Here is a 57,671-nt window from a genome sequence, read left to right as displayed (position 1 = left end):
AGTATTGAAGAAGTTCTATGATATCGGTATTGCAGTTTCAACAGATGATGGACTAGTGGTACCAGTTGTACGTGACGCAGATCGCCTTGATTTTGCAGGGGTAGAAAGTGAAATTAGTAATTTAGGACAAAAAGCTAAAAATAAAGAATTGCAAATGAATGACTTGCAGGGTGGAACGTTCACTATAACAAATGGTGGAACATTTGGATCGATGCTTTCAACACCAATTTTGAATGCTCCACAGGTTGGTATTCTTGGAATGCACAACATCGTAAAGCGTGCAATGGTAATGCCGGATGATTCAATTGAAGTTCGTCCAATGATGTATCTTGCATTATCCTATGACCACCGTGTCGTTGATGGAAAAGAAGCGGTACAATTCCTTGTACGCATTAAGCAATTACTTGAAGATCCTTATGATTTATTATTAGAAGGATAATAAAAAAACCCGTTACAGTTGAAAAACTGTGACGGTTTTTTTATGCAGCAAGTTTTTCTAAGTATGAAGGAATAACGTGCTCATGGAGTATATTATAAGGGAATTAATAATTATGCGGGAACATTAGAGGATAGAAATAACTGAAATAGTGACATCTAGTTAATTTGCGACAATTTTTTTAAGTAATTTTACATCGGATTCCAATTCTGTTACTTTTTCATTAATATTATTTATTTTAGGTTCGAACTCAGAATTTCTGGCAGTTTGGCCTTTAACAACTCTAACCTCAGCCCGTAGTTCAGTTATTTCACCAACAAGATATTCGTGGTTAGCGTTCATGTCTAGCTTAAAAATTGAAAGATCTTCTTTAAGACCAGAGACATCTTGTTGTATGGTAGAGAACTCTTCTTTCATAGTAAAGAAATCTTCTTTAAGACCAGAGACATCTTTCACAAGAACGTTTAATGTTTTTTCAAAAGGGATAAACCTATCGTTAATCTTTTTTAATTCAGTAAGAACTAAATTCATATCACTACTCATTTTATTCACCTCCTTTTCGGTACATTATATCATGGTTACTAGAAACTAGGTCAATACAATTTTTAATTGCTACCCTAGTTAAATTTACTATAATCTATTGCGGAAATGCTTAAAAACGAATATTATAGTATATGTTAATTATTTCATTCGGAAAGCAAGGTGTTCAAAATGAATAGATTCTTTAAACTTAAACAAAATAACACAAATATCCGAACAGAGATAGTGGCTGGACTAACTACTTTCCTTACTATGGTTTATATTGTTGTTGTAAATCCAGCAATTCTATCCTCTGCTGGTATCCCAATGGAACAGGTGTTTATGGCAACTGTCATCTCAGCTGTTGTTGGTACGTTGTTCATGGCGTTATTCTCAAACTACCCAATCGCAATAGCGCCTGGAATGGGAATGAATGCATATTTTGCGAGTGTTGTAGCTTCGCAAGGCTACTCATATCAAGTTGTGTTAGGCACAGTCTTTATCGCGGGTATTATATTTATGCTGTTGAGCTTAACACAACTTCGGGAAACTTTAATAGAAGCGATTCCACCCTCTTTAAAGTTTGGTATAACGTCAGGAATTGGTTTGTTTATCGCTTTTCTTGGATTAAAGATGTCTGGTATCGTAGTACCAAACAAAGCAAATATGGTTGGTTTTGGCGATCTCCATGAGCCAATGACATTGTTAACCTTGGCTGGTTTGTTTATAACGTTAATGCTGATGGCACGAAACATTAAAGGTGCGTTATTTATTGGTATGATTATTACTGGAATCATTGCTTATTTCACAGGACAGCTGCATTTTGAGGGTATTTTGTCAAATCCTCCTACACCAGTATTTTTTGACATGGACATAGGCGGAGTGTTTGCTGACAGTCTTTATACTATTATATTTGCCTTTTTACTCGTTACAATATTTGATACAACAGGAACAATGATAGGTGTTGCTGAACAAGCGGGTTTCATTAAAGATGGAAAGTTACCACGTGCTAAATCTGCATTAATGGCGGATGCAACAGCTACAACGGTTGGTTCAATGTTTGGTACAAGCCCATCAACTGCCTATATCGAATCTACTTCAGGTGTTGCAGCTGGTGGTAGAACTGGTTTAACTTCACTGATAGTGGCTATATTGTTCGCATTAACAATTTTCTTCTCACCATTAATCGGAGCGATAGCTAATTTACCTGCTATGACAGCGCCTGTATTAATCATTGTGGGTAGCTTTATGATGGAAGGATTATCCCGGATAAACTGGAAGTCATTTGATGAAGCATTTCCTGCATTTGCGATTATCTTAACCATGCCACTTACATCTAGTATTGCAACCGGTATTTCAATTGGATTTATCACCTATCCATTATTGAAACTGGTTAGCGGTAAAGGGAAAGACGTACACTGGATTCTATATTTATTTGCAATAATTTTCATCCTGCAAATGATATTCTTCCCCGCACATTAAAAGAAAAGCGGAGTGGGCTGGTCTGGGGTGACACGCATAAGCAAAGAACCGCAGAGTGCATGCTTTTAGCACTCGGAGTGTTCATTGCTTATGTCGCGAACCCCAAGGAGCCAGAGCTAGACAAGAAAAGCGGAGTGGGCTTGCTTAGAGATGACAAGCATAGACAAAAAACGAACGACATATAAATAAAAAGCAGGCCAAAGCTAAATCAATTGCTTTGGCCTGCTTTTTAACTTTTTAACCGATTAATCAAATCAATCAAAATTGGGTACTACTAAACAGCGAAATAATATTGGAAATTATTTCACTTGCATGACGTCTGACAACCTGATATTATTACAAATGGAAAAGCTAATTGTAAGCATTTACAATTTTAAAATTTAATTAAGGGGAGGCTACACCCGTGGATATTCTTCTAGGGATTTTGGCAATCATTGTTGTCCTCGGACTAGCATTTTTGATGTCAAATGATAAGAAAAAAATAAATTATCTGGGCATTGGTGTAATGTTAGTATTACAAATTATAATAACATGGTTTATGTTTAACACCGAGATTGGACAAACTATTATTAATGCAATTTCGGCAGGCTTTAATAAGCTAATTGAGTTTGGTATGGTCGGGATTAACTTTATAGTTGGTGGAGTAGCTCGTGTAGACGGAGGAAGTATCTTCTTTTTCGATGTACTGTTACTTATTATCTTTTTCTCTACTATTTTATCCGTATTAACCTATTTAAGAATTCTTCCACCAATCATTAAATATTTAGGTGGATTTATATCAAAAATAACTGGCCTACCAAAAGTTGAATCTTTTAACGCAGTAAACAGTATATTTTTTGGACAATCTGAAGCGTTACTTGCAATTAAATCTCAGTTTCATCATCTGGACAAAAATAGACTGTATATTGTTAGTGCCTCAGCAATGGGATCTGTATCGGCATCTATCGTAGGTGCATATTTGCAAATGTTACCTGCGCAATATGTATTGGTGGCATTGCCGTTAAACATGTTAAGTGCTTTGATGATTGCATCAGTTATAGCACCTGTCAGAGTACCGAAAGAAGAAGATCATGTTGATATAAAGGAAGTAACGAATGACAAGAGTATTTTTGAAGCGATGGGTAACGGAGCGCTTGACGGCGGTAAGATAGCACTAATTGTGGCAGCTATGCTTGTTGCGTTTATTGCCTCGCTAGAACTAGTGAACTGGGTCATACAGTTCGCATTTTCAGGACTTACTTTACAAACTATTTTAGGTTACGTGCTAGCTCCGTTAGGACTGTTGATGGGGATAGCGCCAAGTGAAGTAATTGAAGCAGGTGGAGTAATGGGTACAAAAATTGTAACAAATGAGTTTGTTGCTATGCTTGAATTTGAACAAATGCTAGGTCAGATGTCTGAGAAAACGATTGGTATTGTTTCTGTATTCTTAACAAGCTTTGCCAACTTTTCATCCATTGGAATTATTGCCGGAACAGTACAGGCAATTGATGATAAAAAAGCAATCCAAGTATCAGGGTTTGGTCTAAAATTATTAGTAGGTGCAACACTTGCATCCATTTTATCAGCCACCGTGGTAGGACTATTTTTATAATACAACAAAAACCGTCTTAATCAGGCGGTTTTTTTGTTGTTTTTAAAGCAGTAAATGGCTGAATTTATTTTTCCATTCTAAAAGGAACCAATCTTATGGAACATAAACATGCCATCGGGTTCAATGCTTCTAGTACGTTTATATAAGATAGGAAAAGGAAATAGACATAGTAGACAAAATTTGAGGAGAGGGATAATGTGAGTGAACAATTCGATTTATTTATAAATGGAAAATGGACATCCACAGATGAGAAAGTTGAAGTCTTGAATAAGTATACACAACAACCTTATGCTTCGGTTTCTAAAGCTGGGACAGAGGAAGTTGATCAGGCAATAGAAAGTGCAAAAAAGGCTTATAAAACAAGTGAATTAGGTGCATATGAACGCTATACGATATTGAAACGTGTTTCTGAGTTGCTTCAGTCAAATAAAGATGAATTTGCAAAATCAATAGTCATGGAAGCGGGAAAACCTTTAAAGCAGGCAAAATCAGAGGTTGATCGAGCTACACAGACATTTGAATTAGCTGCCGAGGAGGCAAAACGTGTTACAGGACACGGCGTTCCAGTAGAAGCAGCCCCAGGATCAAAAAATCGTATGGCTTTTACGATTCGAGTCCCTGTCGGAGTAGTTGGAGCTATTAGTCCGTTTAACTTTCCGCTTAATTTGGTTGCACATAAAATAGGTCCCGCACTAGCCGCTGGAAATGCTGTTGTTTTGAAACCTGCCAGCACAACTCCTGTTACAGCATTGCGAATGGCCCGGCTATTTGAAGAGGCTGGATTACCAGCTGGATTGTTGAATGTTGTTGTTGGTGCTGGTTCGGTTATAGGCAAACAAATGCAGCAGGATGAGCGGATATCAGTATACACATTTACAGGAAGCGCAGAGGTAGGACTTAAATTAAAACAAAATACGGGATTGAACAAATTAATTCTCGAGCTTGGTAACAATTCACCTGTGATCGTGGATAAAGAAGCTGACATTGATAAAGCCGCAGTGAATGTTGCTCAGAAAAGTTTTGCATTCGCAGGGCAAGTTTGTATATCTGTTCAGCGTGTATATGTTCATAAGTCAATCCAGCAGACCTTTGAGGAGAAGTTGTTGAAAGCAATGAAAGATTTGAAAATTGGTGATCCAAATGATGAAGTTACAGATGTAGGACCAATGATTTCTGAAGATGAGGCCAAGCGCGCAGAAAGTTGGGTGAATGAGGCATTAGATGGTGGAGCTGAAGTATTAGCTGGAGGGAAACGAGAAGGTGCTTTATATCATCCTACGGTAGTAACAAATGTAAAAAAAGATATGCGGGTAGTTTATGATGAAGTTTTCGCACCCGTACTATGCACAATTCCTTTCAGTGATTTAGATACATGTATTGATGATGTAAATGAATCAGTATATGGTTTACAGGGAGGAATCTTCACAAAAAATATTGACACAGCATTCTATGCAGCAAAACGCGTAGAAGTTGGTGGTATGATGATTAATGATTCCTCCCAATACCGTGTTGACTTGATGCCGTATGGTGGTGTTAAAGACAGCGGTTGGGGAAAAGAAGGACCGAAATATTCGATAGAAGAAATGACAGAAGAACGATTGATTGTGTTGAATCTGGAGGAATAGAATAAATGATTTCATATACCAGTAAATTGATAGCAACAAAAAGCGCAACAGAGGACAAATATCTGTAAAATCCAAGCCGTCGAGTACCAAATTAATGTCAGTCGATAATGCAATTTCCGAATCTAAATAAAAACTGATAAAATCAGCACTGTCACAGTTTTGGCAGTGCTGATTTTAATGATTTATAATATTATTTTATTCTCTTTTGATATATAATCAAAGTAGAATATGTATGGGGAGGGCGACTTAATTTATGACAATGATCTGTTTAGTTAGACATGGGGAAACGGACTGGAACGCTTTAGGTAAACTCCAAGGCGCTACGGATGTACCTTTAAATAGTAAAGGTGTTCAACAGGCGGAGGAATGTGGGGTGTATTTAAAAAGTACCACATGGGATATAGTGATATCAAGCCCACTACAACGAGCAAAATGTACAGCGGGTATTATACATAAAACGTTAAGCAATGTTCCCCTGATTGAAATGGATGATTTTTCCGAAAAAAGCTTTGGAGATGCGGAGGGGATGAATTTAGAAGAACGGAAATCAACATTTCCAGACAGGAATTATCCCAATCAAGAAGATAATGATTCTTTTAAGAAGCGTGTAATGAGCGGGTTAGAAAAGGTGAATCATAACTATCCTAATGCCAAAGTATTACTAATTGCTCATGGAGCAGTGATAAATTCCATTTTAGCAACATTGTCTAATGGAGAGGTAGGTTCAGGGAAAACAAGATTGAACAATGCCTGTATCAGTAATATTCAATTCATACAAGATCAGTGGAATGTAAAGGAAATTAATCAAATCACCCACCTTAGTTAGTTAGACTGTTATCTAGAAGACTGTTGATGTTGACACAAAATCTATGAACTGCGACGTAGTGAATTTTTTTAACGCCGCTCCGGCAGAATACTTCGCTTTCCACGGGCACGGCCTCAGTCTCCTCAGAAGTAAAGAACGCTTCTTCCAGGGTCTTCGAACTCGTGCTGTTCCCGCAGGAGTCATCGTATTCTGACTCCACTAGGATGGAAAACTGTTGATGAAGACTGTGTTTTCCGCAGCAATACTACCAAGGAAGACATTAATATAGCAAATATAGCCCATCCAATTAGTAGATGAGCTAGGCTAATTTATGTTTCTTTTGCAAATAAAGCAAGCGCCATAGCAATGTAACGGCACCACAGCTAAGTCCAACTATAATTCCAACCCAATATCCGAATGGTTCAAGCGGAGTATAATTCGCTAGTAACCACCCACTTGGTAACCCAATAATCCAGTAAGAGACAAAGGATGTTATGAGTGTCACGTTGACATCTTTGTAACCCCGTAATACACCTTGGATAGGGGCACCAAATGCATCGGCTAGTTGGAAAAAAATTGCATAGTAGATAAATTGCTTCGTTAGTTCAATCACTTTGGGATTATCTGAATATAAGTTCGCAACCATGTCGTTAAAAATATACAAGACAAGTCCCGCAAAGATTGCAATAAATATACCCCCACTTATACCCAAATAGCCATAAGTACGCGCATCAGCAAAGCGCTTGCCACCGACTTCAAACCCTACTGCAATTGTTAACGCTATACCAACACTGAGCGGAATCATATACAATAAAGAAGCAAAGTTAATAGCCGCCTGGTGTGCAGCGATGGTATATGTGCTGTAAATACTCATCAGTAAAGTAACTGCTGAAAAGATACTTGTTTCAAAAAATATAGAGAATCCAATTGGCAGCCCAATTTTTAACTGCTCCCACCATTCTGATAAGTTTGGCCTTACCCAATTAGAAAATAAATTGTATCCTCTAAATGGATGAATTTTATATAAGACCCAAACAGCAATAAAGCAAACTAACCAATACGTTAGAGCGGTAGCGATACCAGAACCAATTCCACCAAAAGCGGGAATGCCAAACTTTCCAAAAATAAAAATATAATTAAAGAATATATTTATAGGTAATGAGATTAAAATGATAATCATGGAAATACGTGTTTGTCCAAGAGCATCTATAAAACAACGTAATGTATTAAAAATAAATAAAGGGACAATTCCGGTCACAAGCCAAATAATATAATATTTAGCGGTGTATCTAACTTCAGTTTCCAGGTCCATTGCCTGTAAAATTGGGTTTAAAATAAAGGCTCCAATTACGACAATAATTAACGCAAGTGCAGTTGCCAGGTAAACACCTTGTTGAACTTTTTTTGCGATTTGATCACTAGCTTTTGCACCAATCAAATGTGCAATAATTGGTGTGATTGCAAGAAGAATTCCATTAATACCGGTGAAGATTGGAACCCAGAGACTAGAACCAATTGCAACCCCTGCAAGATCTATAGCACCTGCTTGGCCAGACATGACTGTATCGAAAAAATTCATTAAATACATGCTTATTTGGGTCACTAGGATTGGAATTAATATAATGGTAAACAGCCTTAATTTTTCTTTTGTAGTTGTTGTTTCATACATAAAAAACTTCCTTTTTTAATGGTTTTCTACTAGTATAAAGAAGTGTTTCTAAAGGAATTATAAAGCCAATTATACCGTTTTACTTCGTAATGCGAAAGAAGGGACGTACAATAATGAATAAAAAAAGTATTCTGTTTACTGGTGGTGGTACTGCAGGCCACGTCATTGTAAACTTAGCGGTCATTCCAGTTTTTCAACGTGAAGGATGGAAAATTAACTACATAGGGTCAAAAGAAGGGATTGAACGAGACCTGATAGAAAAATTAGATGGGGTAACCTATCATCCAATTTCTACTGGAAAGCTTCGCAGATATAAATCCCGTGATAATTTAAAAGATCCATTTAAAGTAATAAGAGGTACTATGCAGGCGTGGAATATTATTGGGAAAATAAAACCATCAGTATTATTCTCCAAGGGTGGTTTCGTTTCTGTACCCGTCGTAGTTGCGGCTAAAATGAGGGGAATACCAGCTGTAATACATGAGTCAGATTTCACTCCTGGCCTTGCCAATAAAATTGCTATTCCGTTTGTGAAAAAAGTTCTAGCTACCTTTCCAGAGACAATGGAATATCTACCAGAACGGAAAGCAGAATATGTTGGTGCAGTCGTTCGTGATGAACTTTTCAAAGGAAGCAAGGAAAGAGGATTGACGCTCTGTGGTTTCAACAAAAAAAAGCCAGTAATGCTGATTATGGGTGGAAGCGGCGGTTCAAAAAGAATTAATGATAGTGTACGAGGAAGCCTCGATAAACTGTTAGCAGAATTTCAAATCATCCACGTCTGTGGAATTGGAAAAACGGACCCTGAAATTAATCGTGAAGGTTATGTCCAGTTTGAATATGTTAACGATGAACTGAAAGATCTTTTTGCAGCCACTGATTTTGTTTTGTCCCGGGCTGGTTCAAATGCTATATTTGAATTTTTGTCACTAAGAATTCCAATGCTACTAATTCCATTATCAAAAGGGTCGAGTAGAGGAGATCAAATTATAAATGCTAACTCTTTTGCAAAAAAAAGGTATGCACGTGTTGTGGAAGAAGAAAAACTAACTGAAGACACACTGGTTACAGAAATGCTTCAATTAAAAGATCATGCTTTGATTATGAAAACAAATATGGAGACATACCATAGTGAAAAGTCCAAAGACCGTGTAATTGAAATCATAAAAAATAATAGTAAATAAATAACCCCACTACTCGCATTATTGCAGTAGTGGTTTTTTTATAGGAGCAGATAGTTTAACCAACTGTTAATTTCAATATTGCTGTAACACAAAATGTATAGAATGCGACGTATGCGCGAGTTGTTTTCCGCTGCGGACCGTTGCTTTCCGCGGGCACGGCCTCAGCCTCCTCGAGAAAATCACTCCGCGGGGTCTTCAGACTCGTGCTGTTCCCGCAGGAGTCAACGGTCCTCCGCTCCAATCAACTATCGTAATAGTAAGTGAGGGATACAGTTCTATTAAAACATTGTGTTAGCGGAGGAAAAACACGAAGACTACTGCGGGAAAGCGAAGTGTTGAGACCCCGCAGTGAGCGGCCTTTGCGATCGAGGAGGCTCAGCGCAAGCCCTAAGGTGCGCGTAGTGATTTTTCCGCAGCGATTGCAGGACATCGAACATGATTTTTAGTTAAGTCGCATTTTCTATCAACTGTGAAACTAAAAAGCAACAAAACTTACGGAAAGAGCCTTTTACAATAAAATTTTTCATGTTCATAAACCTCCAAATACTTTGGATGTCTCGATTATTACTACCAAAAACTTTTTACTAAGTAGGACTCTCGCTAATAAAAGGGAACAATGATGATTGAATGTAATAAAAATGGGAAAAGAATAATATAGAGGATTGTAATAAGAAACATCGTTGGCGTTCAGAAGAGGATTTCTAGCCTTTGTGCGTAAATTGATTAATTAATACTAAAAGGAGACCATTCTAATGAAAAAATATCTATTTCTACTGGTGATTTTCGCGGTAATTACCATGTTAGCTGCATGTGGTAGTGATGAAAATAATGGAAAAGAAGAAACTACTGGTAATGATACGAACAAAAATCAGGAAGAGCAAAAAGAGGTAGTTGAGGATTCAGAGCAAAACCCTGAAGAAGATCAAAATAAGCAAGAGGAAAATTCAGAAGAGCAAAAGATATATGAGAATGATTCGTTCAAGGATGTCGAAGTAAATAAGTCAGGTGATAAAGTAGTAGTTACAGGTAAAGCAAGAGTGTTTGAAGGTGTTTTTAATTATAGTATAATTAGTGATGGTGAAGTATTAAAAAAAGATACTTACCAAACGGACGGAGCCCCTGCCTGGGGTGAATTTGAAATTTCCTTTGACAAAGAGCTTATTAAAGAAAAAACAACATTTAAACTTTTCTTTTTATCAGCGAAGAATGGGACAAAGACAGATGTTTTAGAGATACCATTAAATGAAAATCTAAAATAAATGAGGGTTTATATGAAATTGAACATTTCTAGTGAAAAAAAGTTAGAGAACGGTATTTCTATTCCAAAATTGGGTTTGGGTGTCTATAAAGTACCTGAAGACCAAGTATATGAAACGGTATTGAGTGCGCTCGAAATAGGATACCGTCATATTGATACAGCAAGTTTTTATGGAAATGAAGAAGGTGTTGGAAAAGCGATTCGTGATTCTGGTATTGCTCGTGAAGAAATTTTTGTAACCAGCAAGGTATGGAATGATGATCAAGGATTCGACAGCACTTTAAAAGCATTTGATCGTAGTATGGAAAAATTAGGCTTTGATTATTTGGATTTATATTTAATTCACTGGCCAGTTCCTGGAATTTTCACAGATACATGGAGAGCGCTAGAAAAGATATACCACGGTGAGCGCGTCAGAGCAATTGGTGTAAGTAACTTTCTTGAACACCACTTGGAATCTTTGTCTAAAACTGCTATTAATATGCCTGTAGTAGACCAAATTGAGTTGCATCCAAAATTATCGCAAAAAAGTACAGTCGAGTATTGTCGAAAGAACAATATTACAGTAGAATCTTGGTCACCGCTTGGTCGGGCTAAATATTTGAATGAACCAGATTTAGTGAAAATAGCGGACAAATATAACAAGTCAGTTGCACAGCTAATCATAAGATGGCATTTGGAAAATGACTTTGTTGTAATACCAAAGTCGACAAACGTACTACGTCAAAAAGAAAATGCAGATGTCTTTAACTTTGCAATTTCAAAAGAAGATATGGCATATATGAACCAGATGGACGAAGATTTAAGAATTGGATCCCACCCTGATTCAATCAAACCTGTATCACAATAATATCTGTTATCGTCAGATTAAAAGCCAGATAATGTAGACCAATAGTAACAGTCGAACTATGTCAAAAGAACCAACTTTCATAATAGTGGATAAACATTATTGTTCGTTTATTCAAAAAGTTGTATGATATGGATAACCTAGAGATAAGAGGTGAGTACATGGGAGAATTTGTACGTAATTGTCGATTGTGTAAAGAGCCAATAGAATCAACGCCATTTGCGTTGTGCGCAACATGTTTATTGGAAAGTAATCGTGTACAAAGTTTTGTCATCAAATATCCACATGTCTCAATTGAAAGAATCTCAGAGGAAACTGAAGTCCCAAGTGATAAGGTGAAACAAATGGTTAAATTAGGCTCAAATTAATACTGAAACCACAACAAACTATAAGAGAATTGCTCATGGGAGCAATTCTCTTTGCTTCTGTCTATACTTTTGGTGGTGATAGAACCTGTATTCCTTCGACACCAGAAGCTAACTGCTGATCAACAATTTTTGCATCATCAATATGCTGTAAGATAGCTTGTTTAATGGTGTTAAACGACTCATTTGTCTCATCAATATAGTTAACCATTTCGACCGTCAATTGATTTTGACTGTTGATTTTTTCCAGTACATTCTGGGTGTTAGTTTTTACTGTTTGTACAATCGTAGCCATTTCTTTTAGCATGCCAACAGTTTTACTGTTTATTTCAGTTGATGCCTGTAATGTCTTTTGATTTTCATAGGTATCCTGTTCAGCTTCCTGTATTTTATGTTGAATTGTAGTGGTGACTTCATCAATATGATGTGTACTTTGAGCCGTGTTTTCTGCGAGTTTTCTAACTTCAGCTGCAACGACTGCAAAGCCTTTGCCGTGTTCACCAGCACGTGCTGCCTCTATGGAAGCATTTAGTGCAAGCAAATTAGTTTGGTTTGCTATTTCACTTATTACCTGAACAACTTCTTTAATGGTTTTGGAATGTTGGCCAAGTTCTTTCATACTACCGGCAGTTTTGGTCATCTGTTGTTCCAGACCATCCATAAGGTGCTTATTCTTTGTCATAATATCCTGGTATTCTTCTGATTGCTTTGAAAGCGAATCGGAGGAACCGACAAGGCTGTATCCTGTCTCAAGCAAGTTGCTTGAATTTTCACTCGAAGCTTGCCCAAGTGTTTGGATTTCTTCGAATCGTTGCTTTATTAGAACGACCAAATCTTCTAAATCATGGTGCTGCGAGTTAACATGGTCATGTTGATCGATGGTATGTAACAAGTCCTTCTCCAGGCTTGAGAGGAATGCAGCATTTTCTTTATATAAGGTATCTTTTTCTCGCGTTATTTCAGCAATCCTTACATTTGCAGCATCTAATTTCTGTTGCAATGTTCTACGGCTATTATTCTTATTACTAAACAATGTTGTTCCTCCTCTAGTTACAAAACGCACTTGGTCCGCAAGATAGTTTGTCTAGTCTTATTTTCGGTTGTTTAGCCAAATTATAAAGGGAAATTGGCTAATTTTAGGAAATAATTAAAAATTCTATTGACTATTGGTTTTCAAAATACTATAATTATTGAGAATCGAATCGGAAGGAGGTCATTAAAATGGAAAAATTTATTCAATTAAACAAAGTAAACTTCATACAATTTGATGACCTTCTAAGCGGAAAAGCATAGCAGTACATATTGTTTTTTAGTGTCTTAGAAGGTCACACCTAACTGTGGCCTTTTATATTTTTATGGGGAGATTTGCAAATCCACCCATTTCTTTTATGAAAACATGCGTCATAGACGTGTGTTTTTTTATGTCTAAAAAGGCCATAAACAGGGAGATTTGATGAAATTCAAGCAAACAAGATTCGAAAAAATGCATCCGTGGATTAGCGCTCGTTTCGTAAGCCGATAATTCGTTGCTCTTGCAGATTGACGCTATCAGGTCCACTACGCATTTTAACAGAGAAGGTGACGACATATGTTTCAGGTATTTAAGAAGTTAGACTGGTTTTTTAAGCAATATTGGAAAAGTTATGTATTTGCAGTAGTTGCATTAATTATTGCAAGTGCAATTGGGTTAATCCCACCGAAGTTAATTGGTTATGCAATTGATGAAATTCAATTTGAAACACTTACAATGAAGCTTCTTTTAACAATTATCGGTGGCTATCTTGTGTTAATTGTTGTTCATTATGCAATATCATTTTTATGGGATTATACATTGTTTAGTGGTGCTGCAAAACTGGAACGTTTATCAAGGAGCAGATTGATGGACCATTTCTTAACGATGACCCCGACGTTTTTTGGGAAGTTTAGAACTGGAGATTTAATGGCCCGGAGTACGAATGATCTGAGGTCAATTCAGCTCACAGCTGGGTTTGGAATATTAACATTGATTGATTCAAGTATATTTATGATCATGATAATTGCGGTAATGGGATTTACAATTAGCTGGCCCTTAACACTTGCTGCCTTAATTCCATTGCCAGTCATGGCAGTTGTTATGAATAAGTATGGAGGTACGATTCATAAACGCTTTATGGAAGCGCAGACGGCCTTTGGAAACATGAACAACGAAGTATTAGAATCGATTCGTGGTGTTCGGGTAATTCGAGCATTCGTTCAGGAGAGACAGGACGAGAAGCGCTTTGCAACAATGACAGATAATGTCTACCAAAAAAATATACAAGTTGCAAAAATCGATGCGCTATTTGAACCAACAATGAAAATTCTTGTAGGGCTTTCATACACGATTGGTCTTGGGTATGGGGCATTACTCGTATTTGAAGGTGTAATTACACTTGGTGACCTTGTTACATTTAACGTATATTTAGGGATGTTAATCTGGCCGATGTTTGCGGTCGGTGAGCTGATAAACATCATGCAGCGGGGAAATGCATCACTTGACCGTGTAAATGAGACGATGAATTATGAAGCAGATGTTAAAAATCCTGCTGAGCCTATTTCTGTAAATCAAATAAATACGATTGAATATGACCATATATCCTTTACGTACCCTGAAACCAAAGTTAAACAGCTGGATGATATTTACTTAAATGTTAAACGTGGACAGACGGTTGGGATAGTAGGGAAGACAGGTGCTGGTAAAACTACATTGTTTAAGCTTCTTCTCCGCCAATATCCTGGAGTTAAGGGTAAGATAAATATCTCTGGGGTGGATTTAAATGATATTAGTTTAGAGGATGTTAGGTCGTGGATTGGTTATGTACCACAAGACCAAATGATGTTTTCTAAAAGTATCCGGGAAAATATTCAATTTGGTAAAGCTGATGCAACAGACAAGGAGATTTACCGGGTAATGGACTTGGCCCATTTCTTAACGGATATGAAACAACTGCCTCAAGGACTAGACACTCAAGTAGGCGAGAGCGGTGTCACATTATCAGGTGGTCAAAAACAGCGGGTTGCTTTAGCACGTGCTTTTATCAAAGAACCTGAAATATTGATTCTGGATGATTCTCTATCAGCAGTAGATGGAAAAACAGAATCCAAAATCATCGAACATTTGCGAGAAGAACGTAGAAATAAAACAACATTTATTGCAGCACATCGATTATCTGCAGTAACACATGCAGATCACATTATTGTGTTAGAGGAAGGTAAAGTAATTGAACAGGGAACACATGAAGAGTTAGTTGAAAATAATGGTTGGTATAATGAACAATACAGCCAGCAACAACTCCAAAATGAGGAGGTGGGTTCCTAATGAACAAAGCATCAACTGAAAAAAGATTATTTCAATATGCACTACATTATAAACGAAGTATAATAATTGGACTTATTTGCTTAATAATTGCTGTAGCACTGGAATTAGCTGGGCCATTAATTGCTAAACGAATTATTGATGAACATATACTTGGTATAGAAGGAAATTGGCAACAGGTAGAAACCAATAACGATTCAAATACAGTAGAATATGATAATAATTATTACAAAAGATCCGATCGGCTTACAAAGCAGGATCAGCCAAAAAATCAAGTCACTATTTTTCAGGTAGAGTCGAGCTACTATCTGGTGAATGCTGATGTTCCTCTCAGTGGTAAACGGAGTATTAACGCAGATAATGAAATAGTTGTTAAAACTAATGAAGAAAAGCAAACTTATACAGGGGAAAAATTAAGTTATACCGATATTTATCCTTTTTTTCAACCTGAGAAGGGGCCAATACTGTTTTTATTAGGTCTATATATGTTTTTGTTAGTAATTGCAGCATTCTTCCAGTTCTTTAAAACGTATTTATTACAAAAGGCGTCCAATCAAATCGTAAAGAAAATGCGAAACGATATTTTTCAACATACACAGCGAATTCCTATAAACTATTATGTTGATCAACCAGCGGGAAAAGTTGTGGCTAGAATTACGAATGACACAGAGGCCATAAGAGACTTATATGAACGGGTTTTTTCAATAGTGGTTACGAGTGTCATTTACATGGCAGGAATTTTCATAGCATTGTTCATATTAAATGTTCAATTAGCCTTTATGTGTTTATTGATTGTTCCGCTAATCTTAGGGTGGATGAAGGCCTACAAATACTTTGGCACAAAATATAATACTGTTATTAGAACGACAATAAGTGATATTAATGGAAGTATTAGTGAAGCAATTCAAGGTATGCCAATCATTCAGGCTTTCCTTCATGAAAAGAAGACAAGGAAGGACTTTGAAATACTAAATGAACGTCATTACACATTTGAACGTAAGTTGGTGAAGTTAAGTGCACTGACTTCCTATAATTTGGTGACCGTAATTCGAAACTTAGCATTTGTAGGTTTCATATGGTATTTTGGATTTATGTCGTTTGATGCTACAGCTATCATTTCAGTGGGTATGTTGTATGCCTTCGTAGACTACCTCAACCGCTTGTTTGAGCCTGTCACAGATATTGTGCACCAGCTTCCACTTATTGAACAAGCTAGGGTAGCAGGAAATCGAGTATTCGAGCTGATGGATCAGGATGGAGAACAGGTTAAAACAGATTATGTTGATAAGTACCGTGGGAAAGTAGAATTTAATAATGTATCTTTTGCCTACAATGACAAGGATTATGTGTTAAACAATATATCCTTTCAAGTTAATGCTGGGCAGACTGCAGCGTTTGTCGGGCATACTGGATCAGGTAAAAGTTCAATCATGAATCTGTTGTTTCGTTTTTATGACCCACAACAAGGAACTATTACGATTGATGGATTCCCTACAAAAGAGTGGTCACGTCAACAAGTCCGAAGTCATATGGGAATTGTCCTTCAAGATCCATTCCTGTTTTCAGGTACAATCCTGTCAAATGTTACAATGGGTGACCCATCAATTTCAAAAGATCAGGCAGTTAGCGCACTAAAAGCTGTGGGTGCAGATCGATTTATTGAAAAATTACCTGAAAAATATGATGATCCTGTAACTGAAGGTGGAAGTACATTTTCATTAGGTGAAAGACAGCTGTTATCATTTGCACGTGCATTAGCATTCGACCCAGCCATTCTTATATTGGATGAAGCTACTGCGAACGTAGATACTGAAACCGAAGCTGTTATACAACGGGCACTGGAAATTTTAAAAAAAGGTCGTACAACACTGGTAATTGCACATCGCTTGTCAACAATTCAACAAGCTGACACAATTTTTGTACTTGATCATGGTATCATAAAAGAACAAGGAAGCCATGAAAAATTAATTCAGGAAAACGGAATGTATTATCAGATGTATCAGATGCAACAGGGTAATACTAGAAAAGCTGTTTAATTTTTATTGGTGCTGGTGTGTGAGGTGACTTATGGATAACAATAATAAAAACAATAGTGATCATGATGTAATCGATGAGGATTTGTATGAAGAGATTGATGATGCTGAGCTTATTGAATTAGTCGAAGCCGAACGAATAAACGCGATAAAGCGGGCACAATATAAAAATAAACAAAATAAGCCAAAACGTCCATTTCCAAAATGGGTGTTTTGGCTAATTGCAATTATGATGATAGCAAATGTGTTTGCCTTTTTTCCAAAGGTGATTTCCGTACCAGCTATTGACTTTCTCATTACTTCTTCAAAGCTTTCCATGCAGGATGATATACGTACATACAAGAAAGCTGTGGTTGTCATCGAAACGGAACAATCAAGAGGCACAGGTTTTTCGATTAATGAAAACGGAACAATTATTACCAATGAACATGTAGTAAATGGAGAAAAGAACGTAACAGTAGCATTTCCAGACGATGGTCTTCATAATGCGAAGGTTGTTGCTACCTACCCAGAAATAGATTTGGCTGTTCTGGAAACAGAGGGCGGCAAATTTCCCTCCTTGGATTTGGCGAAAAACCCAACTTTTACTGAAGAAAGCCTGATTTATTTTGTTGGAAATCCACTGCGGTTCCAAGGGATAGCTAACAAGGGAACCATTATTGAAAAAACCTTACTGGGTGATTGGAAAAAAGAGGTTGTGATGATTGATGCACCAGTTTACCATGGCAATAGTGGAAGCCCTGTAATACAAAACGGAAAAGTGATTGGTGTTATCTTTGCAACACTGGGCACTGATAATTATGGAAAAGTTGGTCTCTTTATTCCAATTGACTATTTATATTCGGCCTCTGAGAAAACTTTTAATTAACTCCCTGTTAAGTTTGAAAAAACTAATTTGGGGAAATTAATATATAAGAGATTAAGGAGGTTTTTAAATGCTTTATTTAACATCAACTTTAAAATCATTCAATATTCATGCAACAGATGGAGAAATGGGAAAAGTAAAAAATATTTACTTTGATGACCATGACTGGGCTATCCGTTATGCACAGGTGGACACACATAAATGGCTGCCAGGAAGAAATGTATATTTGTCTCCTTCATCCTTTACTAAAATGAATGATGAGGAAAAGTATGTTGAAGTAAATCATACAAAAGACACTGTTAAAGACAGTCCTACAATACCCGCTGATACTGAAATATCCCGTACTAATGAAGAAAGTCTGACAGCTTATTATGGATGGAACAGTTACTGGAGAGCACAAAATCTGTGGGGCGCCGTAGATAGACCGCTTGTCCCAAGGGTGCCAGTTCAGGATGAAGAAAAAACCGGTGTACGTCATGAATTAAAAACAAACGAAAACAAAAAATATGATTTGCTGAATGAATCAGAAGCCATCGGAATGAAGATTCATGGACATGATGGTAAAATGGGTGAAGTAACAGACCTGGTTTTCGATGATGACAATTGGAAAATTGACTATCTTGCAGTAAAGGTAGTAAGAGTACCCGTAGAAGAATATTATTTGATTAAGTCAGAGCATATCACTTCCGTTGAATGGATGGAAAAAGATTTGTATGTTGACTTAAATGCAAATTATTTAGATGAACAAACCAGCTATGAGACAAAAGAAGATGCTTTGGCAAGTCTTAGGTAAGGTAAAAGGTGTTTATGCTGAGAAATCGGCATAAACGCTTTTTTTCGCAGTAAAGAAAAATTTCATAAGTGCAAATAGGCCTTGGCTAAAAACAAAGTTATCTAAAGAAATTTGTCGGAAGTAACCGATTTTTAATGTAACTGTAAATGATCTGTGATAGTAACAACAGGCGCTATCGGTTAAGATTAGTTATATTGAATTGAAAATAATACCTAATAATATAGAGATGGTGGTTTTCATAATGAATATAACTAATAATGATAGATATTTATACAATACACCCAAAAATAATAAAAAAATAACGAATTTTATACTGGCTGGAGGTGCTGTGGGTTGATTAGTAACCAGTCTATAAAAGAAAGTCCCCTTGAGGAGATGATTTCGTCAGCCAAGGCCGGGGACAAGGAAGTACAAAATTATCTTTTAAAGATGTATCAACCGTATATAGCTAAATGTGTCTCTGAGGTTTGCAAACGTTTCATAGATCCAAAGCGTGATGATGAATTCAGTGTCGGTCTTTTTGCTTTTAATGAAGCAATTCAAACCTATTCTTCTGATAAAGGAAGTTCGTTTCTCTCATTCGCGAAGCTAGTTGTTAAAAGGAAAGTGATTGATTACATACGATTTGTTAAAAAAACACCAACAACTGCTTCTCTAGATCAAAGCTATGATGAAGAAAAAATGGAGAATCCCGCTGAACTTGTAGCGGTTAATGAAAAATATCAAATTGAGCAGGATGCATGGTACCGCAGAGAAGAAATAAATGATTTTAAAAAGAAACTGTTAGAATATAAACTAACATTAACGGAACTCACAGAGGCTTCTCCAAAACATAAGGATGCGCGTGAATCTGCTATTCGAACTGCAAAAATTTTGTACCAGGATGTTCAATTAAGAGAGTATGTTGAACATAAGAAAAGACTTCCAATAAAAGAATTGGTAAAAAGAGTGGACGTAAGCAAGAAAACGTTAGAACGGAACAGGAAATTCATTTTAGCAATATTTATTGTGCTGGATGAAGATTATCTGTATCTTAAGGATTATCTTAAAGGGGTGGCTCAGTGAGTAAAGGGATAGTGATGGAAAAGCACCGTCAATTTACCATAATAATGACACCAGATGGTAGCTTTCGAAAAGTGAAGCCTTTGAAAGGTGCAAACATCGGTGCGGAAGTTTCCTACGAGTTATTGTCTACTAACAAGTCTGGTTTATCGTTATTGAAACCACATAGAAAAAGTAGCTGTTCTATGAAATATATAGCTATAGCATGTATGGCACTTTTGTTTGTTATGCCTTTTTACTTTTTAGGTGATCAAAACAAAACGTATGCTTATGTCAACTTGGACATAAATCCAAGTATAGAAATAGAAATAGATGATCAATTAAATGTAGTTGCTATTTCACCACTGAACGAAGACGCACAGAAACTGATAAAGGAACTTCCAAATTATAGGGATAAAAAAGTTGAACAGTTAATTGAAACAATCATGAACAAAAGTGATGAACTCGGGCTAACAGAAAACGGTAAGAATGTTCTCGTTGGTGTAAGCTACATTGATAGTCAGGCTGACACAATTTTAAAGACGGTTGATCATTATTTTTCAAATCATAACACGTCGTGGAATATTGCAACTTTCCAAGTTCCAAAACAGGTAAGAAAGCTTGCTTTGCAGCAGAATATCTCTATGAACAAGGTGATGGCTGATACCATGAAACAAAACGTAGCATCAGAAAAGTTGAGTGTTGACCCCCTTATTAACGATGGCGAAAAAGAACTTATTCATTCATTTTATACTTCGTCTAACGCAACCCATCAAAATAACGGTGGAAATACAACCATAACTGATTCAGATGTTAAGGATGAATCCAATAATTCTGCGATAATGAAATTGAAAAAGAAATCGAAGCAACATCCAAGTGAACTGAAAAAACAAAACTCTGCAAACCATAAACATGGGGATAACCATCATGTGCGTGATAACACAAAACACGCTGAAAAGGAAAAAGGAAAATATAAAAATAAGAATAAAGAAAAAGGTAAAAAAGAGAAACAAGAAAGAAAAAAAGTAAAAAAAGTAAAAAACGCTAAAAAAGATAAAAAAAATAAATGAAAAACTGGTTGATTCTATTCATACAGAATCAACCAGTTTTTTTACATTTCCAAAACAGCTGTTGGCGTGTACTTCATTGCGTGATCGATATAATACAGTAATTGATCATGACTCTTTACTACATTGTCCTGATCAGATGAATAATAGTAGGAGTGTAAAAAAAGTTGGATTCGCTTAGACAACATGTCGTCATTTGTTCGAACCATCAACACGAGTAAATCGTCCCATTGTCCCCACAAGGTGTAATAGAGCGCTTTGTCATAATCTGGAATATCCACTGACTTCCCCTCCTCAAGATTAAAGGATTACATATAGTCTGCCCCTATAATAAATATATTTCCGAAAACATAAATGGTGTATTTTCCAAAATAAGGACCTTTAAAGAATAATTTCTTTTGGAGGTTACATACTAACTGCAAATAAGTTAGGAGGGTGAAAAAGAATGAAATTAATGATGATGGGAATAGCACTTATGACCAGTCTTGCTTTAGTTGGATGTCAAGATGGTGGTAATGAGGGAGCAGCACCAGACAACAATAACAACATTGAACAGACGGGATACAAAGGTGGAACTGATGAAGGTGCCGGTTTAGGTATGATGAACAACCAGCAAAATCGGCAAAATGGCAATATGAATCAAAATAATGACGGTGCGAATCAAACCAACAATGAAAATCAGCGCAACAATGGAAACAACTATAATATTTCGGATGAAGCGGCTGAGAAAATTACCAAACAAGTAAAAGGAATAGAAAATGTGTATGTTGTCACTACGGAAAATAATGCTTATGTAGCAGCAACGTTTGACAAAAATGGAAATAACCAGAATAACACCAATGGCGGAAACACTAACAACGGAAACAACCAAAATAATAAAACAGATAATGGCGATAAACTTACTGATGATATGAAACGGAAGGTCTCTGATATTGTGAAATCAGTGGACGATACAATTGAAAATGTATACGTATCTACAAACCCAGATTTTACTGACTTAGTCACAAATTATGCTAACCAGGTACAGAATGGTGAACCTATTGAGGGACTGTTTGATCAAATGGGGAACATGATAGAGCGCGTATTCCCACAAGAATAAATTTAATAGTACCGAAGTGCTACAACATTGTTGTAGCACTTTTTAGGTTCTTAGCCTAAGTTTTGTTGCTTTATACCCGTCGCATTTGATGGAAAATACGACGTAGTTTACCGCTGCGAAAACACACTACGCGCACCTTAGGGAGGCTGTTGAGCCTCCTCGTGCTACGCACTGCGGGGTCTCACCGATGCCTTTCCTCCCGCAGGAGTCTTCGTGTATTTCCTTCGCTGGCGTATTACTTAACAACCGCCGTTCATCTAATCAGACTGTTGAAGGGAAGGGGCAGTCAATTCCTCGAAAATACATGTTCCATGAAAACATGTGATTCCTAGTGAAGGCAGAATGCGTAGACTCCTGCGGGAACAGCACGAGTCCGAAGACCCCGGAAGAAGCGTTCTTTGCTTCTGAGGAGACTGAGGCCGTGCCCGCGGAAAGCGAAGTATTCTGCCGGAACGGCGACGGAAAAGTATCCACTACTTCGCCTTTTAAAGATTTTGCGTCAACAATAATCATATAAACACAATCGCAAGGATCCTTAGTACAAGCACGCAAAAGCAAGGAGTATTTCCGGAGCAATATCACGATGTCCCCCATTTATCGTGTTTTTTGTTGATGTCAGCAATCCACTGTTCTAATTATTTTTAAAGTTTAAGGGTAGAAACACTAACTTTGAAAGAAATTAAAACATATGCTATTCTTAAACATGGAAATTCATACTATTCATAGTGAATTACTATGCTTTAATATAAAACGTGGAGTTGAAATAAATGGGCCGAGAGTTTATTAAATTGTTTGAGGATTGGGCTGACTCTTATGACAGTAGTGTTTCTGGAGAAGATCCACAATATGCAGCAGTTTTTCAGCATTATGATAAAATATTAGATGAGGTCGCAAGGTATTCTTCTGGAAATGTCATGGAATTTGGTGTCGGTACAGGAAATTTAACCTTGAAATTACTAAAGAATAGTGAAAAAGTTTTTGGGATTGAGCCATCATCTGCTATGCGTAAAATTGCAGCAGAAAAATTACCGGAACTATCTCTTTATGAGGGAGACTTTTTGTCTTTTCCAAGGTTTGACGATAAAATGGATACAGTTGTAAGTACTTATGCTTTTCATCATTTAACGGATACCGAAAAAGATAAGGCAATTTCTGGATTCACAAAATTACTCACTGATAAAGGTAAGGTTGTTTTTGCAGACACAATGTTTGAATCGGTCGTTGCGAAGGAAGCTATTATTACGGCTGCTGAAGAAAAAGGGTATAAGGATTTAGTAGAGGATTTAAACCGTGAATACTATCCTTATATAAGTACATTACAAGAACTTTTCGAGAAAAATGATTTTCATGTTAGTTTTAAGAGAATGAACACGTTTGTTTGGCTTGTTATAGCTAAAAAAAATAGAGGAGTGTGATTTGAAATGACAAAGAAAATGAATGTAGAAAGCTTTAATCTAGACCATACAAAGGTTGTAGCACCATACGTACGCCTAGTGGGGGTCACCACTGGTTCAAATGGTGACGACGTTTATAAATACGACATTAGATTTAAACAGCCAAATAAAGAACACATGGATATGCCTGGACTACATTCTATTGAACACTTAATGGCTGAGAATATTCGTAATCATATGGATAATGTCCTCGACATTGGCCCAATGGGATGTCAGACTGGTTTCTATTTAGCAATTTTAAATAATGATAATTATGAACAGGTTTTAGACACCCTGGAAAAAACACTACATGATGTATTAAAAGCTGAAGAAGTACCTGCATGTAATGAAGTTCAATGTGGTTGGGCAGCAAACCACAGTTTAGAAGGTGCAAAAACTATTGCACAGGATATGCTGGATAAGCGTGATACCTGGCATCAAATTTTTGAACAATAAGAGGTATTTATCATGACTATCTATAAATCCGTTAATGAACTGATCGGAAACACACCTTTACTTCAGTTGACAAATTTCCCCCTACCAGAGGGGGTTCGTTTGTATGCCAAGCTTGAGTATTATAACCCAGGTGGAAGTGTCAAAGACCGATTAGGCAGAAAGCTAGTAGATGAAGCTATAAAAAGTGGCGAGTTAAAAGATGGTGGTACGATCATCGAGCCCACTGCAGGCAATACTGGTATAGGGTTAGCTTTAGCTGTTTTAAACATGAATATCAAGGCAATCTTTTGTATTCCCGAACATTTTAGTGAAGAGAAGCAAATGATTATGAAAGCGCTTGGAGCGGAAATTGTTCACACCCCAAGAGATAAAGGTATTCTTGGTGCAATTGAAAAAACAAACGAGCTATTATCTACTATTCCAAACAGTTTTTCACCACAGCAATTTAAAAATCCTGCAAACCCACTGACGTATTACGAGACATTGGCACCTGAAATTATTCGCGATTTGGCCGGGAATCCGGACGTTTTTGTTGCAGGTGCAGGTTCTGGTGGGACATTTATGGGGTCAGCCAGTTATTTTAAAGAAAAAACGAATGCTATAAAAAATGTAATTGTTGAGCCGGAGGGTTCGATTATTGCAGGTGGTGATTCTGGTCCTCATGAAACAGAAGGAATTGGCATGGAGTTTTTGCCTGATTATATGAATCGGGATTACTTCGACGCAATCCACACCGTGTCAGATGATAATGCATTTAGACTGGTGCAGGAACTTGCTGAAAAAGAAGGGTTACTAGTTGGCAGTTCTTCGGGTGCCGCTATGTACGCAGCACTTGAGGAAGCAAAGGTAGCAAAACCTGGATCAACAATTGTAACGATCTTTCCTGATGGTAGTGACAGATATCTTAGCAAAGGTATTTATAGATTCTAGCTATGTTAAATGATATGGAGGAGAAGTAAATGCGAGCAAAAACCAAAATGATTCATGGTGGAATTACAAATGATGAGAAAACAGGTGCAGTCTCTGTCCCGATTTATCAAGTAAGCACGTACAAACAGGACCAAGTTGGTAAGCACAGGGGATTCGAATATTCAAGAACGGGTAACCCAACTCGCCATGCACTCGAAACAGTAATAAGCGAATTAGAAAATGGCAGAGCTGGCTTTGCTTTCGGGTCAGGTATGGCTGCTATCACTTCTGTTATGATGTTATTTGATGCCGATGATCATGTTGTAATGACAGATGATGTATATGGTGGTACGTATCGCTTGATGACAAGTGTGTTGAATCGTTTTAATTTAGATCACACATATGTAGACACAAGCTATCCGGAAAAAGTGGAAGCAGCGATAACGGATAAAACCAAAGCGATTTATGTTGAAACACCAACAAATCCATTGTTAAAAATTACTGATATTAAAAAGATGGCAGAAATTGCGAAAAAGCATGATTTAAAATTGATAGTGGATAACACGTTTGCTACACCATATTGGCAGCTACCAATAGATTTAGGTGCAGATATTGTCCTTCATAGTGCAACCAAGTATATCGGTGGGCATAGTGATGTAGTGGCTGGGGTAGTTGTAGTAAATTCAGATGAATTAGCAAAAGAACTTCACTTTATCCAAAATTCAGTAGGTGGGGTATTAGGACCACAGGACTCTTGGCTGTTAATGCGCGGAATTAAAACATTGGCATTACGAATGGAAGCAACAGAGAGCAATACGAAAAAGATCGTAACTTTTTTGCAAAACCATGACAAGGTGTCAACTATTTATTATCCTGGAATCAAAAGTCATAAAGGACATGACATTGCATCAGAGCAAGCATCAGGCTATGGCGGTATGATATCGTTTGATGTAGGTAGTGGAGAACTGGCTGAAAAGGTTTTAGAAAAAGTAAAATACTTCACTTTAGCAGAAAGTCTTGGAGCAGTTGAGAGTCTTATTTCACTGCCAGCACAAATGACACATGCATCCATTCCCCGGGAAAGACGCTTAGAACTGGGAATAACCGATGGACTAATCCGGATTTCTGTCGGAATTGAAGATAGTGACGATCTGATAGAGGATTTAGAAAAAGCATTACAATAGTAACGAGAAGGGGACAGTCCTCCAACGCTATATAACTTTAACGTAGCGGGGGACTGTTTCCTTATGCTAAGATAAAATCAAAAGCTTGAGGAGGTATTCACGATGAGTGAAAAGGTATTATCGTATCTGACAAATAATAGAGCGGAACTTTTAGAGAGACTTAATCAATTTTTATCTATTCCAAGTATTAGCGCTGCTAATGTACATAAAAAGGATATCAAGCAAGCAGCAGACTTTGTAGAAAACTTTTTAAATGATATTCATTTTGAAAACGTTGAACAAATAGACACTGGGGGACACCCATTAGTTTTTGCAGAATATAATGGAGCAGGACCAGAAGCGCCTACTGTTTTATTTTATGGCCATTATGATGTACAGCCGGTCGATCCAATTGATTTATGGGATAGCGAACCATTTAAGCCTGAAGTACGAAATGGTCGGCTCTACGCACGTGGATCTAGTGATGACAAAGGTCAAGTGTTTATGCACTTGGCTGTCTTTGAGGCTTATATGAATACAGAGGGTAAATTGCCAATTAATGTAAAGGTATGCATTGAGGGTGAGGAAGAAGTAGGTAGTGAAAACTTATACCGTATTCTTCACGAAAAAAGTGATAAATTCGCTGCGGATTTTGCGGTGATTTCTGATTCTGGAATGATTGCCAAGAACCAGCCTACTATACTGTACGGACTTAAAGGATTCACCGGAATAGAGGTCAATGTAAAAGGTCCAGATCATGATTTACATTCTGGAATGTATGGTGGCGCTATAAGAAATCCAATTATGGCATTAAATCATATTTTAGCATCAATGAAAAATGTGGATGAAGTAGTTACTGTAGAGGGATTTTATGATGATGTTGAACCATTGACAGATGAGGAACGAGAACTGATTGATCAAGTTCAGGGGGAAGACTACAGTGAAGCAGCAGGTGTAAAAGAAACTGCATCCGAGAAAGGATACACTGCAAAAGAGCACACAATGGCACGTCCAACATTTGAAATCAATGGAATATCCGGTGGTTATCAGGGAGAAGGCACCAAGACAATTATCCCTTCTTCAGCATCAGCTAAAATCACTTGCCGCCTTGTTCCTGGGCAAGACCCTGACAAGGTTCAGGCGTTACTTGAGGCTCATGTGAATAAGGTTGCTCCGACCGGTGTGACCGTTGAAGTTAAAAAAGAAAAACTTTCAGCAAAAGCATACAAAGTGGAACCAACTAACCCATTGATTCAAAAGGCTGCGAAAAGCTATACGAAAGCTTTCGGAAAGGAAACTGTCTATGTACGAATGGGTGGGTCTATACCAGTCGTTGAGTGGATTGAATCGATCTATAATATTCCGATTGTACTGTTAGGCTTTGGTACGCCAGATGACAGATTGCATTCACCAAATGAAAGTTTTCCTTTGGATAGTTTTGATAAAGGTATTGAGACGTTAGTGCATTACTGGAATGAGATTAAACATTAAGGAACTACATTATGTCCCCGTGTAACTATTTTGCACGGGGATATTTGTAGAGTTTTTTCTAATTGAAAATGGGGTATTAATAGATAATGACATCTAAGGAGGATTTTACATGAAGTATGCGATTATCACTGGAACATCACGAGGACTTGGAGAGTCTATTGCTAAATATTTATTGGAATCAGGGATTCATGTAATTGGTATTGCGCGTACAGATTCAACTGAATTAGCCAATTATGCGAAATCTAACAATGTAACTTTTACTCACTTTACATGCGACTTGAGTAATGTTGTTGAAATTGAAAATACATTTGAGAAAATAAAGAATGAAGTCTTTACTGATAATTTAACAACTCTATACCTCGTTAATAATGCCGCGGTATTGGATCCAATTGATCCTTCAATGATCATTAAAAGTAATGATCTTGCTTATCATATGCAAGTGAACTCTATAGCACCTATGGTTTTAACGAATCTATTTTTAAAAGAATCAACTGAAACTGAAGTAACGATGATAGGTGTTACCATCACTTCGGGTGCAGCAGAACGTCCGATTTATGGTTGGAGTGCTTATTGCAGTTCAAAAGCTAGTATTAACCGATATACTGAGACAGTGGCACTCGAGCAGGAAGAATTAAAAACAGGAAATAAAGTAATTGCTTTTAGTCCTGGTATTATGGACACCGAAATGCAGGAAAAGATTCGTTCAACATCTAAGCAATCATTTATTGATGTAAACACATTTATAGCGTATAAGAAAGACAACAAGCTCAAAGGAACAGATGCTGTCGCAGGAATCCTGGTTGATATCCTTAACGATGAAGGTAGTATTGAAAATGGAAAGATTTATAATGTAAGTGATTACTTTTAACTTTGGAACATCGTGAGGTTGGGTCATCCTAATTCTGACTATACCCATATCCTGGCATGCAAGAAGGATTATACTTTCTGCATGCCTTTTTGCCGCAGTATGAACATAAACAATCAAATTTACATAAAAATATGATAAACTAGTGGGTGCATAAAATTAAATTTACTAAAATACCCTAGATATAATTATTGTTGAAAGGAAGAAGTTAATGATAACGCGAAAAAGTAAACGGGAAATTGAAATGATGCAAGAGGCTGGCAAATTACTCGTTCAAACACATAAAGAAATTGCAAAAATGATAAAACCCGGGATAACCACTATGGAAATTGATACATTCGTCGAAAAGTATTTGGCTAAGCACGTAGCTACTCCTGAACAAAAAGGGTTCAGTGGGTATCCGTATGCCATCTGTGCATCTGTAAACGACGAGATTTGTCATGGCTTCCCAAGAGAAGAAAAACTGGTAGACGGTGATATCGTAACAATTGATATGGTTGTTAATTTAAATGGAGGTTTAGCTGATTCCGCATGGACATATACAGTTGGAAATGTTGATCAAGTTGGCCAAAGGTTGATGGAAGTAACGAGAAAGGCATTATACAAAGGTATAGAAAAAGCCCAGGCTGGCAGTAGGATTGGCGATATCGGCCATGCAATTCAAACATATGCCGAGGATGAAGGATTTTCAGTTGTTCGGGATTTTACCGGTCATGGTATTGGGCCAACTATTCACGAAGAGCCTCACATTCCACACTTTGGTTTACCCGACAAAGGTGTTCGTTTAAAAGAAGGAATGGTCGTGACAATTGAACCTATGATTAACGAGGGCACTTGGAAAAGCAAAATGGATGCTAATAATTGGACTGCACGAACAACAGATGGTGGCCGTTCCGTTCAGTATGAACACACCATTGTCATTACAAAGGATGGCCCGTTACTGATTACCGATCAAGGTGAAGAAAGGTAGCTACCATTTTAGGGGGAGTTCGCTATGAGAATTGTGTCTATTTGTCCGAGTAATACAGAGGTTGTTGCTTATTTAGGTAAAACAGAATTACTGGTTGGAGTAGATAACTTTTCGGATTGGCCGGAAGAAGTAAACCAATTACCACGTGTTGGACCTGACTTATCAATAGATATGGATAAAGTAGCAAAGCTTAAACCTGATCTTGTCTTAGCATCCTTAAGTGTCCCAGGGATGGAAAAAAACATTGAGGCACTGGACAATTATGGTTTACCATATATAATTTTAAACCCCAACACTCTTGAAGAAATCGAATCGGATATCAGAGAAATTGGATCTGCTTTAAACTTCCCTCAATTAGGTTCCGAGATGGCAAAAAAATTCCGCCACGCGATTGATGAATTCCGTTTGAATGCAAAGCATAGATTAGTCCAACCAACGCTTTATTGGGAGTGGTGGCCAAAACCTGTTTTTACTCCGGGTGGTTTAAACTGGCTCACGGAATTAAGCGCGCTTATAGGAGCAACTAATGTATTTGAAGAAGAAAATGTTGCAAGTTTTCAGACCAATTGGGAAACCGTTAGAAAAAAAGACCCAGATCATATATGCATGGTTTGGGTTGGTGTTAAAGAAGAAAAAATGCGACCAGAACTTATAATGAAAAGACCAAATTGGGATCAGATGAAAGCCGTAAAGTCTGGCAACATACATGTCTTGGAAGAGTCACTATATTGTAGGCCTTCTCCAAGATTGCTTGAGGGATTACGTAAGTTAGAAAGTATCATTTCTTAATCAAGGTCAGCCAACCATTGGCTGACCTTTTATGCTGCTTAGAAACTATAAAATTACAGGCTGTGGATAACCATGGTACATAAACAGCCACGTCCAGCTCCAGCGCCCAGAGACTAGCGAGACTTCCCTCGCCTTCGTACGATAAGTCAACATCGGCTTCCTTCCCCAGAGGAGGGCCGACTAAAAGCGGACTTGCCGTCCAACGTCGGCATACCCCTATTGCAGGGGTATGTTTCCTTTATCTCCTGCGGCTCAGTCCAGTCCGTACGTCTCTACCCAGGGCGCTTGCGCTTTTGTTCCTAAACAAATTTCTTTTTAAATTCAAAAAAGTAGTATATACTTATCTAAATTTTCATTTTTGAGGGGGTAGAATAAGATGGCAACAAATTCAATCAGCAAAAGAGAATTATCCCCTTCAATGCAAATGATCCAAAAAGGTATAGCAGTTGGTTTGCCCATTATGCTGGGGTATTTACCAATTGCAATTACATATGGCGTTCTTGCAAGGCAGGCAGGCATGACCCTAACGGAATTAACGTTAATGAGTGTCTTTGTATTTGCAGGTGCGAGCCAATTTATGGCTGTTAATATGATTGCTGCGGGATCGGGTTTTTTAGAAATTGTTATCGCTACTCTGGTATTAAACTTTAGGCATTTTGTTATGAGTTTGTCCTTTATGAACAGACTCCGGGGAATTGGACTAAATGCTAAAGTTCCTTTATCATTGGGGTTGACTGATGAGACGTTTGCAATGTCCTCACTACATCCTACAGAAGCTAAAAAAGAAAAGGGAGTATTGTTTTATACTGCATTAATTCTTACTGCTTATTTTTCATGGATTGTGGGTTCATTTTTAGGGGGAGTATTGGGTGAAGTTATTCCATCTCAACTGAGCCAAAGCATGGGTATTGCATTATATGCTATGTTTGTCGGTTTACTGATTCCTTCTGTCAAAAAGGAGAAAAGAGTTGGATTGATCGCTGTATTTGCAATACTAATCAATGTTCTATTCAGTCAATTTACGAGTGAAGGATGGGCAATAGTAGCAGGTACAGTTATTGGTGCAGCAAGTGGGATTTTCTTGCTTAAGGAGGATCCGAAATGATAATTGCAATTATTATTGGAATGTCTTTAGCGACAATGATTCCCAGAATTATACCAGCCTATATTGTGGATCGAATAAATTTTCCTGATTGGCTTAATCGCTGGTTAAATGCTATTCCTTATGCCGCACTTGGGGCCTTGATCTTTCCAGGTATTTTATTGGTTCGGCCAGAGCATCCACATATTGGAATTATTGGTGGCGTTGTTGCAATCATCCTGGCTTATTTTGGACTGAATATCATTTTGGTAGTAGTAGGTGCTATTGCAACAGTATTCATTATGAGTTTATAACGTTTATTTTTCAATAGAAAGAGGATTTTACTTGGGGGCTCGAGACATGTATTATACAAGAAAAGCAGAGTATGAGGATGCAGAGGCAATAGCTAACATACATATTAATAGTTGGAAAAGTACTTATAAAGAATTGTTAAATGAAAAAGATATATCAAATATAACGTACGAAAATCGATTGGCCTTATGGCAAACCGTTTTGAAATTACAGAAGGAAGATCAATGCACCTATGTAGTTCATAACGAAAAACAAATCGTGGGCTTTGTAAATGGTGGTCCTGAAAGAACAAAACGGTTTAACTTCGATAGTGAAATTTATACAATCTATTTGTTGGACGAATTTCAACGTTTAGGTTTAGGTGTAAAATTATTGCAGGTATTTGCAGAGGACATGAAGTCAAAAGGAAATACATCAATTCTTGTATGGGTGCTAAAACAGAACCCATCAAGCAGGTTTTACGAAAGATGCCTGGCAGAACCTATCGGTGTAGAAGAAACGACCATAGGTGAGGGAACGTATCAGGAGACGGCATATGGTTGGAAAAGTATAGATGATTTGTTAGCAGGTTTAACAAATAAAAGTAGAAGCTAGAAGGTGATTTTATCTTTTAGCTTCTTTTTTTTAGGTAGGTAAGAAAGTGTAAATCCTTTCTTACTGCATAAGTACAACTAAGGATTTCAGCATTAGACTTAACGATGTGTTGTACATTTAATAAGGCTCAATGTGAATGTGTGCGTAGTATATATTATGTTTTTGAGCTAGTAAATTCTCAACGTGAACTGTTATGTCATGGCCTGCTTTAACAGTCAAATCAGGATCCACCAAAATAATTATATCGATAAAGGACTGATTACCGTGGACGCGGCCTTTTATATCCTTGACCTCTTTAACACCATTTACTCTGGCGATGCTTTTTTTTATTTTAAATAAAAACTTTGCATCGAAACCGTCGGTAAGTGCATGTGTTGAATCTTTAAAGATATCCCATGCTGTTTTACATATAATCAAGCCTACAACTAGACCTGCGATAGGATCCAACCAGTACAAACCAAACTGTGCCCCCACTATCCCGACAAATGCTCCTAAACTAACGAAGGCATCCGATTTATTATCCTGTGCAGCTGCGTGGAGACCTGGACTTTCAATCTCTTTTGCTAAGCTTACATTGTATTTGTAGATACCATACATAATCACAGCAGCACCCAGTGCAGTCCAGGCAGTTATAGGGTCCGGTTCAGTTACTTCCCCAAGCCAAAGTTTACGGATTGTATCGTAAATCACTTGAATCCCAACTGAAATCATAATAAAGGCAGCGAACAAAGAAGCTACTGTTTCTGCACGATAATGCCCATAGTGATGATCATTATCTGCTGGTTTTCTGGATATTTTTAAACCAATCAACACGGCTATAGATGCAATAACATCCGTTGAATTATTTAACCCATCTGCTCGTAATGCTTCTGAATTCCCAAAATAGGCTACGATTAGTTTAGTTACAGATAAAATAAGGTAAGCAAAAATGCTAATCCAAGCACCTTTCTCGCCCTTTTTCAAGTTTTCCGAATGTGTCATGAGGGTCCTCCGTTTATGTTCTGGGTTTGAGATCAATTAATAATAGCTATAATAGTCTACCAAAGTAGTGTGTCATGAGTCTAGAGAAACATTCAAGCATGTGGTTATATCTATTGTGGTTAGCTAATTAAGTTTCGCTCGACCAAAACAGGATTTTTTTGAAATAATTATTATTTTTTGTTGCAATTATTCCAAACATTTAGGATAATAGAAAAAAGGAACAAGGGGGCAAGTTCCATGAAAAAACAAAAGATTTTTTATCGATACTGTCGATATGATGGAAAACCACTGAAAGCAAAACGAGAAATTTCGTTTGAATTTAAACTTGTATCCAGACTATTACTAGACGAGCTTTGTTTCCAATGGAATAAAAAACATCTCGAACAAGCAATAAATTATTCTTTGGAAAATGGAGAAAAGGAAGAGTTTCACCGGTTAAGCAAAGCCTACAAACATTTTATATGGGAATAAATTATAAAACTTAGATTAATTGCCTTGCCTTTAGTGGGTAGGGCATTTTTAATGAATTTAATGTGAAAAAGGGGGAAAAGGAATGGAAGAAAACAGTCGTTCAATGATGGAAAGACAAAATCAGGTACTTATTTATATCCTACTATTTTCAATTTTTCTTGGTGTCGGTGCTGAAGTTGTTGTTGGAGCACCAATCATCAACATAGTTTCCATAGGACTTGGAGGTGCAATTTGTCTAGGGGTTATTGGACTATTCCAGTTTAAACGAATATTTATGAAAGCGATTCCTTATATAGCAATTGTTAGCTTAACGAGTATAGCGTTTATCATTATTTTAAGTTCAGATTATGTTACAAATATGCTCTTCACATTTTATGTTTTAGCTGTAGCTGCTATCTCACTCTCTCTAGCAGTTTTAGTAACTGGTGGTGTTTTAGGGTTATCCCTACTCGTTTTTTTTGTAATTGAAAAGGGAGAAGTAATTGGTTTTGATACACGTGCCACAGCCATTACGATTGTATTTTTTATCTTAGTGTTTGTTGTCTTGTTTATCCAGGTACGTGTTGCAAGAAGACTTTTGGAAAGTGCCCAGTCTGCTTTGGCTGAAAGTGAAAGTAAGGGTGAAGAACAGTTAAGGTTAACGCAAACTGTTCAGGCAGGAGCTAATAATGTCAAAACACAAATGTCTATTTTGGAACAGGAAAGCAATTCTAATTCAGAATCATTGCGTGAGATGAGAATTGCATTTCAAGAAATTGCTGCGACAAGCCAATCTCAAGCGGAAACTGCATCCGACATAACAGTGACAACAGATAGTACAAAAAAACTTTTAACAAAAATGTCCAGTTCATTTGTTAAAAGTACTGCTGATGGAGAAGAATTAAAGGAACTATCAATGTCTGGTCAAAAATCAATGGACTCACTGGCAAACATGATGGATGGATTTTATCACTCGTTTGAAGGTTTAAATCATAATATGGAGAATTTGGTAAAGAAAATGCATGAAAACAGTGTGTTTACTTCGAAGATCCAAGAAATTGCCGAACAAACAAATTTGTTGGCATTAAATGCAAGTATTGAAGCAGCAAGAGCTGGAGACTCGGGTAAAGGATTTGCAGTAGTCGCCGGTGAAGTTCGTAAGCTTGCAGAAGTTTCTCAATCAACAGCTAAGCAGATTCGGAAGAACCTTACCATAATAGAATCTGATGCACTAGAAGCCCAATTGCAGGTTAACACCAATAAACAGCAGCTGCATGACAGTACGCAAAACGTATATCAAACAAAGTCAGACTTTGAAAAAATTACAAATCAGTTGATCAATTTTATCAAATATTTAGGTCATTTGGCAAAACAGGCGAAAGAGATTGAAACTTCTTCTGAAACAATAGATGGGGCGATTGATGCTTTGGCAGGTGTTATTGAAGAGACAACTGCGACTATCCAACAACTAGAAGCAGTATTAGATCAGCAGGTTGAGCGTATGACAAAATTAACAAGTGCTATAGAAAATACAAATCAAACTGCAGCTTCCTTAGAAAGTATCTGATAAATTACATCTTATCAAATTATTTAATTACTATTAAAGCTTAACCTGGAAAAGGGGTGTCCAAACGAATGAAAAAGAAAACAGTTTATAGTTGGATGCTATATGATTTCGGAAACTCTGCTTTTTCAACTACTATAATGGCAGCGGTATTGCCTATATTTTACTATGATGTTGCAGCAGCGGGATTAGACCAATCTTTGGCAACTAGTTACTGGGGTTATTCACAATCTATTGCGGTTTTAATTGTTGCCATTATTGCGCCATTTCTTGGTGCAATAAGTGACTATTCAGCTGCTAAGAAAAAGTTTTTACGCTTTTTTGCCTTTATGGGAATAATAGCGAGTGTCTTATTGGGTTTTGTTGGTGAAGGTGATTATATATTTGCATCACTGATATTAATAATAGGAACAATTGGTTTTTCCAGTGCGAATATTTTTTATGACGCATTTTTACCTGAAATAGCTGAGGGAGATGACATAGACAGAATTTCTTCTAATGGATTCGCTTTTGGCTATATTGGCGGAGGTATTTTACTTGCAATCAATTTACTGATGATTTTAAAATATCAATGGTTTGGTATACCAAATGCAACTGTGGCTAGTCAGTTATCATTTGTTTCAGTTGGTATCTGGTGGTTTGTTTTTTCCTTACCACTTCTTAGAAATATTAAAGAAGAAAAAAAGGCACCTGTCAAACGAGACAAATCCTATATTTCAATCGGCTTTACAAGGGTTAGTTCCACTTTTAAAGAAATTAAAAAATACAAGCAATTACTAATCTTTCTCTTAGCTTTTTGGATGTACAACGATGGTATTTCCACGATTATAAAAATGGCGACAATTTATGGGCGAGATATAGGAATAGATAAGAATTCATTAATTGCAGCATTATTAATTACACAGTTTGTTGGTATTCCATTCACTTTTTTATTCGGATGGATTGCAAAAAAAATCACTGCAAAAAAAGCTTTAACGATTACGTTATATTTCTATATTGGGATAGTAATTCTAGGTTACTTCATGACAACAGCATTACACTTTTACTTGTTGGCGGTATGTGTAGGGTTTGTTCAAGGTGGTGCACAATCCTTGAGTAGGTCTATATTTGGTCGTATGGTGCCTGCTGATAAACATGGTGAGTTCTTTGGGTTCTATGGTATATCCTCTAAGTTTGCAGCGATATTTGGACCGTTTCTGTTTGCATTAGTGGGTCAGCTCACTGGATCAAGCCGATTAGGGATTGTCTCCTTGCTTGTCTTTTTTGTAATAGGTATCATTTTGTTACGATTTGTGAATATCGATAAAGGTATTAGCGAAGCAAAAAACAGCACAAAATCTGGAGAAGAAGTTAATGTTACACCGAAATAACAGAAGGGTCAGGATCACGAAAAGTGATCCTGACCTTTCTAAGCAGTTAAGAAAGTATAGTAAATTTCTTTCAGCATAAGTGCAACTAAGGTTTGGCGATAAGCCAAGTTATCAAAGCATAATGCAATAATTATACAATAGGATCGCTGTACTTATTGCTTAAGTTTAATTCTAGAGGCTTCCCAGTGTCATAGGAAAGGTCACCAATCAGGTTACGCAATTGATGTTTTCTTTCATCTGTCGGATTACGCCAAAAAAGTAACACCACGTTCAGTATCTCAATTCCCTCAGCACGACTGTTTTCATATAACTCCATAAATGATTGGGAAGACGGTTCGTTTGTTGCTGGATGGTTCCAAGTAACTTCTTTTTCATTCAAATAATCAATGTCATTATTGATAGGTTGGTGGGAAAAAGAAGATACAAGTGATTTCAGCAATTTATTTTTCCAACCATAAGGATCGGATAATATCTTTAATGCTAATTTCATGTCCCGATAAGACTTCTGTATATAGACGTTAGATTCCTTCACAACTTCTGGATAATGTTTTTTTATAGTGGAATGTAATAATTCTATAATGTCTTTATCCAATGAAAATCCGACATCTATTTCTTTAAAAACATGCGCTTTCCATGTTTTCATATTATGAAATTTTTCCATCATAACTGTATCAATTAATACTTCCAGTTCCTGATGCTTATTACCTTCATAGCCGGCTCTATAATGTATATAGGGATGGGCATTACGATCTAAAATATGATGCGTAGCAAATCCGAACACATATGCTTTTACGTGTGAGTCCATATTTGTTGCAGCAGTGATTAGATCGATTAAGAAATCGCCGCATTTCCTTGTATGAAGTGCTGTACCGATTTCGCCAACTGAATGATCTTTAACCCATGGCCAAAAGTTATGATAAAAAAATGGATCTGGACCTTGTGCACCTAATTTCATATAAGCTTCATGTTGAAAAAAAGGTGTTGGATTATCAATCGTATCAACCACATCCTCACAAAATAGCATATGTGTCCAAATATTTGGCATGATAAAAGTCCCCCTTATACTATTTATTATTTCATATAGTCAATTAATAGCCTTAGATTGTATAGTCAACGAAGAAAATTCAAAATGATTTCTATTACATGTACTTATTTTATAGAATAGGTGCCAAAGATGAAAGTAAATAATGAATGAATTATAGTATAACATGCTAGGTGTACTTTTTTTGTAACATCTTTAACAAGAACAATGCCCAGGTTTTCTAATTACAGAAAAAATTTGTTACAATAGAATATAGAGTCACGTAAGCATTTACATAGGGAGGCAACATAAAATGGACTACCGTATTGAGAAGGACACGCTTGGGGAAATTGAGGTACCTGCAGACAAATTCTGGGGGGCACAAACGCAACGCAGTAAACAGAACTTTCCAATTGGTAATGAAAAAATGCCAGTTGAAGTAATTAAAGCATTTGCTATATTAAAGAAAAGTGCTGCTAAAGCAAACAATGGACTGGGTTTATTGGAACAGAAAAAATTTGAGGCAATTGAATATGCTGCAGATCAAATTTTAAATGATGAACTTAACGAACAATTTCCATTAGTTGTTTGGCAAACTGGAAGTGGAACCCAGTCAAATATGAATGTAAATGAAGTAATAGCATATGTTGGAAACGAGTGGCTAAAGCAAGGAGGCAGTGATGCAAAGTTACATCCTAATGATGATGTAAACAAATCGCAAAGCTCAAATGACACATATCCAACAGGTATGCATATTGCATCTGTATTAAAACTTGAAAATGAAGTTTTACCAGCTACTCGTAAATTAAAGGATTCACTGAAGGTAAAAATGGATACATTTCAGGACATTGTGAAAATTGGTCGTACACACTTACAGGATGCAACTCCATTAACATTAGGACAGGAGTTCAGCGGATGGCACCGCATGCTGGAAAAATCGGAAACCATGATTAACGAAAGCCTTCACCACCTAAAAGAACTAGCGATAGGAGGCACAGCAGTTGGGACCGGTTTAAATGCACATCCAGAGTTTTCTGACAAAGTTTGTAAGGCCATTAATGCGTATACAGGTAACAGTTTTATTTCCGCGCCAAATAAATTTCATGCATTGACAAGCCATGATGAAACAGTTTATGCCCATGGTGCTTTAAAAGCCTTAGCAGCTGATTTAATGAAGATAGCAAATGATGTTCGGTGGTTAGCAAGCGGTCCTCGTTGTGGAATTGGAGAAATTATTATTCCTGCTAACGAACCAGGAAGCTCAATCATGCCGGGAAAAGTTAATCCTACGCAAAGTGAAGCGGTGACAATGGTTGCTGCACAAGTTATGGGAAATGACGCAACAATTGGTTTCGCAGCAAGCCAAGGGAATTTTGAGCTCAATGTATTTAAACCTGTCATAGCTTATAACTTCCTCCAATCCTGTCAGTTGTTAGCAGACAGCATGCTATCGTTTGATGAGCGCTGTGTCCAGGGAATTGAACCAAATCATGAACAAATAGAAAAATACTTGAATGATTCGTTAATGCTCGTAACTGCTTTAAATCCACATATAGGATATGAAAACGCAGCTAAAATAGCTAAAACTGCATTTGAAGATAATGCAACATTAAAAGAAACTGCAGTAAAATTAGGTCTTTTAACAGAAAATCAATTCGATAATTATGTAAATCCTAAAGAAATGACTCATCCAAGATAGGGAGTCAAAAAGGGAAATTAAAAGCGTAACCAAAAGGCCATTACCTCTGTTGTAATGGCCTTTTTTATGCATACAATTTCTTACCTTAATTTCCAACAATTATCAGTGATAAGATTCTTGCTTATGTACACAATATCTATTACAGGAGGTGATATTCATGGCTAGCAACAACTCAAATCAAATCTTAGTGCCTGGCGTAGAACAAGCTCTTGACCAAATGAAATATGAAATAGCTCAAGAATTTGGCGTGCAATTGGGTGCAGATACAGCTTCTCGTGCTAACGGATCCGTTGGTGGGGAAATCACAAAACGTTTAGTTCAAACAGCTCAACAACAACTTAGCGGAAAATAACAACAATAAATAACATGGCTCGCTGGGGAAGCCCTCCAGCTTAAACCAAATAAAGAGGGACTGTCGTTTACGACGTCCCTCTTATTATTTGTATTTTTTTATCCCAAACTCAGTTCTAATATTTCAATATTAGCGGATTCGTAACTCATCTTCAGGATTAAAAAAGTGTGCTTTATTCATATCAAAAGCCAATTCTAATTGTTCACCGCCGTCTATATCCGTGCGTGAATCAATACGAGCTACGAAATCCTGCTCATTAACTTTTGAATACAGATAAGTTTCTGCACCCATTAATTCTGCCACCTCAATTGAAGCAGTAATTTTTGTCTCTGGAGTAGATTCAATAAATAATGGCTCATCATGAATATCTTCTGGACGTATTCCCAAAATAAGCTCCTTGCCAACAAAGTTTTGATCGCGTAGCATTTTCATTTTTCCTTCTGGAATTTTAACTTTTAAATCTTCCATTACAAAATGACCATCATCTAATGTACCATTCAGGAAGTTCATTGATGGAGATCCTATAAAGCCACCGACGAATATGTTATCAGGTTTATCGTAAACTTCTTTTGGTGCACCTACCTGTTGAATAATACCATCCTTCATAACGACAAGACGTGTTGCCATTGTCATTGCCTCAGTTTGGTCATGTGTTACGTAAATTGTAGTCGTTTGCAAACGCTTGTGAAGCTTTTGAATTTCAGCACGCATCTGTACACGTAATTTGGCATCAAGGTTAGATAGAGGTTCATCCATAAGAAATACTTTAGCATCTCTTACAATAGCCCGTCCTAGCGCAACACGTTGACGTTGTCCACCAGATAATGCCTTTGGCTTACGCTCTAAATAGGATTCAAGTCCTAAAATACTAGCAGCGTTTTGTACACGCTTGTCAATTTCATCCTTTTTAAATTTACGAAGCTTTAATCCAAAAGCCATATTGTCGTATACATTCATGTGTGGATATAATGCGTAGTTCTGAAAAACCATTGCAATATCACGATCTTTCGGAGCAACATCGTTCATCTTTTTTTCATCAATAAATAGATTACCATCGGAAATTTCTTCTAAACCAGCAATCATTCGCAGCGTAGTTGACTTACCACAACCAGATGGTCCAACAAATACGATGAATTCTTTATCCTGGATATGCAGATTAAAATCATCAACCGCTATTAATTTTTTGTCATAAGATTTTTGAATATGTTCTAAACGTAGCTCTGCCATGTTTTTTTCCCCCAACATTTATTGTTAGCTTAAGTTTATATAATCCATGCAACTTTGTATACGTGAAACATGCACAAATAATAACCAACCCTTTGTGCATGTTAACGGTTACTATTATTTTTTGGAAATTAAAGCCAGATAAACGGTAGCAGCCTGATGAAACTGACGAATGTCGATTCCAGTCTTCTCAATAAACTTATCAATTCGATATTGCAAACTGTTACGGTGCATATATAATTCTTTTGCAGTAACTGTTATGTTCAAGTTACATGATAAAAAAGTTTCGACTGTAAGCAGTAATTCTTTGTCTTCGAGTACTTCTTTCAATAAAAAGTGTCTGGTATCATCACGAAAAGATTTATCTACATGATCCGAATATAGATAGGGAATAGCTTCTACATAGGACATCACCTGTTTGTCCGTGTAGTCGAAAATTGTTTTTGCGCTCTCAACAAATCCTTGGTAGAAGCGTTTGGCATTTTTTAGATCATGCATGAATGGACCAATGAATAAATTCAGTTTTACATACAAGTCACTCATTAAAACGTCAATGATTTCATCATAGGAAATGGATTCAGATCCAACTTCAGCTTGTTCCTCAATCAATATGCCCTGGTAGTTCGTCAACCACAATACTGGCAGTGGTTTTGATGCAATACTTTGGATAGCCTCTTTGAAAAGATTTGGTTCTATTCTATTTTGTTGGAAGGAAAAATAAATAAAACGGTAGAATTTCAAGTGTTTATTTTCTAATATAGTCTGTTCACCATGCAGTATGTCTTCCCAAAATTGTTCTTTATTTGTTAATTGGGTACCTAATTCATTATAAGGAGAAAGGAATGCAGACAACAAAGCTTCTTCCTTATCTGTGATTTCGCTTTTATGTATACCAACAATCTGATTATCTTCTGATGAAAACCACTTGAATCCTTCATGTAAATGTTTGTATTTAGGGTCATATATAATCAAGGATGGAAATATATTTTGTAATTGATTTATCATTGTTAAAACCTCGTTCCTGTTTTTTCTGGGATCTTTTCAAAAGTTTTGTTTCTCTTTAACCGACCTCGTAGTTGATGAAAATTGCGACGTAGCTACTGCGTTGATTTCCGCTTCGGGCAGTCGCTTTCCGCGGGCACGGCCTCAGCCTCCTCGCGGAAAAACACCGCTGTGGGGTCTTCAGCTCGCGCTGTTCCCGCAGGAGTCGACTGCCCTACGCTTCAATCAATCCGAAAAAAGGTTTTTATCATGATGATCATTTATTTAATACATTGCTAGCGAAGGAAATACACGGAGACTCCTGCGGGAGGAAAAGGCATCGGTGAGACCCCACAGTGCGTAGCACGAGGAGGCTCACCAGCCTCCCGCGGAAAGCGTAGTGTATTTCCGTAGCGGTAAACTACGTCGCAGTTTATACATTTTCTGAAATAACAACAATCTTTTATAAAACAGCTTATTTCTATTATAACAATAGTACCAAACTGGCGAAAAGCCAACAGTTATCCGGTGTCTATTCGAAATGGTATACATGATTCTTGTTGTTTGTTATAGTTAATCTAGATTGAATTTGAAGGAGGAAATACAGTGCCTAATATTTATGATAGTGCATATGACTTAGAAAAGTCGATCCGTGAAAGTGAAGAATTCCAAAGTTTAAAAAGTGCTTATGATAAAGTAATGAGTGATGAATCTGCGAAGCAAATGTTTGAAAACTTCCGTGATACACAAATGGAACTTCAAGAAAAGCAAATGCAAGGACAGGACATAACTGAAGAAGAGGTAGAGAAAGCACGTCAGGTTGTTGAGTTAGTTCAACAGCATGAAGATATTTCTAAGTTAATGGAGGAAGAGCAACGCTTAAACATGGTAATCAATGACGTTAGCCGTATTATTACCAAACCACTAGAAGAATTATATGGAGAAGCTGAATCAACCGAACCAGCTGAATAATTTAGTACGACCTGCATGTAAGTGATTGCAGGTTGTATTTTTTTTATTATAAAGAACTTTCGTTTCTGTATAAGAACTAAGGCTTTCACCATTAAGGCTTGGTGATAAGATAAGTTTTCTAAGCAGGGATTTTTAAAAGGATAGAGAATTTATTAATTGAGACAGAAATTTAATAAGGGGTGGGAAATAAATGAAAACGGTTTTATATGAGAGTGTTGATCAGATTGGCTATATTTATTTAAATCGTCCTGAACGCTACAATGCATTAAATAAAGAAATGTTAACGGATTTACTTGAGGTTATATCAACTGTTGAACAAAGTGATGATCGAGTCGTAATTATTAGTGGAAAAGGTAAAGCCTTTTGTGCAGGTGGAGACGTAAGTATGATGACTGATTGGTCCAGCAAAGATTTTTATGATGAAGTGATGGATATGATTGAACAAGTAGCGTTAAAATTATACTTAATGCCTAAAGTAGTCATCTCTGCAATTAAAGGCTCTGCAGCTGGTCTTGGATTAAGTCTGGCTTTAACTGCTGATTACGTTGTAGCACAAAATGATGCTAAATTAGGCATGCTTTTCCTGGGAGTAGGGCTTGCACCTGATGGTGGAGGGCATTTTTGGCTGAAGGAGCGACTAGGAGTTCACGGTGCAAAACAATTTATCTGGAGTATGAAACAAGTAGATGGAACTACCGCATATTCCATGAATTTAGTAGACCAAGTAAGTGATGAACCTGTAATCAATCATGCAGCTTCTCTTGCTAAGCAGTTGTTGCTGCAACCATTAACATCAATAACCAAAACGAAATTGCTTTATCATCATGAGCAACAAGAGACATTAAAGCATTATCTTTCTGAGGAAAAGAAAACGCAATGGGAATTGAGACAAACGAAAGATCATCAGGAAGGTGTAAGTGCTTTTCTTGAAAAGCGCAAACCAACCTTCATAGGTCAATAAGAAATAGCATTATAAAGTTAAGGAAGCGCTGGATGAATTTCGTCCAAGGCTTCCCTATAACTCTCAGTTTTTTTCTTTGTAAAGTCCTAATTTCTTCGCCTTCTTATCGTTAGATCTCCATACAAACCATCCCATAAAGAACCCACCTAGTAGATAAGTAACAAGATTTGTTGAGGCAGACAAAAGTAAATTTTCTTTCGCTTCTAAGTTTGGATTTGAAAGCCAAATCAAAAAGCCAGTTGCTCCTAGAAGGACGACTCCTTTTGTTAACACAAAATAAACCAACCCTTTTGGCTTTTCTTTATAAAACCAGAACCTTACAATCTCTTGAGAAGAACTTTTTTTTGCTTCCACACCACTAGGAACAGCCAAGTAAACCCAAAATAATGCTCCCATGCCTCGTAAAGCTGCTATTATGTAATTACTACTGTTAAAGGCAAGATAAACAAAATAGAAACTTGCCACAATACAGATTAAACGTGACACAATACTCCATAATTTAATTCGAATGTTTCCTTTATTAATATCCATATTCTAATTATATCACAACATTCTGATTAATTTTCTTTGTTGAAGTCGATTTAAAACACAGAATAGCACACCATTTTGATGTGCTATTCTATGTAGCTTTAACGATTACCTATGGAAAAGTAGTAATTTGGCTTCAGGTGAAACACAACGATGTGTATGATCCGAATACCCTTCATCTTTCAATCGTGCGCTTCCAACTTTTTTTGCTTCTTCATCATTTTCGGCAGTAAAGGTTTCGTCCAATAGTTTCTCCCCTGTTTGTTTAAATACAGTTAATGCATATGTACGCATATTAATTCCTCCTTAGAGTCTTTACTAACCATATTATAAACGTTCCAAAGGTGTAAAAAAAGTATTACAGTTGATAATCAGAGTAAGCATGAGTTTAACTAAGTAGAAAAACTTTGAAACCATTTAGATCTTTATACGTAAAACAAAAGTGTGAAAGGAATGATAAGAAGTGACATTAGTTTTAAGAAACGTAACCAAACGATTTGGCAAAGATACTGCAGTTAACAATCTGTCGTTAGAAATACCTGAAAAGGAAATGTTTGGCTTTTTAGGTGGTAATGGGGCAGGAAAAACAACCACATTCCGAATGATTTTAGGGTTACTTGATGCATCTGCAGGGGAAATCACCTGGAATGGGCAATCAATTGGCTATGACAAGAGTCATCTGATTGGATATCTTCCTGAGGAACGTGGGTTATATCCCAAACTCAAGGTTAGGGAGCAAATTGTGTATCTTGGAAAATTAAGAGGGATGAAAAAGAATGAAATTGTAGCTGAACTGGAATCCTGGCTTGAACGTTTTAAAGTCCCAGAATATATCGATAAAAAAGTTGAGGAACTCTCAAAGGGAAATCAGCAAAAAATACAATTCATTTCAGCGGTAATACATAAACCCAAACTATTAATTATGGATGAACCATTCTCAGGTCTTGATCCTATTAATGTAGAAATGCTAAAGGAAGCAGTTGTTGATCTGAAAGAAAAAGGGACATCAATTATTTTTTCTTCCCATCAAATGGATCATGTAGAAGAATTATGTGAGAATTTATGTATTTTGCAAAAAGGCAATCAAATTGTACATGGATCATTAAGGGATATTAAAGATTCCTACGGCAAGAAAAAACTGATCATTCACGGCGATATGGATCTCCAGTTTTTACGCAGTTATGAAGGGGTAACAAAATATAAGCCGATCACTGGTGGATGTGAATTGCAGATAGAAACCGAACAGGTATCACAGTCAATTTTTGCAAGCTTGCAAGATAAAGGGTTTATCAGGAAATTTAATTTAGAGGAACCTTCGCTCAATGATATCTTTATTGAAAAGGTAGGTGCCTCCTATGAATAAGTTTTGGATAGTAATGTCTCATACCTATATGACAAGGTTTAAAACAAAATCCTTCTTAATCAGTACGATTATTACATTATTATTTGTTGTTGGTGTTGCGAATTACCAATCCATCTTTGATTCTTTTTCAAACGATGAGAAAACGAAAATAGCTGTACGTGATGAAACTGGTGAATACTTTAAAAAATTAGAGGCTGGCGTTGAAAATGCAAGTGAAGATATCGATCTGATCGCATATGAAAATTTTGTAGAAATAGGAAAAAAAGCTGTTGAAAATGAAGAATATAATGCCTTCATAACAGTGAATCTAAATGCCAATCAACTACCTGAAGCTACATACTTTGCAAATAATATTGCGGACTCATCGGAGCAATTGGTTATACAGCAACAACTGCAGCAATTAAAGATAGCCGCTGCAACAAAGCAAGCTGGTGTTAATCAAGAGACAATCACAGAGATTTATTCGCCGGTAGCATTTAACACAGTTGCGCTAGATGAAAGTGCTAAATCAACAGAGGAGCTTAGTCAAGCGCGTGGGATCGTATATGTTATGCTGTTCGTTCTTTATTTATCTGTCATAACCTATGGAAATATGATTGCGACAGATGTAGCAACCGAAAAATCATCCCGGGTAATGGAGTTGCTGGTTTCAAGTGTTTCACCTGTAACACAGATGTTTGCGAAGATTATCGGTATTGCCTTACTAGGTTTAACTCAGGTTGGTCTGCTACTGGGAGTGGGTTATACGTTAATCGTGTCTAAGCAGGATGAACTTACAGGTGGCGTCTTTGAACACTTTGGTATACAAGGGGCATCACCTTCATTATTTATCTATGCACTAGTCTTTTTCATCTTAGGCTATTTACTATACGCTACACTTGCTGCAATGTTAGGGTCATTAGTTAGTAGAACAGAAGATGTACAACAGTTAATTATGCCAATGATTTTTCTTATCATGATTGCCTTCTTTATTGCGATGTATGGGTTAAGTACACCAGGCTCAAGCCTTGTGGTTGTCAGTTCTTACATTCCATTTTTTACACCAATGCTAATGTTTCTACGTGTTGGAATGCTGGACATACCATTCTGGGAGATAGCCCTGTCACTTGGGATTTTATTAGGATCGATTATAGTATTAGCTGTTATTGGTGCACGAGTTTATAAAGGTGGCGTTTTGATGTATGGTAAGTCAAGTTCTTTGAAGGATTTAAAAAAGGCAATTGCTTTGTCTAAAAAAGAGTAAATTATTAGTCTCCTACACGTACTTTTTGTAGGGGACTCATTATGTGTAGAACGTGCATTCGTATGTTAATTTTGATAGAATAGAGTAATAAATTCAGATATAGTTTGGAGGTAGGAAGCAATGGCGGAACAAATTTCATTTATTCATGCAGCAGACTTACATTTGGATAGTCCATTCCAGGGTTTAAGCACTATGCCAGAAAATATTTTTAAAGAAATTCAATCGAGTACTTTCGTTGCTTTGAACAATTTGGTTAATAACGCAATTAATAAAAAGGTGGATTTTGTCCTATTGGTTGGGGATTTATTTGATAACGAACGTCAGAGCCTTAAGGCACAAATAAAACTAAAAAGAGCTTTTGAAGAATTACAGAGACATAACATAAGTGTTTACATATCCTACGGTAACCATGATTTTATAAATGGTAATGTATACCCTGTTACCTACCCTGAAAATGTGCATATATTTAACGAAGAAAAAGTGAACCATGTCCCTTTCAAAAGAAGTGATAAAACAATAGCAAATATTTATGGGTTCAGCTATGAAAATCGATCGGTCACCCAAAATAAAACAACTGAATTTGAACGCAGCGATGTAGAAGTTCCTTTTCACATAGCCATGCTACATGGAAGTTCATCAAGTAACACTGACCACGATACATATGCCCCTTTTCAGTTGAATGATCTGATAAGTAAAGATTTTGACTACTGGGCACTTGGGCACATCCATCAGCGTGATGTGCTGAAAAGGACCCCTTTTATCGTCTACCCGGGAAACATTCAGGGAAGGAATCGTAAAGAGTCTCGTGACAGAGGGTGTTATCATGTAGTTTTAAATAAGAGTCAGCCCAGTTTAACATTCATTCCTTTACATGCAATCCAATTTAATACAATCAGTGTGGATGTATCCGGTAGTAGTAAACCACATGTACTTGAAGAGGTGATACAGCAGAAAATCCAGGAACAAAATTACGATGTTCCACAGTTATTGTCAGTAGAGCTTACAGGATCCAATCAATCATTGAACGTGTGGGATAAAGATGGTCTCATTGAGGAAACAATTGAGCTACTGAATGAATCGATGATAACAAACAGCAGATGGGTTTATATTTTCCGGTACAAAGTAAAAGTTGACCAGGATTTCAATGAAAACGAACTTATGCGGGGAGACCATTTTATCGGTGAACTACTTCGACATAGTCAGGATTCTCCCATACATAAGTACACGGAGGAGTTACTCCGTCATAAACAAGCACGGAAATATCTCAATCCGATTTCAGAAACTGACGAGGACATGGTTAGGCAGAAGGCAAAACAATTTCTATTAAATGAATTACTGAATGGTGAGGGTTGATATGGAATTTATCCGTGCTAGTATATATGGATTTGCGAAATGGCATGATTTTCAACTCGATTTTCACCCTGATGAACTTCAAGTAATATATGGGGAAAATGAATCGGGGAAATCTAGTCTTCAACAATTTATTTTGTTTATGTTATTTGGACTACCACCCAAAAAGCGTAATTCTTTTCGTTCAAAAACAAGTGGTAAAATGGGTGGAACGCTAACGGTAGTTGATGAAGATATTGGGGAATACGTGATTGAGCGAATTGATGAAGTAAGAAATGGTGCTGCAAGATGTTTGCTTTCAAACGGGGAAGAAGCTGGAGAAGAGTGGCTAAAAGGTCGATTGCATGGGATCACTCGTCCAACATATGAGTCAATTTTTTCATTTGATGCATTGGACCTTACTTCTTTAAAATCAATGAAAGAAGAAGATCTGGGTGAAGTTTTATTAGGCGTTGGTTTGACGGGGTCTACGGACATATACGCAGTTGAAAAACGGTTGGATGCCAAAATAGGTGATTTGTTTAAACCGTTTGGTAAAAAACCGATCATCAATCAACAACTTGATAATCTCGATTACCTTTATAATAAAGTTCAGGAATATAAAAGTCAGGAAAAAATGTACAGTGAAAAGAAGGGCAAACGCAGTGAAACACGTAGCAAGATTAAAGAGCTTCAACTTGATATTAAATCTCAAAAAAGAAATGTGGACGAAGCTGAAAAATTACGACAAGCACTTCCAAGCCTGCAAAAGCTGGACAAATATAGGCAAAAGCTTAAAACCTATCCAGACACACTAACATTTCCCGAAGAAGGATTAAACCGCTTTGAGTCCTTAAAAGATAAGATTTTACCCCTTGAAAGTGAGCTTGCCGTTTTAAATAATAATGATGTTGACCAAAATCGTAAACATACGGAATTAAAAAATGGGTTAATGATCACAAAAACTTATGACAAAGTGAAAGAACTGCTGAACTCTAAAACTGCATATTACGATCTTGTAAAACAAAAGGAAAATCTTGAAGATAATATAAAGGAAGAAGAAGTAGAATTAAAAAACGAGTTACAAACGATTGATTCAAAACTTGATTTCACAAAATTAAATGATGTTTCACTAGCATACCAAACAGAAAACACGTGGATTCAATTATATGAGGAAAGTCAAAAACTTAGTATTGAACAAGAAAATTCAGCTCACGAAGAAATTGTGCAACAAAAACAAATACAAGACCTTGAAGAAGATTTAAAAAAACTGAAAGAAACTTGTTTACCTTCCCAATACGTTGACGAGCTTACTAACAGGATATACAGTTACAATCAATCCCGTATACAGGATAACAATAGAAAACAAAACAAGAATTTAGAAGTTATAAAAAAACAAAAACAAAAAACGTCTATAAATATATTAATTGGATGTATAACACTAGGAGCATTATTAAGCCTACTCGGATTTCTTCAAGGATATAGCTGGTGTTATTTTACTGCAATAGCTTTAGTCGGAATTGGCCTTTTTCAGTGGGTAATGGGTAAGCGTTCGCTCCAGACATTGGAGCAAATCATTGGTAGTTCTACTGATCAATCAAACCAGGCAAATATAAGTTTAGAAGAAAAAGAGGAAGCAGTAGAATTACTTACAAGTCATGACGAAACAATTCAAAAAATAGCTGCGCTTGAAAATCAACTACAATCAAAAAAGGTTGAGCAAATTAAACGTAAAGAAGGCCATCTATTAATTGACCAAAAACTGGACCGTATTAATGAAAGAATTAGACTCCAACGTGACTATTATCCAATATTAAAGACGATTGATGTAAATAATTGGCCATCCTTCTACCATATGTACAAAGCATTACTTAAGAGGAGTCATGATTTAACTAATAAAAAACAACTACTAGAGAACTTAATAGTAGAACAGTCTAATCTTACAGAAAGAATTAAAACGTTTTTCTATGAACAAAACTGGGGTTCTGACTTTGTAACCGTGGATAATTGTTATACTTTTTTACAGAAAAAGGTTGAAGATTATAACAATAATATTCAATTGATGAAGCAATACGAATCGTGGATCACAATGACTAAAGAGCAAATTAATTCTATAAAACAAAAGCTTCAAGTATTTAAGCAAGAACAATTTAATTTAATGAAGGTTGCTGAGGTTAACACAGAAGAAGATTTCTATCAAAAACATAAATCACTCAAAGATAAGGAAGAGCTTGAAGCGAAAAAAGAAGACCTGATTGAACAGTTGAGGTTCGTTTTATCAGATGAACACATAGAAAACATCGACTTTGAAAACATAACCAACATAACGGAAAAACTCAAAGAATACCATGCTAGTATAGAGAGCCTGGAGGTTAAACTTGAAGAATTGCGCAGAGTACAGGCTGAACTGACCGCTGAATTGTCAACTATGGAAAGCTCTGATGAATATTCCGAGGCCATGCACCGCTTGGAACTTGAAAATACAGAGTTGAACAAGCTTATGGAAAAATGGGCAGTTTTAAAAAGTGCAAAAGAAATATTAGTGGAAGCAAAAAGTAACTATCGAAATAAATACATGTCCAAAATAATACATCAAACATCTGAATTTTTTACGATCCTGACCAACCAATCGTATATAAATGTTTTTCCACCCACTAAAGAACAACTGTTCCAGGTTGAATCTGCTAATCAAGTCAGGTATATGATTACTGAATTATCACAAGGGACAAAGGATCAATTGTATATTGCATTAAGGTTGGCTATTAGCGAAGTAATGAGTGAAACACACCATATGCCATTTATCATCGATGATGCCTTTGTACACTTTGACGATATCCGTGAAGAACATATGATGCGTCTAATAACTACTATTTCAAAAAAGAGGCAAGTGCTTCTGTTTACGTGTAAGAGACAGCTTATGAACAACCATAATGTAAAGAATGTTACTGTTTTGAAGGAATCTATTCGCAAAATGTAATATTTAATGATAAAATTTTTATAGATATGCGCTTTACTAATGTAGATATTGGAGGGACATCTATTGTCTGAACAAGATGAGACAAGCAATTGGGAACAATATGAAGTAACAAAAGAAAAATTTATCCAGGTAATTGCCAAAAATATGAACCTGTACGGGATCACTTCTTCAGTAGGTCGATTGTATGGTGTCTTGTACTTTGCAGAAGAGCCAATGACGTTAGATGGCATGCGTGATGCCTTAGAAATGAGTAAGACAAGTATGTCAACTGGTGTACGGTCGCTAACGGACATGAAGATGGTTGAATCAACTTTTAAAAAAGGTATTCGCAAGGATTTGTATAAATCAGAAGAAGATTGGTATAAATCTTTCACCTCACTTTTTAGTAACCGTTGGCGCCACCATACAGAAACAAATATTGAAGAAGCAGATGAAGCAATTGAAGAGCTTCTTACTATTCAAAAAGATACTAGTAGTGAAGAATTGCGTATTAAAATTGGTAATGACATAGAACGCCTTCGTTACGCTCAAAATTATTACAAATGGCTGATGAAGTTTATCCAGGTGATTGAATCTGGAGAAATTTTTAGTCTTATACCAAAAAATAATATGGACTAAATAATTTGTGCCTTTGGGAGGGGAATAGGTATGAACAGGGGATTAGGTTACATTAATGTTGGGGAGTCTTTCGATGGATTTGTGCTTATCAAAGAGTCAAACCGTGGTGTAGCAAGCAATGGAAAACCATTCTTAACGTTAATTCTACGCGACGCTACAGGTGAGATCGAAGCGAAATTATGGGATATTTCTAAGGAAGATGAAACTACTTTCACACCAGAGAAGATTGTAAAATTAACGGGAGAAATTAATCAATTTCGAGGTAAGGCCCAATTAAAAATACTATCATTACGTCCTTCTCAACCGACTGATGATTTACATGTAACAGATTTCATTGAAAAAGCACCTGTCGACAAGGAAGAGTTAATGGAAAAGCTAACCGAAGCTATTTTTGAAATGAAAAACCCTGCAATGCAACGAATTGTAAGAGCATTTGTTAAAAAGTATCAGGAAGCACTGTTAACATACCCTGCAGCAACAAAAAACCACCATGAGTATGTTTCCGGACTAGCTCACCATGTTGTAAGTATGATTGCGCTAGCTAAGGAATTACATACACTATATCCTCAACTAAACAAAGATTTATTGTATGCGGGAATTATTCTACATGATTTAGGGAAGTTAAAGGAACTGTCAGGTGTCATTACAACCACCTATACATTAGAAGGTAAGTTACTTGGACACATTCCAATGATGGTTGAAGAGATTGGACATATTGCACGTGAGCTTCAAATTGAAGGTGAAGAAGTTCTTATACTGCAGCACTTGGTTTTAAGTCATCATGGTAAAGCAGAATGGGGTAGTCCAAAACCACCACTTGTTCGAGAAGCAGAGCTTTTACATTTAATTGATTTAATAGATGCTAAAATGAATATGCTGAATCGTTCTCTCGAAAAAGTTAAACCTGGTGAATTCACCGAAAGAATTTTCGCACTGGACAATCGTTCATTCTATAAGCCGTTATTTGAAGAGGATTAAATACTAGTCATTATTTAAAAGTTGTCCTCATATACTTGTATAAGAAGAGTTGGACAAGGAGGCTATATAATGATTATTGGAGTGCCTTGGTGGGTTTTTATGATGATACTGTTTATATTCTTGAGTGGATATATGGCCTATCGAGCTATGAGTGCGGAAAAGAGACTAGAACAACAATTCATTGAACGTGAAGGAAAGATATTTATTGACCGAATTGAGAAAGAACGTGAAAAAAAACAAAGAAGAGAATTGTCCCAGTAGCCAAGAAAAGCGTAAGCGCCTTGCAAGACACGACAAGTATATCTAGCCTATAAAAAAATGCTGATCCAATTGGATCAGCATTTTTTTTGACGATGATTATTTTTCTTCTTTTTTTGCAGCTTCATCTTTAGGTGCTTTTTTAAATAAATTCTCAAATTGATCAAGTTTTACATCAACATTAGCATCTTTAATGAGTTTTTCGATTTTTGCTTGCGCTTTAGTTGGATCAATTTTTTTGCTTAATAGTTCACGGCGAATGTCAGCTGTTTCCTCTTTAAGCGTACCAACTTTCGCATCCTTTGCTTCACGTTTGTCAGTTAATTTGATTATATGGTAACCATATTTTGATTGAACTGGTTCACTTACTTCTCCAACCTCTAATGCATAAGCTGCATCTGTAAATTCAGGTACCATTTTGCCAGGAGCAAAATAACCTAATTCGCCACCTTTTTTAGCACTTGCTGTGTCTGTTGAATATTCTTTTGCAAGTTTAGCAAAATCTCCGCCATTAGCAAGTTCTTTTTTAACCTTTTTAGCAGTTTCAAGATCCTCCACTAAAATATGAGAAGCCTCAAGTTCAGTCTTCATACGCTCATATTGTGTTTTAATTTCTTTATCTGTAATTTTAATATCCTCTGAAACAGCTGCTTCCTGCAATAGGCTAATCTTTACAACTTTTCGGAATGCATCTTCATCCTTATATCCACCCTGTTGAAGAACAGCTTGAAATTGATCGCCATATTCATCTTTGAGTTTTTGGATTTCAGCATCAACTTCTTTTTTAGTTACATCATATTTATCTTCAAGTACTTCTACTGTTACCATTTCCTTTAGTACTTGTTCACCATGTCTGTCTTTTAACTCGTTATAGAATTCGTCTTTAGTAACATTACCTGCGCCGGTCTCTACTACAGCTTCTTCATTGTCTGAGTTACAAGCCGTTAAGCTTAATACTCCTGCTGATAATGTTAGTGCAATTGCTAGTTTTTTCATTTACTGAACACTCCTAATCTAATGATTTACTCCTTTAAACTACTGTTTAATATACCATAGTATATATTAAAATAAACAATCTCAGTTTGTTTTACACAGTTTTTACTAATTTTTAAGCGATCACATTCAGAACTCGTACATAGGAAGATACCAGTAAGACCATGATCATTACATTGATAACTCTAAATACAGATGATTGCTTTTTTTGATTCATTTCCATTTTCAAACAAAATAGATGTGTTAGTGAGTTGAAAATTAATAGGATAAATAACGCATAAAAAAGATACATAATACTCACTTGTAGAAACCTCCTTAAATCTATTTGGAGTTAGATTCTCTTAAATATGTGAAACTTTCGAAAACACCACATTTATTACTTTACCAAAATTTCATACATATGAATAGTGTGAAGGAAGGGATTTAAAATAAAAATCACCTGAAAGTGATGCCTCAGGTGATTTTAACTTTTAGCCTTAACTAATATTGCGAAGCCTTCTTTTTGATTTTCAATATATGCACGTTTAGGTGCTTTAATAATTTGAAGAATATACAGGTAGTCGGTAAATGATGAACCTATATGAATTACCGTGTATAATAGAATATATACATAAAAATCAACAAATATAAGTGAAGCTATAATTCCAGGAATTGTTAAAAATAACATTGGTGCAAATGCAGCCATTAAAGATATAGGTTTTGATAGAAATGTTTTAGCCGGATATTTAAATGTCGGTACAATACTTTTTTTAAGATTAAAATATATTTTAACTCGTTTATTCATCATAATTAATGGTAAAATATGCATAAATGAATGAATGGTTGGCATTAAAATAACTAGACCAAGGAATGGAATAATTCCAGTCTCACTTACATGTGCAGTACCATGAATACTAGAAACAGGTACAAAAAGAAATACAAATGATAGTAAACCGATCAAAAATGAAAGAAAGTAGAGCCTATTCATACCAAATTCTTTCGTAAAGTTTATGGATTTCCAACAATTCATTTTTGACCCTCCTTTGATGATTCTAGCTGAAATTGTTTGCTCAATACTTTAAGAATGATAGTACGTTTCAATTGAAAATGCAATAGTTTTTCTACTTATTTTTTTCTGCTGAAATCTGCTCGTCCTAAAACCTTGATACATACCGTTATAAAGGCGCTTAGAATCAGAAACTTTTTGGGTGAAAAAGGAGGTATTATGAATGAGTCAGCAAAGTGAAAAAGAAATAATGTCATTTCACCTACAGTTACTTTCTAAATTGATAGATGTAGATCAATATCCGTTTATCAAATTAATTATCGAAAAGAATATAACGAAAGAGGAATATTCGGAGCTTTTTAAGTTGCTGCAGATGCTGGAAAATGAGTACGAATTGCAAAAAGAAGAAGGGTTTCTTGATTTTTCATCTTTATTAATTCACTTTGCCGGTATGCTAAACGAAAAATTAGAACCAACTGAAACAATAGAGGCACTTAAGATAGAAGGTTATTTTCCCCATTTAATTAAGGAATTTACTATGTTAAGAAAAAAAGGTGTTGCTTTTTCCGATACTTCTGTAAAACATTTTCCTAAACGGTAAAGGTTTCTTGCTAATACATTCACATTTTGAAGTTGTGACTACTTGATATGTTTTTTATAGAAGAGCGGAAGACTGACCACCTTCAAACCAAAATCAATTATCAGTCTTCCTGATGTTTGTTCTGTTTCAAATCTCGAAATGAGCTTTCTACATTTTTATGGAACTCAGTAATGGTTGCTAGACGATTGTAGATCGTTAATAGCTTGTCATCTGACTCAACATCAATATTCTTTTTAATCTCTTCTAAAGCGTTTCTTTGATGATTTGCGGCATCGATCCATTTATTGACAAAGGAATTCATAAACGACTTGAACAGTTGTGTATTAGCCTTATAAAGGTCTTTGCGAACACCTTTCTTCCAGACGCGAGTTACTAAATTTAATTCAAGTAAGCTTCTTATGCTAATACTCATAGATGTTTTGCTTCTGTCAATCAGTTCACTCATTTCATCAAGAGTCATCGATTCCTCATTTAAATATAAAAAAGCAAACAATCTTGCCTCAATTGGAGTCAAATCAAACAGTTCAATAGTTTTTGCAAATTCAATCGCAATTTTATTTATTAGTTGATCATTTGATTTATCCTTCATAAAATCCTCCTCTAAGTATCGCTATATAAGGTTACAACAAACGAAGTTTTATGGGAAGTCGCAAGTTGGATAATAAATTAAAGCATTTTAAAGAAAATGAGAGGAATTCCTCTGTTAACTTCGTACAGTTTAATCTGTACATAAAATATATATAAAACTAATCGTACAAAATGTTTGTAATGTACATGCTTTACGTTATATAGTAGATAAGTGATAAAAAAAACTGTTCGGGAGTTAACGTCTTTGATTTTATTAATTCTAAGTATAAAGCAATGCTACTAATTACTCAGGCGTTAACGTAAAATGGAACGGAACAATGAAATGTAGAGGTGAACTAAATGCCCGTAATTGAGGTAAAAGACTTGTCAAAAGTTTTCGGCAAAAATCCTAAACATGCGCTTAAACTTCTTGACCAAGGAATGTCGAAGGGTGACATTCTGAAAGAAACGGGGAGTACGGTTGGTGTTAACCGTGCAACGTTTTCAGTTGAAGCAGGAGAAATATTTGTTATCATGGGGTTGTCAGGAAGTGGTAAATCCACATTGGTACGCTTACTTAATCGCTTGATAGAACCAACTGAAGGCAGTGTTTTAATTGATGGAGAAGATCTTTCTACCATGAATAAACAAGAACTCCGGAATGTCCGCAGACAAAAAATGAGTATGGTTTTTCAGCGGTTTGCCTTATTTCCGCATCGTACGATACTTGAAAACACAGAGTATGGTTTAGAAATCCAAAAAATGCCTAAGGAAGAACGAGAAAAAATAGCAACGAAATCATTAGAAATGGTTGGACTTGGTGGTTATATCCATCAAACACCAGACCAGTTATCCGGTGGTATGCAACAACGTGTTGGGTTAGCACGTGCGTTAGCTAACGACCCGGAAGTGTTACTGATGGATGAAGCATTTTCAGCGCTTGATCCTTTAATTCGTAAAGAGATGCAGGATGAACTGGTTGATCTTCAGGCTAGCATGCAGAAAACGATTATCTTTATCACGCATGATTTGGACGAGGCACTTCGATTAGGTGATCGCATTGCCCTAATGAACGACGGAGTGATTGTTCAAATTGGTACACCGGAAGAAATCCTGGTGAATCCGGCTAATGATTATGTTGAACGATTTGTGGAGGATGTTGACCGTTCCAAGGTTCTAACAGCTCAACAAATTATGAAACGACCTGAAACTATTAATATAGAGAAACACGGACCACGGGTTGCTCTGGAAAGAATGCGTGAAGAAGGCTTGTCCAGCATCTTTGTTGTGGATGGTCAACGTAACCTTCAAGGTTATGTGACAGCAGATGACGCTTCACAAGCTAAGAAGAATGACATACGTAACATCAACGAAATTTTACGTAAAGACATACCTAAAGTGGAAAAAGACACCGCATTAAATGAAATTTTCAACGTTATTCATGACTCACCTATCCCAGTTGCAGTCGTAGACAAAGGAAAACTAGTTGGAATTGTTGTACGTGGTGCCTTAATTGCTGCTCTTGCAGGTGATGGTGAGGTGAATTTAAACCATGAATGATAAACTGTTGGATTTTA

General features: G+C 36.5%; 57 protein-coding genes (1 of these 57 running past the window's edge). 43 read left to right on the top strand and 14 right to left on the bottom strand.

The features are described from left to right. A protein-coding gene (gene odhB / locus ACOI1D_RS05360) for a 2-oxoglutarate dehydrogenase complex dihydrolipoyllysine-residue succinyltransferase (RefSeq protein ID WP_422499815.1) crosses the window boundary here: on the top strand, window positions 1-439 show its 3' portion. 833 nt of this gene lie to the left of the window's left edge; only the last 439 of its 1,272 coding nucleotides appear in the window; its start codon lies off the left edge, out of view; the stop codon is at window positions 437-439. A gap of 159 nt (window positions 440-598) precedes the next feature. Here odhB and ACOI1D_RS05355 read toward each other — a convergent pair whose 3' ends face one another. Next, window positions 599-979, bottom strand: coding sequence for a hypothetical protein (locus ACOI1D_RS05355; protein WP_422499813.1), 381 nt, complete (start codon window positions 977-979; stop codon window positions 599-601). 168 nt (window positions 980-1,147) lie between these two features. Between ACOI1D_RS05355 and ACOI1D_RS05350 the strand changes: the two genes are divergently transcribed. The 4 genes from ACOI1D_RS05350 (at window position 1,148) to ACOI1D_RS05335 (ending at window position 6,482) form a co-directional block, all read left to right on the top strand. After that, on the top strand, window positions 1,148-2,437 hold the full coding sequence (locus ACOI1D_RS05350; RefSeq protein ID WP_422499811.1) for an NCS2 family permease: 1,290 nt from the start codon (window positions 1,148-1,150) through the stop codon (window positions 2,435-2,437). A gap of 403 nt (window positions 2,438-2,840) precedes the next feature. Next, complete coding sequence (locus tag ACOI1D_RS05345; protein WP_422499810.1) at window positions 2,841-4,031, top strand: NupC/NupG family nucleoside CNT transporter; 1,191 nt, start codon at window positions 2,841-2,843, stop codon at window positions 4,029-4,031. Window positions 4,032-4,228: 197 nt separating this feature from the next. Further along, the gene (locus ACOI1D_RS05340) at window positions 4,229-5,656 is read left to right on the top strand and encodes an aldehyde dehydrogenase family protein (protein ID WP_422499808.1); all 1,428 of its coding nucleotides are present in this window, start codon (window positions 4,229-4,231) and stop codon (window positions 5,654-5,656) included. Between the two features lie 253 nt (window positions 5,657-5,909). Further along, complete coding sequence (locus ACOI1D_RS05335) at window positions 5,910-6,482, top strand: histidine phosphatase family protein (RefSeq protein WP_422499807.1); 573 nt, start codon at window positions 5,910-5,912, stop codon at window positions 6,480-6,482. A 298-nt stretch (window positions 6,483-6,780) separates the two neighbouring features. Here the strand turns inward: ACOI1D_RS05335 and ACOI1D_RS05330 are convergent, their stop codons facing one another. Then, complete coding sequence (locus ACOI1D_RS05330) at window positions 6,781-8,130, bottom strand: MATE family efflux transporter (protein ID WP_422499805.1); 1,350 nt, start codon at window positions 8,128-8,130, stop codon at window positions 6,781-6,783. A gap of 113 nt (window positions 8,131-8,243) precedes the next feature. Between ACOI1D_RS05330 and ACOI1D_RS05325 the strand changes: the two genes are divergently transcribed. The 4 genes from ACOI1D_RS05325 to ACOI1D_RS05310 all read left to right on the top strand — a co-directional run bounded on the left by ACOI1D_RS05325 (window position 8,244) and on the right by ACOI1D_RS05310 (window position 11,787). After that, window positions 8,244-9,314, top strand: coding sequence for an undecaprenyldiphospho-muramoylpentapeptide beta-N-acetylglucosaminyltransferase (locus tag ACOI1D_RS05325; RefSeq protein ID WP_422499804.1), 1,071 nt, complete (start codon window positions 8,244-8,246; stop codon window positions 9,312-9,314). Window positions 9,315-10,066: 752 nt separating this feature from the next. Beyond that, a complete protein-coding gene (locus tag ACOI1D_RS05320) occupies window positions 10,067-10,573 on the top strand; it encodes a Gmad2 immunoglobulin-like domain-containing protein (protein WP_422499803.1) in 507 nt (168 codons plus the stop codon). 12 nt (window positions 10,574-10,585) lie between these two features. Beyond that, window positions 10,586-11,422, top strand: a complete 837-nt coding sequence (locus ACOI1D_RS05315; protein ID WP_422499802.1) for an aldo/keto reductase — start codon at window positions 10,586-10,588, stop codon at window positions 11,420-11,422. A gap of 158 nt (window positions 11,423-11,580) precedes the next feature. Then, the gene (locus tag ACOI1D_RS05310) at window positions 11,581-11,787 is read left to right on the top strand and encodes a hypothetical protein (protein ID WP_422499800.1); all 207 of its coding nucleotides are present in this window, start codon (window positions 11,581-11,583) and stop codon (window positions 11,785-11,787) included. Window positions 11,788-11,848: 61 nt separating this feature from the next. On the opposite strand, the gene ACOI1D_RS05305 is transcribed toward ACOI1D_RS05310, so the two are convergent. Beyond that, the gene (locus ACOI1D_RS05305; protein ID WP_422499838.1) at window positions 11,849-12,424 is read right to left on the bottom strand and encodes a methyl-accepting chemotaxis protein; all 576 of its coding nucleotides are present in this window, start codon (window positions 12,422-12,424) and stop codon (window positions 11,849-11,851) included. 948 nt (window positions 12,425-13,372) lie between these two features. Between ACOI1D_RS05305 and ACOI1D_RS05300 the strand changes: the two genes are divergently transcribed. The 6 genes from ACOI1D_RS05300 to ACOI1D_RS05275 all read left to right on the top strand — a co-directional run bounded on the left by ACOI1D_RS05300 (window position 13,373) and on the right by ACOI1D_RS05275 (window position 20,920). Next, window positions 13,373-15,121, top strand: a complete 1,749-nt coding sequence (locus tag ACOI1D_RS05300; protein WP_422499799.1) for an ABC transporter ATP-binding protein — start codon at window positions 13,373-13,375, stop codon at window positions 15,119-15,121. After that, window positions 15,121-17,154: an ABC transporter ATP-binding protein gene (locus tag ACOI1D_RS05295; RefSeq protein ID WP_422499798.1), complete on the top strand. Its 2,034-nt coding sequence runs from the start codon at window positions 15,121-15,123 to the stop codon at window positions 17,152-17,154. The genes ACOI1D_RS05300 and ACOI1D_RS05295 overlap by 1 nt, the downstream gene beginning before the upstream one ends. 31 nt (window positions 17,155-17,185) lie before the next feature. Then, window positions 17,186-18,019 carry a S1 family peptidase gene (locus tag ACOI1D_RS05290; RefSeq protein ID WP_422499797.1) on the top strand — a complete coding sequence of 278 codons (834 nt, stop codon included), beginning with the start codon at window positions 17,186-17,188 and terminating at the stop codon, window positions 18,017-18,019. Window positions 18,020-18,086: 67 nt separating this feature from the next. Further along, window positions 18,087-18,809, top strand: coding sequence for a PRC-barrel domain-containing protein (locus ACOI1D_RS05285; RefSeq protein ID WP_422499795.1), 723 nt, complete (start codon window positions 18,087-18,089; stop codon window positions 18,807-18,809). A gap of 336 nt (window positions 18,810-19,145) precedes the next feature. Next, window positions 19,146-19,874: an RNA polymerase sigma-I factor gene (sigI, locus tag ACOI1D_RS05280; protein WP_422499836.1), complete on the top strand. Its 729-nt coding sequence runs from the start codon at window positions 19,146-19,148 to the stop codon at window positions 19,872-19,874. Further along, on the top strand, window positions 19,871-20,920 hold the full coding sequence (locus tag ACOI1D_RS05275; RefSeq protein WP_422499793.1) for an anti-sigma-I factor RsgI family protein: 1,050 nt from the start codon (window positions 19,871-19,873) through the stop codon (window positions 20,918-20,920). Before sigI ends, ACOI1D_RS05275 begins: the two co-directional genes overlap by 4 nt. Window positions 20,921-20,961: 41 nt before the next feature. Here the strand turns inward: ACOI1D_RS05275 and ACOI1D_RS05270 are convergent, their stop codons facing one another. Beyond that, window positions 20,962-21,198, bottom strand: a complete 237-nt coding sequence (locus tag ACOI1D_RS05270; protein ID WP_422499792.1) for a YhdB family protein — start codon at window positions 21,196-21,198, stop codon at window positions 20,962-20,964. A gap of 164 nt (window positions 21,199-21,362) precedes the next feature. Here ACOI1D_RS05270 and ACOI1D_RS05265 point away from each other — a divergent pair, with 164 nt between their 5' ends. From ACOI1D_RS05265 to ACOI1D_RS05210, 12 genes are all read left to right on the top strand, one after another. Next, window positions 21,363-22,016, top strand: a complete 654-nt coding sequence (locus ACOI1D_RS05265) for a YhcN/YlaJ family sporulation lipoprotein (protein WP_422499790.1) — start codon at window positions 21,363-21,365, stop codon at window positions 22,014-22,016. Window positions 22,017-22,783: 767 nt separating this feature from the next. After that, on the top strand, window positions 22,784-23,431 hold the full coding sequence (locus ACOI1D_RS05260) for a class I SAM-dependent DNA methyltransferase (protein WP_422499789.1): 648 nt from the start codon (window positions 22,784-22,786) through the stop codon (window positions 23,429-23,431). A 6-nt stretch (window positions 23,432-23,437) separates the two neighbouring features. Further along, entirely contained in the window at window positions 23,438-23,905 is a 468-nt protein-coding gene (locus ACOI1D_RS05255; protein WP_422499787.1) for an S-ribosylhomocysteine lyase, read from the top strand. 12 nt (window positions 23,906-23,917) lie between these two features. Further along, window positions 23,918-24,835 carry a PLP-dependent cysteine synthase family protein gene (locus ACOI1D_RS05250; protein ID WP_422499785.1) on the top strand — a complete coding sequence of 306 codons (918 nt, stop codon included), beginning with the start codon at window positions 23,918-23,920 and terminating at the stop codon, window positions 24,833-24,835. 29 nt (window positions 24,836-24,864) lie between these two features. After that, window positions 24,865-25,998 (top strand): bifunctional cystathionine gamma-lyase/homocysteine desulfhydrase, encoded by a 1,134-nt coding sequence (locus ACOI1D_RS05245; protein ID WP_422499783.1) that lies wholly within the window; start codon window positions 24,865-24,867, stop codon window positions 25,996-25,998. 102 nt (window positions 25,999-26,100) lie between these two features. After that, entirely contained in the window at window positions 26,101-27,468 is a 1,368-nt protein-coding gene (locus ACOI1D_RS05240; RefSeq protein WP_422499782.1) for a dipeptidase, read from the top strand. A gap of 109 nt (window positions 27,469-27,577) precedes the next feature. Next, window positions 27,578-28,336 (top strand): (S)-benzoin forming benzil reductase, encoded by a 759-nt coding sequence (locus tag ACOI1D_RS05235; RefSeq protein WP_422499781.1) that lies wholly within the window; start codon window positions 27,578-27,580, stop codon window positions 28,334-28,336. Between the two features lie 208 nt (window positions 28,337-28,544). Then, window positions 28,545-29,303, top strand: a complete 759-nt coding sequence (gene map, locus ACOI1D_RS05230; RefSeq protein WP_422499780.1) for a type I methionyl aminopeptidase — start codon at window positions 28,545-28,547, stop codon at window positions 29,301-29,303. Window positions 29,304-29,327: 24 nt separating this feature from the next. Further along, window positions 29,328-30,092, top strand: a complete 765-nt coding sequence (locus ACOI1D_RS05225; RefSeq protein WP_422499778.1) for a cobalamin-binding protein — start codon at window positions 29,328-29,330, stop codon at window positions 30,090-30,092. Window positions 30,093-30,468: 376 nt separating this feature from the next. Next, window positions 30,469-31,197, top strand: coding sequence for an AzlC family ABC transporter permease (locus tag ACOI1D_RS05220; protein ID WP_422499776.1), 729 nt, complete (start codon window positions 30,469-30,471; stop codon window positions 31,195-31,197). Continuing rightward, a complete protein-coding gene (locus tag ACOI1D_RS05215) occupies window positions 31,194-31,487 on the top strand; it encodes an AzlD domain-containing protein (protein WP_422499775.1) in 294 nt (97 codons plus the stop codon). The genes ACOI1D_RS05220 and ACOI1D_RS05215 overlap by 4 nt, the downstream gene beginning before the upstream one ends. Window positions 31,488-31,533: 46 nt before the next feature. Beyond that, window positions 31,534-32,079 (top strand): GNAT family N-acetyltransferase, encoded by a 546-nt coding sequence (locus tag ACOI1D_RS05210; RefSeq protein WP_422499773.1) that lies wholly within the window; start codon window positions 31,534-31,536, stop codon window positions 32,077-32,079. Window positions 32,080-32,196: 117 nt separating this feature from the next. Here the strand turns inward: ACOI1D_RS05210 and ACOI1D_RS05205 are convergent, their stop codons facing one another. Next, the gene (locus tag ACOI1D_RS05205; RefSeq protein ID WP_422499772.1) at window positions 32,197-33,060 is read right to left on the bottom strand and encodes a cation diffusion facilitator family transporter; all 864 of its coding nucleotides are present in this window, start codon (window positions 33,058-33,060) and stop codon (window positions 32,197-32,199) included. 237 nt (window positions 33,061-33,297) lie between these two features. Between ACOI1D_RS05205 and ACOI1D_RS05200 the strand changes: the two genes are divergently transcribed. The 3 genes from ACOI1D_RS05200 (at window position 33,298) to ACOI1D_RS05190 (ending at window position 36,444) form a co-directional block, all read left to right on the top strand. Next, window positions 33,298-33,531: an IDEAL domain-containing protein gene (locus ACOI1D_RS05200; RefSeq protein ID WP_422499771.1), complete on the top strand. Its 234-nt coding sequence runs from the start codon at window positions 33,298-33,300 to the stop codon at window positions 33,529-33,531. 82 nt (window positions 33,532-33,613) lie between these two features. Then, on the top strand, window positions 33,614-35,077 hold the full coding sequence (locus tag ACOI1D_RS05195) for a methyl-accepting chemotaxis protein (protein ID WP_422499770.1): 1,464 nt from the start codon (window positions 33,614-33,616) through the stop codon (window positions 35,075-35,077). A 68-nt stretch (window positions 35,078-35,145) separates the two neighbouring features. Beyond that, window positions 35,146-36,444, top strand: a complete 1,299-nt coding sequence (locus tag ACOI1D_RS05190; RefSeq protein WP_422499769.1) for an MFS transporter — start codon at window positions 35,146-35,148, stop codon at window positions 36,442-36,444. A 130-nt stretch (window positions 36,445-36,574) separates the two neighbouring features. Here the strand turns inward: ACOI1D_RS05190 and ACOI1D_RS05185 are convergent, their stop codons facing one another. Next, complete coding sequence (locus ACOI1D_RS05185) at window positions 36,575-37,489, bottom strand: zinc dependent phospholipase C family protein (RefSeq protein WP_422499768.1); 915 nt, start codon at window positions 37,487-37,489, stop codon at window positions 36,575-36,577. A 289-nt stretch (window positions 37,490-37,778) separates the two neighbouring features. Here ACOI1D_RS05185 and fumC point away from each other — a divergent pair, with 289 nt between their 5' ends. Next, a complete protein-coding gene (gene fumC / locus ACOI1D_RS05180) occupies window positions 37,779-39,164 on the top strand; it encodes a class II fumarate hydratase (RefSeq protein ID WP_422499766.1) in 1,386 nt (461 codons plus the stop codon). A gap of 157 nt (window positions 39,165-39,321) precedes the next feature. After that, window positions 39,322-39,516 carry a small, acid-soluble spore protein, alpha/beta type gene (locus ACOI1D_RS05175; RefSeq protein ID WP_422499764.1) on the top strand — a complete coding sequence of 65 codons (195 nt, stop codon included), beginning with the start codon at window positions 39,322-39,324 and terminating at the stop codon, window positions 39,514-39,516. Between the two features lie 129 nt (window positions 39,517-39,645). Here the strand turns inward: ACOI1D_RS05175 and ACOI1D_RS05170 are convergent, their stop codons facing one another. Next, the gene (locus ACOI1D_RS05170) at window positions 39,646-40,743 is read right to left on the bottom strand and encodes an ABC transporter ATP-binding protein (protein WP_422499763.1); all 1,098 of its coding nucleotides are present in this window, start codon (window positions 40,741-40,743) and stop codon (window positions 39,646-39,648) included. Window positions 40,744-40,857: 114 nt separating this feature from the next. Then, window positions 40,858-41,745 (bottom strand): PucR family transcriptional regulator, encoded by an 888-nt coding sequence (locus ACOI1D_RS05165; protein WP_422499761.1) that lies wholly within the window; start codon window positions 41,743-41,745, stop codon window positions 40,858-40,860. 582 nt (window positions 41,746-42,327) lie between these two features. On the opposite strand from ACOI1D_RS05165, the gene ACOI1D_RS05160 reads away from it, so the two are divergent. Continuing rightward, window positions 42,328-42,693, top strand: a complete 366-nt coding sequence (locus ACOI1D_RS05160; protein WP_422499760.1) for a YlbF family regulator — start codon at window positions 42,328-42,330, stop codon at window positions 42,691-42,693. A 190-nt stretch (window positions 42,694-42,883) separates the two neighbouring features. Next, the gene (locus ACOI1D_RS05155) at window positions 42,884-43,654 is read left to right on the top strand and encodes an enoyl-CoA hydratase-related protein (protein WP_422499759.1); all 771 of its coding nucleotides are present in this window, start codon (window positions 42,884-42,886) and stop codon (window positions 43,652-43,654) included. Between the two features lie 63 nt (window positions 43,655-43,717). Here the strand turns inward: ACOI1D_RS05155 and ACOI1D_RS05150 are convergent, their stop codons facing one another. Beyond that, the gene (locus ACOI1D_RS05150; RefSeq protein WP_422499757.1) at window positions 43,718-44,185 is read right to left on the bottom strand and encodes a hypothetical protein; all 468 of its coding nucleotides are present in this window, start codon (window positions 44,183-44,185) and stop codon (window positions 43,718-43,720) included. A 105-nt stretch (window positions 44,186-44,290) separates the two neighbouring features. After that, entirely contained in the window at window positions 44,291-44,476 is a 186-nt protein-coding gene (locus ACOI1D_RS05145) for a YhzD family protein (RefSeq protein WP_422499756.1), read from the bottom strand. Between the two features lie 169 nt (window positions 44,477-44,645). On the opposite strand from ACOI1D_RS05145, the gene ACOI1D_RS05140 reads away from it, so the two are divergent. From ACOI1D_RS05140 to ACOI1D_RS05110, 7 genes are all read left to right on the top strand, one after another. Beyond that, window positions 44,646-45,545, top strand: a complete 900-nt coding sequence (locus tag ACOI1D_RS05140) for an ABC transporter ATP-binding protein (protein ID WP_422499755.1) — start codon at window positions 44,646-44,648, stop codon at window positions 45,543-45,545. Beyond that, complete coding sequence (locus tag ACOI1D_RS05135; protein WP_422499754.1) at window positions 45,538-46,788, top strand: ABC transporter permease; 1,251 nt, start codon at window positions 45,538-45,540, stop codon at window positions 46,786-46,788. The genes ACOI1D_RS05140 and ACOI1D_RS05135 overlap by 8 nt, the downstream gene beginning before the upstream one ends. Before the next feature lie 120 nt (window positions 46,789-46,908). Beyond that, window positions 46,909-48,141 carry a metallophosphoesterase family protein gene (locus ACOI1D_RS05130; RefSeq protein WP_422499753.1) on the top strand — a complete coding sequence of 411 codons (1,233 nt, stop codon included), beginning with the start codon at window positions 46,909-46,911 and terminating at the stop codon, window positions 48,139-48,141. A 1-nt stretch (window position 48,142) separates the two neighbouring features. Continuing rightward, entirely contained in the window at window positions 48,143-51,094 is a 2,952-nt protein-coding gene (locus tag ACOI1D_RS05125; protein WP_422499751.1) for an AAA family ATPase, read from the top strand. Window positions 51,095-51,157: 63 nt separating this feature from the next. Then, on the top strand, window positions 51,158-51,712 hold the full coding sequence (locus ACOI1D_RS05120) for a GbsR/MarR family transcriptional regulator (RefSeq protein ID WP_422499749.1): 555 nt from the start codon (window positions 51,158-51,160) through the stop codon (window positions 51,710-51,712). A 30-nt stretch (window positions 51,713-51,742) separates the two neighbouring features. Next, entirely contained in the window at window positions 51,743-52,690 is a 948-nt protein-coding gene (yhaM, locus tag ACOI1D_RS05115; RefSeq protein ID WP_422499748.1) for a 3'-5' exoribonuclease YhaM, read from the top strand. A gap of 69 nt (window positions 52,691-52,759) precedes the next feature. Next, window positions 52,760-52,951 carry a sporulation YhaL family protein gene (locus ACOI1D_RS05110; protein WP_422499747.1) on the top strand — a complete coding sequence of 64 codons (192 nt, stop codon included), beginning with the start codon at window positions 52,760-52,762 and terminating at the stop codon, window positions 52,949-52,951. Between the two features lie 96 nt (window positions 52,952-53,047). On the opposite strand, the gene ACOI1D_RS05105 is transcribed toward ACOI1D_RS05110, so the two are convergent. From ACOI1D_RS05105 to ACOI1D_RS05095, 3 genes are all read right to left on the bottom strand, one after another. After that, window positions 53,048-53,944 carry a peptidylprolyl isomerase gene (locus tag ACOI1D_RS05105; RefSeq protein WP_422499746.1) on the bottom strand — a complete coding sequence of 299 codons (897 nt, stop codon included), beginning with the start codon at window positions 53,942-53,944 and terminating at the stop codon, window positions 53,048-53,050. Window positions 53,945-54,056: 112 nt separating this feature from the next. Next, window positions 54,057-54,242, bottom strand: a complete 186-nt coding sequence (locus ACOI1D_RS05100) for a hypothetical protein (protein WP_422499840.1) — start codon at window positions 54,240-54,242, stop codon at window positions 54,057-54,059. Between the two features lie 162 nt (window positions 54,243-54,404). Beyond that, window positions 54,405-54,950 (bottom strand): DUF3267 domain-containing protein, encoded by a 546-nt coding sequence (locus ACOI1D_RS05095; protein WP_422499744.1) that lies wholly within the window; start codon window positions 54,948-54,950, stop codon window positions 54,405-54,407. Window positions 54,951-55,149: 199 nt separating this feature from the next. On the opposite strand from ACOI1D_RS05095, the gene ACOI1D_RS05090 reads away from it, so the two are divergent. Next, window positions 55,150-55,527 (top strand): DUF1878 family protein, encoded by a 378-nt coding sequence (locus ACOI1D_RS05090; protein WP_422499743.1) that lies wholly within the window; start codon window positions 55,150-55,152, stop codon window positions 55,525-55,527. Window positions 55,528-55,627: 100 nt separating this feature from the next. On the opposite strand, the gene ACOI1D_RS05085 is transcribed toward ACOI1D_RS05090, so the two are convergent. Next, a complete protein-coding gene (locus ACOI1D_RS05085; protein WP_422499742.1) occupies window positions 55,628-56,116 on the bottom strand; it encodes a GbsR/MarR family transcriptional regulator in 489 nt (162 codons plus the stop codon). Between the two features lie 338 nt (window positions 56,117-56,454). Between ACOI1D_RS05085 and ACOI1D_RS05080 the strand changes: the two genes are divergently transcribed. Further along, window positions 56,455-57,654 carry a quaternary amine ABC transporter ATP-binding protein gene (locus ACOI1D_RS05080; protein WP_422499741.1) on the top strand — a complete coding sequence of 400 codons (1,200 nt, stop codon included), beginning with the start codon at window positions 56,455-56,457 and terminating at the stop codon, window positions 57,652-57,654. The last annotated feature ends 17 nt before the right edge of the window (window positions 57,655-57,671 follow it).

It is taken from the genome of Virgibacillus sp. DJP39 (assembly GCF_049310925.1).
Classification (GTDB): Bacteria; Bacillota; Bacilli; order Bacillales; family Amphibacillaceae; genus Virgibacillus_F.
The sequence above is the reverse complement of the archived record's forward strand: the minus strand, read 5'-3'. Positions and strand labels throughout refer to the sequence as shown.

Coding starts and splice junctions, on each gene's coding strand:
- ACOI1D_RS05210 (WP_422499773.1), top strand. CDS start 31,534: ATGTATTATACAAGAAAAGCAGAGTATGAGGATGCAGAGGCAATAGCT.
- ACOI1D_RS05110 (WP_422499747.1), top strand. CDS start 52,760: ATGATTATTGGAGTGCCTTGGTGGGTTTTTATGATGATACTGTTTATA.
- ACOI1D_RS05215 (WP_422499775.1), top strand. CDS start 31,194: ATGATAATTGCAATTATTATTGGAATGTCTTTAGCGACAATGATTCCC.
- ACOI1D_RS05190 (WP_422499769.1), top strand. CDS start 35,146: ATGAAAAAGAAAACAGTTTATAGTTGGATGCTATATGATTTCGGAAAC.
- ACOI1D_RS05090 (WP_422499743.1), top strand. CDS start 55,150: ATGAGTCAGCAAAGTGAAAAAGAAATAATGTCATTTCACCTACAGTTA.
- ACOI1D_RS05220 (WP_422499776.1), top strand. CDS start 30,469: ATGGCAACAAATTCAATCAGCAAAAGAGAATTATCCCCTTCAATGCAA.
- ACOI1D_RS05095 (WP_422499744.1), bottom strand. CDS start 54,950: ATGAATTGTTGGAAATCCATAAACTTTACGAAAGAATTTGGTATGAAT.
- ACOI1D_RS05080 (WP_422499741.1), top strand. CDS start 56,455: ATGCCCGTAATTGAGGTAAAAGACTTGTCAAAAGTTTTCGGCAAAAAT.
- yhaM (WP_422499748.1), top strand. CDS start 51,743: ATGAACAGGGGATTAGGTTACATTAATGTTGGGGAGTCTTTCGATGGA.
- ACOI1D_RS05130 (WP_422499753.1), top strand. CDS start 46,909: ATGGCGGAACAAATTTCATTTATTCATGCAGCAGACTTACATTTGGAT.
- ACOI1D_RS05170 (WP_422499763.1), bottom strand. CDS start 40,743: ATGGCAGAGCTACGTTTAGAACATATTCAAAAATCTTATGACAAAAAA.
- fumC (WP_422499766.1), top strand. CDS start 37,779: ATGGACTACCGTATTGAGAAGGACACGCTTGGGGAAATTGAGGTACCT.
- ACOI1D_RS05105 (WP_422499746.1), bottom strand. CDS start 53,944: ATGAAAAAACTAGCAATTGCACTAACATTATCAGCAGGAGTATTAAGC.
- ACOI1D_RS05295 (WP_422499798.1), top strand. CDS start 15,121: ATGAACAAAGCATCAACTGAAAAAAGATTATTTCAATATGCACTACAT.
- ACOI1D_RS05225 (WP_422499778.1), top strand. CDS start 29,328: ATGAGAATTGTGTCTATTTGTCCGAGTAATACAGAGGTTGTTGCTTAT.
- ACOI1D_RS05330 (WP_422499805.1), bottom strand. CDS start 8,130: ATGTATGAAACAACAACTACAAAAGAAAAATTAAGGCTGTTTACCATT.
- ACOI1D_RS05235 (WP_422499781.1), top strand. CDS start 27,578: ATGAAGTATGCGATTATCACTGGAACATCACGAGGACTTGGAGAGTCT.
- ACOI1D_RS05265 (WP_422499790.1), top strand. CDS start 21,363: ATGAAATTAATGATGATGGGAATAGCACTTATGACCAGTCTTGCTTTA.
- ACOI1D_RS05335 (WP_422499807.1), top strand. CDS start 5,910: ATGACAATGATCTGTTTAGTTAGACATGGGGAAACGGACTGGAACGCT.
- ACOI1D_RS05260 (WP_422499789.1), top strand. CDS start 22,784: ATGGGCCGAGAGTTTATTAAATTGTTTGAGGATTGGGCTGACTCTTAT.
- ACOI1D_RS05320 (WP_422499803.1), top strand. CDS start 10,067: ATGAAAAAATATCTATTTCTACTGGTGATTTTCGCGGTAATTACCATG.
- ACOI1D_RS05185 (WP_422499768.1), bottom strand. CDS start 37,489: ATGCCAAATATTTGGACACATATGCTATTTTGTGAGGATGTGGTTGAT.
- ACOI1D_RS05350 (WP_422499811.1), top strand. CDS start 1,148: ATGAATAGATTCTTTAAACTTAAACAAAATAACACAAATATCCGAACA.
- ACOI1D_RS05310 (WP_422499800.1), top strand. CDS start 11,581: ATGGGAGAATTTGTACGTAATTGTCGATTGTGTAAAGAGCCAATAGAA.
- ACOI1D_RS05175 (WP_422499764.1), top strand. CDS start 39,322: ATGGCTAGCAACAACTCAAATCAAATCTTAGTGCCTGGCGTAGAACAA.
- ACOI1D_RS05285 (WP_422499795.1), top strand. CDS start 18,087: ATGCTTTATTTAACATCAACTTTAAAATCATTCAATATTCATGCAACA.
- ACOI1D_RS05145 (WP_422499756.1), bottom strand. CDS start 44,476: ATGCGTACATATGCATTAACTGTATTTAAACAAACAGGGGAGAAACTA.
- ACOI1D_RS05305 (WP_422499838.1), bottom strand. CDS start 12,424: ATGACCAAAACTGCCGGTAGTATGAAAGAACTTGGCCAACATTCCAAA.
- ACOI1D_RS05290 (WP_422499797.1), top strand. CDS start 17,186: ATGGATAACAATAATAAAAACAATAGTGATCATGATGTAATCGATGAG.
- ACOI1D_RS05150 (WP_422499757.1), bottom strand. CDS start 44,185: ATGGATATTAATAAAGGAAACATTCGAATTAAATTATGGAGTATTGTG.
- ACOI1D_RS05255 (WP_422499787.1), top strand. CDS start 23,438: ATGACAAAGAAAATGAATGTAGAAAGCTTTAATCTAGACCATACAAAG.
- ACOI1D_RS05250 (WP_422499785.1), top strand. CDS start 23,918: ATGACTATCTATAAATCCGTTAATGAACTGATCGGAAACACACCTTTA.
- map (WP_422499780.1), top strand. CDS start 28,545: ATGATAACGCGAAAAAGTAAACGGGAAATTGAAATGATGCAAGAGGCT.
- ACOI1D_RS05205 (WP_422499772.1), bottom strand. CDS start 33,060: ATGACACATTCGGAAAACTTGAAAAAGGGCGAGAAAGGTGCTTGGATT.
- ACOI1D_RS05200 (WP_422499771.1), top strand. CDS start 33,298: ATGAAAAAACAAAAGATTTTTTATCGATACTGTCGATATGATGGAAAA.
- ACOI1D_RS05165 (WP_422499761.1), bottom strand. CDS start 41,745: ATGATAAATCAATTACAAAATATATTTCCATCCTTGATTATATATGAC.
- ACOI1D_RS05300 (WP_422499799.1), top strand. CDS start 13,373: ATGTTTCAGGTATTTAAGAAGTTAGACTGGTTTTTTAAGCAATATTGG.
- ACOI1D_RS05135 (WP_422499754.1), top strand. CDS start 45,538: ATGAATAAGTTTTGGATAGTAATGTCTCATACCTATATGACAAGGTTT.
- ACOI1D_RS05085 (WP_422499742.1), bottom strand. CDS start 56,116: ATGAAGGATAAATCAAATGATCAACTAATAAATAAAATTGCGATTGAA.
- ACOI1D_RS05195 (WP_422499770.1), top strand. CDS start 33,614: ATGGAAGAAAACAGTCGTTCAATGATGGAAAGACAAAATCAGGTACTT.
- ACOI1D_RS05125 (WP_422499751.1), top strand. CDS start 48,143: ATGGAATTTATCCGTGCTAGTATATATGGATTTGCGAAATGGCATGAT.
- ACOI1D_RS05245 (WP_422499783.1), top strand. CDS start 24,865: ATGCGAGCAAAAACCAAAATGATTCATGGTGGAATTACAAATGATGAG.
- ACOI1D_RS05155 (WP_422499759.1), top strand. CDS start 42,884: ATGAAAACGGTTTTATATGAGAGTGTTGATCAGATTGGCTATATTTAT.
- ACOI1D_RS05355 (WP_422499813.1), bottom strand. CDS start 979: ATGAGTAGTGATATGAATTTAGTTCTTACTGAATTAAAAAAGATTAAC.
- ACOI1D_RS05315 (WP_422499802.1), top strand. CDS start 10,586: ATGAAATTGAACATTTCTAGTGAAAAAAAGTTAGAGAACGGTATTTCT.
- ACOI1D_RS05240 (WP_422499782.1), top strand. CDS start 26,101: ATGAGTGAAAAGGTATTATCGTATCTGACAAATAATAGAGCGGAACTT.
- ACOI1D_RS05325 (WP_422499804.1), top strand. CDS start 8,244: ATGAATAAAAAAAGTATTCTGTTTACTGGTGGTGGTACTGCAGGCCAC.